Source organism: Comamonas sp. E6 (assembly GCF_001010305.1).
GTDB classification, from domain to species: Bacteria; Pseudomonadota; Gammaproteobacteria; order Burkholderiales; family Burkholderiaceae_C; genus Comamonas; species Comamonas thiooxydans.
In genome coordinates, this window is sequence record NZ_BBXH01000005.1 from 1 (window position 1) to 57,018 (window position 57,018).

50 protein-coding genes (1 of these 50 only partly in view) are annotated in these 57,018 nt (G+C 63.2%); 37 read left to right on the plus strand and 13 right to left on the minus strand.

Annotation, left to right across the window (positions count from 1 at the left end):
- Positions 1-934: MBL fold metallo-hydrolase (locus CSE6_RS01080; protein WP_059439870.1), on the minus strand; the 934-nt coding region annotated here is incomplete at its 3' end.
- Between the two features lie 121 nt (positions 935-1,055).
- On the opposite strand from CSE6_RS01080, the gene CSE6_RS01085 reads away from it, so the two are divergent.
- From CSE6_RS01085 to CSE6_RS01135, 11 genes are all read left to right on the plus strand, one after another.
- Positions 1,056-1,457, plus strand: a complete 402-nt coding sequence (locus CSE6_RS01085; protein WP_003061601.1) for a MerR family DNA-binding transcriptional regulator — start codon at positions 1,056-1,058, stop codon at positions 1,455-1,457.
- A gap of 48 nt (positions 1,458-1,505) precedes the next feature.
- Positions 1,506-1,964: a PaaI family thioesterase gene (locus CSE6_RS01090; RefSeq protein WP_012836884.1), complete on the plus strand. Its 459-nt coding sequence runs from the start codon at positions 1,506-1,508 to the stop codon at positions 1,962-1,964.
- A gap of 39 nt (positions 1,965-2,003) precedes the next feature.
- Entirely contained in the window at positions 2,004-3,191 is a 1,188-nt protein-coding gene (locus tag CSE6_RS01095; protein ID WP_059439711.1) for an isovaleryl-CoA dehydrogenase, read from the plus strand.
- Positions 3,192-3,241: 50 nt separating this feature from the next.
- Complete coding sequence (can, locus tag CSE6_RS01100) at positions 3,242-3,904, plus strand: carbonate dehydratase (protein WP_003061612.1); 663 nt, start codon at positions 3,242-3,244, stop codon at positions 3,902-3,904.
- A gap of 103 nt (positions 3,905-4,007) precedes the next feature.
- Positions 4,008-5,855, plus strand: coding sequence for a bifunctional isocitrate dehydrogenase kinase/phosphatase (gene aceK, locus CSE6_RS01105; protein WP_034379154.1), 1,848 nt, complete (start codon positions 4,008-4,010; stop codon positions 5,853-5,855).
- A 41-nt stretch (positions 5,856-5,896) separates the two neighbouring features.
- The gene (locus CSE6_RS01110; protein WP_034357074.1) at positions 5,897-7,081 is read left to right on the plus strand and encodes an acetyl-CoA C-acyltransferase; all 1,185 of its coding nucleotides are present in this window, start codon (positions 5,897-5,899) and stop codon (positions 7,079-7,081) included.
- Between the two features lie 107 nt (positions 7,082-7,188).
- The gene (locus CSE6_RS01115; protein WP_059439712.1) at positions 7,189-8,301 is read left to right on the plus strand and encodes a hypothetical protein; all 1,113 of its coding nucleotides are present in this window, start codon (positions 7,189-7,191) and stop codon (positions 8,299-8,301) included.
- Positions 8,298-8,927, plus strand: a complete 630-nt coding sequence (locus CSE6_RS01120; protein ID WP_034357077.1) for an MSMEG_1061 family FMN-dependent PPOX-type flavoprotein — start codon at positions 8,298-8,300, stop codon at positions 8,925-8,927. The genes CSE6_RS01115 and CSE6_RS01120 overlap by 4 nt, the downstream gene beginning before the upstream one ends.
- Positions 8,928-9,004: 77 nt before the next feature.
- Positions 9,005-9,676 carry an SDR family oxidoreductase gene (locus tag CSE6_RS01125; RefSeq protein WP_034357079.1) on the plus strand — a complete coding sequence of 224 codons (672 nt, stop codon included), beginning with the start codon at positions 9,005-9,007 and terminating at the stop codon, positions 9,674-9,676.
- Between the two features lie 45 nt (positions 9,677-9,721).
- Positions 9,722-10,852 carry an acyl-CoA dehydrogenase family protein gene (locus CSE6_RS01130; RefSeq protein WP_034391770.1) on the plus strand — a complete coding sequence of 377 codons (1,131 nt, stop codon included), beginning with the start codon at positions 9,722-9,724 and terminating at the stop codon, positions 10,850-10,852.
- A gap of 161 nt (positions 10,853-11,013) precedes the next feature.
- Positions 11,014-11,805 carry an alpha/beta fold hydrolase gene (locus CSE6_RS01135; RefSeq protein WP_003073149.1) on the plus strand — a complete coding sequence of 264 codons (792 nt, stop codon included), beginning with the start codon at positions 11,014-11,016 and terminating at the stop codon, positions 11,803-11,805.
- Between the two features lie 24 nt (positions 11,806-11,829).
- On the opposite strand, the gene CSE6_RS01140 is transcribed toward CSE6_RS01135, so the two are convergent.
- The gene (locus tag CSE6_RS01140) at positions 11,830-12,321 is read right to left on the minus strand and encodes a DUF421 domain-containing protein (RefSeq protein WP_034357088.1); all 492 of its coding nucleotides are present in this window, start codon (positions 12,319-12,321) and stop codon (positions 11,830-11,832) included.
- Between the two features lie 130 nt (positions 12,322-12,451).
- On the opposite strand from CSE6_RS01140, the gene CSE6_RS01145 reads away from it, so the two are divergent.
- Together CSE6_RS01145 and CSE6_RS01150 are read left to right on the plus strand one after the other, a co-directional pair.
- Positions 12,452-12,865, plus strand: coding sequence for a YchJ family protein (locus tag CSE6_RS01145; RefSeq protein ID WP_034357660.1), 414 nt, complete (start codon positions 12,452-12,454; stop codon positions 12,863-12,865).
- Positions 12,849-14,678 (plus strand): hybrid sensor histidine kinase/response regulator, encoded by a 1,830-nt coding sequence (locus CSE6_RS01150; RefSeq protein WP_039049461.1) that lies wholly within the window; start codon positions 12,849-12,851, stop codon positions 14,676-14,678. Before CSE6_RS01145 ends, CSE6_RS01150 begins: the two co-directional genes overlap by 17 nt.
- Here the strand turns inward: CSE6_RS01150 and CSE6_RS01155 are convergent.
- Positions 14,675-15,370, minus strand: coding sequence for a response regulator transcription factor (locus tag CSE6_RS01155; protein ID WP_059439713.1), 696 nt, complete (start codon positions 15,368-15,370; stop codon positions 14,675-14,677). The genes CSE6_RS01150 and CSE6_RS01155 overlap by 4 nt on opposite strands.
- A 156-nt stretch (positions 15,371-15,526) precedes the next feature.
- Between CSE6_RS01155 and CSE6_RS01165 the strand changes: the two genes are divergently transcribed.
- Both CSE6_RS01165 and CSE6_RS01170 read left to right on the plus strand, forming a co-directional pair.
- Positions 15,527-16,615, plus strand: coding sequence for a hypothetical protein (locus tag CSE6_RS01165; protein ID WP_045838542.1), 1,089 nt, complete (start codon positions 15,527-15,529; stop codon positions 16,613-16,615).
- A gap of 101 nt (positions 16,616-16,716) precedes the next feature.
- Entirely contained in the window at positions 16,717-17,442 is a 726-nt protein-coding gene (locus CSE6_RS01170) for an HAD family phosphatase (protein ID WP_045838541.1), read from the plus strand.
- Positions 17,443-17,449: 7 nt separating this feature from the next.
- Here CSE6_RS01170 and CSE6_RS01175 read toward each other — a convergent pair whose 3' ends face one another.
- Complete coding sequence (locus CSE6_RS01175) at positions 17,450-18,145, minus strand: DUF4336 domain-containing protein (protein WP_034379171.1); 696 nt, start codon at positions 18,143-18,145, stop codon at positions 17,450-17,452.
- 15 nt (positions 18,146-18,160) lie between these two features.
- Positions 18,161-19,237 (minus strand): AraC family transcriptional regulator, encoded by a 1,077-nt coding sequence (locus CSE6_RS01180; protein ID WP_059439714.1) that lies wholly within the window; start codon positions 19,235-19,237, stop codon positions 18,161-18,163.
- A gap of 135 nt (positions 19,238-19,372) precedes the next feature.
- Here CSE6_RS01180 and CSE6_RS01185 point away from each other — a divergent pair, with 135 nt between their 5' ends.
- Positions 19,373-21,136: an AMP-binding protein gene (locus CSE6_RS01185; RefSeq protein ID WP_059439715.1), complete on the plus strand. Its 1,764-nt coding sequence runs from the start codon at positions 19,373-19,375 to the stop codon at positions 21,134-21,136.
- Between the two features lie 104 nt (positions 21,137-21,240).
- On the opposite strand, the gene CSE6_RS01190 is transcribed toward CSE6_RS01185, so the two are convergent.
- Positions 21,241-22,971 (minus strand): Na+/H+ antiporter, encoded by a 1,731-nt coding sequence (locus CSE6_RS01190; RefSeq protein WP_034391778.1) that lies wholly within the window; start codon positions 22,969-22,971, stop codon positions 21,241-21,243.
- A gap of 97 nt (positions 22,972-23,068) precedes the next feature.
- Here CSE6_RS01190 and CSE6_RS01195 point away from each other — a divergent pair, with 97 nt between their 5' ends.
- The 12 genes from CSE6_RS01195 to CSE6_RS01250 all read left to right on the plus strand — a co-directional run bounded on the left by CSE6_RS01195 (position 23,069) and on the right by CSE6_RS01250 (position 34,509).
- Positions 23,069-24,676, plus strand: coding sequence for a carboxyl transferase domain-containing protein (locus CSE6_RS01195; RefSeq protein WP_034379182.1), 1,608 nt, complete (start codon positions 23,069-23,071; stop codon positions 24,674-24,676).
- 20 nt (positions 24,677-24,696) lie between these two features.
- A complete protein-coding gene (locus CSE6_RS01200) occupies positions 24,697-25,635 on the plus strand; it encodes a S9 family peptidase (protein WP_059439716.1) in 939 nt (312 codons plus the stop codon).
- Positions 25,632-26,414: an enoyl-CoA hydratase/isomerase family protein gene (locus CSE6_RS01205; protein WP_059439717.1), complete on the plus strand. Its 783-nt coding sequence runs from the start codon at positions 25,632-25,634 to the stop codon at positions 26,412-26,414. The genes CSE6_RS01200 and CSE6_RS01205 overlap by 4 nt, the downstream gene beginning before the upstream one ends.
- Positions 26,415-26,475: 61 nt before the next feature.
- A complete protein-coding gene (locus tag CSE6_RS01210) occupies positions 26,476-27,228 on the plus strand; it encodes a DUF4126 domain-containing protein (RefSeq protein WP_059439718.1) in 753 nt (250 codons plus the stop codon).
- A gap of 58 nt (positions 27,229-27,286) precedes the next feature.
- Positions 27,287-29,323 (plus strand): acetyl/propionyl/methylcrotonyl-CoA carboxylase subunit alpha, encoded by a 2,037-nt coding sequence (locus CSE6_RS01215; protein WP_059439719.1) that lies wholly within the window; start codon positions 27,287-27,289, stop codon positions 29,321-29,323.
- A gap of 178 nt (positions 29,324-29,501) precedes the next feature.
- Positions 29,502-30,425: a glyoxylate/hydroxypyruvate reductase A gene (locus CSE6_RS01220; protein ID WP_059439720.1), complete on the plus strand. Its 924-nt coding sequence runs from the start codon at positions 29,502-29,504 to the stop codon at positions 30,423-30,425.
- Positions 30,426-30,592: 167 nt separating this feature from the next.
- The gene (locus CSE6_RS01225) at positions 30,593-31,501 is read left to right on the plus strand and encodes a hydroxymethylglutaryl-CoA lyase (protein ID WP_059439721.1); all 909 of its coding nucleotides are present in this window, start codon (positions 30,593-30,595) and stop codon (positions 31,499-31,501) included.
- 33 nt (positions 31,502-31,534) lie between these two features.
- Complete coding sequence (locus CSE6_RS01230) at positions 31,535-32,101, plus strand: DUF2799 domain-containing protein (RefSeq protein ID WP_193751086.1); 567 nt, start codon at positions 31,535-31,537, stop codon at positions 32,099-32,101.
- Positions 32,102-32,147: 46 nt separating this feature from the next.
- Positions 32,148-32,645 carry a YbaK/EbsC family protein gene (locus tag CSE6_RS01235; protein ID WP_003061666.1) on the plus strand — a complete coding sequence of 166 codons (498 nt, stop codon included), beginning with the start codon at positions 32,148-32,150 and terminating at the stop codon, positions 32,643-32,645.
- Positions 32,642-32,932 carry a DUF1289 domain-containing protein gene (locus CSE6_RS01240; protein ID WP_034379196.1) on the plus strand — a complete coding sequence of 97 codons (291 nt, stop codon included), beginning with the start codon at positions 32,642-32,644 and terminating at the stop codon, positions 32,930-32,932. The genes CSE6_RS01235 and CSE6_RS01240 overlap by 4 nt, the downstream gene beginning before the upstream one ends.
- A gap of 22 nt (positions 32,933-32,954) precedes the next feature.
- Positions 32,955-33,590, plus strand: coding sequence for a 2-hydroxychromene-2-carboxylate isomerase (locus CSE6_RS01245; RefSeq protein ID WP_059439722.1), 636 nt, complete (start codon positions 32,955-32,957; stop codon positions 33,588-33,590).
- Between the two features lie 145 nt (positions 33,591-33,735).
- Complete coding sequence (locus tag CSE6_RS01250; RefSeq protein WP_034357137.1) at positions 33,736-34,509, plus strand: glucose 1-dehydrogenase; 774 nt, start codon at positions 33,736-33,738, stop codon at positions 34,507-34,509.
- A 168-nt stretch (positions 34,510-34,677) separates the two neighbouring features.
- Here CSE6_RS01250 and CSE6_RS01255 read toward each other — a convergent pair whose 3' ends face one another.
- A complete protein-coding gene (locus tag CSE6_RS01255; RefSeq protein WP_059439723.1) occupies positions 34,678-35,436 on the minus strand; it encodes an IclR family transcriptional regulator in 759 nt (252 codons plus the stop codon).
- A gap of 132 nt (positions 35,437-35,568) precedes the next feature.
- Here CSE6_RS01255 and CSE6_RS01260 point away from each other — a divergent pair, with 132 nt between their 5' ends.
- The 3 genes from CSE6_RS01260 to CSE6_RS01270 all read left to right on the plus strand — a co-directional run bounded on the left by CSE6_RS01260 (position 35,569) and on the right by CSE6_RS01270 (position 38,348).
- Positions 35,569-36,561, plus strand: coding sequence for a tripartite tricarboxylate transporter substrate binding protein (locus CSE6_RS01260; protein ID WP_045838534.1), 993 nt, complete (start codon positions 35,569-35,571; stop codon positions 36,559-36,561).
- A gap of 180 nt (positions 36,562-36,741) precedes the next feature.
- Complete coding sequence (locus CSE6_RS01265) at positions 36,742-37,428, plus strand: methyltransferase (protein ID WP_059439724.1); 687 nt, start codon at positions 36,742-36,744, stop codon at positions 37,426-37,428.
- Positions 37,425-38,348 carry an NAD(P)-dependent oxidoreductase gene (locus CSE6_RS01270; RefSeq protein ID WP_034357148.1) on the plus strand — a complete coding sequence of 308 codons (924 nt, stop codon included), beginning with the start codon at positions 37,425-37,427 and terminating at the stop codon, positions 38,346-38,348. Before CSE6_RS01265 ends, CSE6_RS01270 begins: the two co-directional genes overlap by 4 nt.
- A 238-nt stretch (positions 38,349-38,586) precedes the next feature.
- Here CSE6_RS01270 and CSE6_RS01275 read toward each other — a convergent pair whose 3' ends face one another.
- On the minus strand, positions 38,587-39,705 hold the full coding sequence (locus CSE6_RS01275) for an NADH:flavin oxidoreductase/NADH oxidase (RefSeq protein WP_059439725.1): 1,119 nt from the start codon (positions 39,703-39,705) through the stop codon (positions 38,587-38,589).
- Between the two features lie 355 nt (positions 39,706-40,060).
- On the opposite strand from CSE6_RS01275, the gene CSE6_RS01280 reads away from it, so the two are divergent.
- Positions 40,061-40,981: a LysR family transcriptional regulator gene (locus tag CSE6_RS01280; protein WP_034357155.1), complete on the plus strand. Its 921-nt coding sequence runs from the start codon at positions 40,061-40,063 to the stop codon at positions 40,979-40,981.
- Between the two features lie 92 nt (positions 40,982-41,073).
- Here the strand turns inward: CSE6_RS01280 and CSE6_RS01285 are convergent, their stop codons facing one another.
- Positions 41,074-42,807 carry a cation acetate symporter gene (locus tag CSE6_RS01285; RefSeq protein WP_034379215.1) on the minus strand — a complete coding sequence of 578 codons (1,734 nt, stop codon included), beginning with the start codon at positions 42,805-42,807 and terminating at the stop codon, positions 41,074-41,076.
- The gene (locus CSE6_RS01290) at positions 42,804-43,112 is read right to left on the minus strand and encodes a DUF485 domain-containing protein (protein ID WP_003061686.1); all 309 of its coding nucleotides are present in this window, start codon (positions 43,110-43,112) and stop codon (positions 42,804-42,806) included. The genes CSE6_RS01285 and CSE6_RS01290 overlap by 4 nt, the downstream gene beginning before the upstream one ends.
- Positions 43,113-43,404: 292 nt before the next feature.
- On the opposite strand from CSE6_RS01290, the gene CSE6_RS01295 reads away from it, so the two are divergent.
- From CSE6_RS01295 to CSE6_RS01310, 5 genes are all read left to right on the plus strand, one after another.
- Positions 43,405-45,087: an MFS transporter gene (locus CSE6_RS01295; RefSeq protein WP_045838531.1), complete on the plus strand. Its 1,683-nt coding sequence runs from the start codon at positions 43,405-43,407 to the stop codon at positions 45,085-45,087.
- A gap of 259 nt (positions 45,088-45,346) precedes the next feature.
- Complete coding sequence (locus CSE6_RS01300; RefSeq protein ID WP_059439726.1) at positions 45,347-46,339, plus strand: porin; 993 nt, start codon at positions 45,347-45,349, stop codon at positions 46,337-46,339.
- Between the two features lie 220 nt (positions 46,340-46,559).
- Positions 46,560-46,697, plus strand: a complete 138-nt coding sequence (locus CSE6_RS25980) for a hypothetical protein (RefSeq protein WP_003059044.1) — start codon at positions 46,560-46,562, stop codon at positions 46,695-46,697.
- Between the two features lie 148 nt (positions 46,698-46,845).
- The gene (gene uvrA, locus CSE6_RS01305) at positions 46,846-52,782 is read left to right on the plus strand and encodes an excinuclease ABC subunit UvrA (protein WP_059439727.1); all 5,937 of its coding nucleotides are present in this window, start codon (positions 46,846-46,848) and stop codon (positions 52,780-52,782) included.
- A gap of 15 nt (positions 52,783-52,797) precedes the next feature.
- A complete protein-coding gene (locus CSE6_RS01310) occupies positions 52,798-53,559 on the plus strand; it encodes a hypothetical protein (protein ID WP_059439728.1) in 762 nt (253 codons plus the stop codon).
- 175 nt (positions 53,560-53,734) lie between these two features.
- On the opposite strand, the gene CSE6_RS01315 is transcribed toward CSE6_RS01310, so the two are convergent.
- The 3 genes from CSE6_RS01315 to CSE6_RS01330 all read right to left on the minus strand — a co-directional run.
- Positions 53,735-55,021 carry a TRAP transporter large permease gene (locus CSE6_RS01315; protein WP_034379224.1) on the minus strand — a complete coding sequence of 429 codons (1,287 nt, stop codon included), beginning with the start codon at positions 55,019-55,021 and terminating at the stop codon, positions 53,735-53,737.
- A gap of 301 nt (positions 55,022-55,322) precedes the next feature.
- Complete coding sequence (locus CSE6_RS01325) at positions 55,323-55,838, minus strand: TRAP transporter small permease (RefSeq protein ID WP_034357664.1); 516 nt, start codon at positions 55,836-55,838, stop codon at positions 55,323-55,325.
- A 202-nt stretch (positions 55,839-56,040) separates the two neighbouring features.
- Positions 56,041-57,018: the 3' portion of a TRAP transporter substrate-binding protein gene (locus CSE6_RS01330; protein WP_034364127.1), read on the minus strand. The gene runs 9 nt beyond the window's last position; the window shows 978 of its 987 coding nt (coding positions 10-987); its start codon lies beyond the right edge, outside the window — the gene reads right to left on this strand; it ends in the stop codon at positions 56,041-56,043.

The following is a 57,018-nucleotide window of genomic DNA, read 5'->3' on the forward strand; positions in this document are numbered from 1 at the left end:
GAATGGGAAGGATGTCGGCAGCGCTCAGCCCCTGTAGCCTGGAGGCCAGCATGATGTCGTTCAGACGTTCCTGATGATGGTCCAGCAGTTGCTGGACACGGATATGCAAGCCTGTAAAGGGTTTGCCATGCGAGGGCAGAACATAGGTGTTCTGTGGGAGAGCGAAGTAGCGCTTCAGCGATGTGAGAAACAGCTGCAGCGGGTTGGCTTCGGGCTCGGAAGAATGCACGCTGACATTGGCGGAAATACGGGGAAGCACCATGTCGCCGCTGATCAGTGTCTCGAGCTCGGCGCAGTAAAGCGCCATGTGCTCCGGCGCGTGACCATAGCCGGCAATGCATTGCCATGTGCGGCCGTTGATGTCGATCTCGTCGCCATCCATGATGCGGTGATAGATGTCGGGTATGGGGGCCACCAGGGAAGAGTAGTAGCTGCCACGGCCGCGGACATGGAGCAGAAATTCCTCATCTCTTTGTCCGTGCAGGCTGTAGAAGTCTGCACCGGATTCGCCGCCGAAGCCGTCCCTGTCTTTCATGGCGACGCGGGCGACGTTGTAATCGGTGGCGCTGATCCACAAGGGCGTGTTCCATTGCTGGCAGAGCCAGCCGGCCAGGCCGATATGGTCGGGGTGCATATGGGTGACGATGACGCGCAAAACGGGCAGGCCTTCCAGTTCGGCGGCGAAGATCTGCTCCCATTGCTCGCGCGCCTCGGTGCGATTGACGCAGCAGTCGATGACCGTCCAGCCCTCGCGTACCTGGCCATGCAGATCGGTCTGGCGATCACGCAGCAGCCAGAGATTGATGTGATCGAGGGCAAACGGCAAGGTCATGCGGATCCACTTGACGCCGGGCGCCACTTCCAGAGTCTGGGCCGGACCGGGCAAGGTATCGCCGAGTGGGTAGTGAAGAGCGGATTCTTGGCTTGAGGTCATGGGGCGGTATTTCGTTTAGCATTGACGTTAACGTAAACGTCAGTTTTGTCAAAGCATTTTAGAGATCAAGCCACCTCTGGCAGTCGCCTGTGCGATGCAAGACTTACAACCCCACAGAATCATGTCGACCATTTACACCATCAGTGACCTTGCCAAAGAGTTCGATCTCACGACCCGGGCCATCCGTTTTTATGAGGACATGGGCTTGCTGCAGCCGGAGCGCTCCGGCGCAGGCGGTCGCAATCGCGTGTATTCATCGAGAGACCGCGCACGTCTGCGCCTGACGCTGCGGGCCAAGCGCCTGGGACTGTCGCTGTCCGAGGCCAAGGAAATCATCGACATGTATGACAGCCCGCGTGATACGGGCGTGCAGCTGCGCAAGTTTCTTGACGTGCTGGCCATCCATCGCAAGCAGCTCGAAGCGCAGATGGCCGATCTGCAGGTGACTCTGGATGAGGTGCGAGAGCAGGAAAAAGAGGCTCGCACACTATTGAAAAGGAGCGAGAGCAAAAATGGCGCATAATTGACGTTTACGTAAACGTCAATTGCAAAGCTTTGCTGGAGAGTTGCCATGTCTGTTGCAGGTGTCACCGAGTCTCTGGATTTTGTTCATCGGGTGAAGCAGAGCTTTGCGAAGCAAGGCGCCATGGCCACGATTGGCGCGGAGCTGAGCCTGGTGGAGCCAGGCGTTGTCGATATCTGTCTGGACTGGGCTCCCGGCCTGACGCAGCAGCATGGTTTTTTGCACGCCGGCATGGTATCCACCGCACTGGACTCGGCCTGCGGCTACGCGGGCCTGACGCTGATGCCGGCCGATGCGGCCGTGCTCACCATCGAATTCAAGATCAACCTGCTCGCTCCTGCCAAAGGCCAGCGCTTTCGCATGGAAGGCCGGGTCATCAAGCCCGGACGCACCATCACCGTATCCGAAGGCAAGGCGTTTGCCATTGACCAGGGAAAAGAGAAACTGATTGCCACAATGGGCTGCACTCTGATGTGTGTGCAGAACCGTGAAGGCATACAACACTGACAAGACGATTCGTCAGACCCATATCTACAGGAGACAACCATGAGCCTTGCCAATCTGCCCGGACTGAACTTCCAGCTTGGTGAAGACATCGATGCGCTGCGTGATGCGGTGCGTGAATTCGCACAGAGCGAGATTGCTCCGCGTGCGGCCGAGATTGATCGCAGCGACCAGTTCCCCATGGACGTGTGGCGCAAGTTCGGCGAGCTGGGCGTGCTCGGCATTACCGTCCCCGAGCAGTACGGCGGCGCCGATATGGGCTATCTGGCGCATATGGTGGCCATGGAGGAAATATCGCGTGCCAGTGCCTCGGTGGGCCTGTCCTATGGCGCGCACAGCAATCTGTGCGTGAATCAGATCAATCGCAACGGCAGCGAGGCGCAGAAGGCCAAATACCTGCCCAAGCTCATCAGCGGCGAGCATGTGGGAGCTCTGGCCATGAGCGAGCCCGGCGCCGGCTCCGACGTGATCAGCATGAAGCTCAAGGCCGAGGACAAGGGCGGCTACTACCTGCTCAACGGCAGCAAGATGTGGATCACCAACGGGCCCGACGCCGACACCCTGGTGGTCTATGCCAAGACCGAGCCGGAGATGGGCGCGCGCGGCGTGACGGCCTTTCTGATCGAAAAGGGCATGAAGGGCTTCTCGATCGCGCAAAAGCTCGACAAGCTGGGCATGCGCGGCAGCCACACGGGCGAGCTGGTGTTCCAGGATGTGGAAGTGCCGGCTGAAAACATTCTTGGCGGCCTGAACATGGGCGCCAAGGTATTGATGAGCGGCCTGGACTATGAGCGCGCCGTCCTGACCGGCGGCCCGCTGGGCATCATGCAGTCCGTCATGGACAATGTCGTCCCCTATATCCACGACCGCAAGCAGTTCGGCCAGAGCATCGGCGAGTTCCAGCTGATCCAGGGCAAGGTGGCGGACATGTACACCGTGCTGCAAGCAGGCCGCTCTTTTGCCTATACGGTCGCTAAAAACCTGGATCTTCTGGGAACCGATCATGTGCGCCAGGTTCGCAAGGACTGCGCCAGCGTGATCTTGTGGTGCGCCGAGAAGGCCACCTGGATGGCCGGCGAGGGCGTGCAAATCTATGGCGGCAATGGGTATATCAACGAGTATCCGCTCGGTCGCCTGTGGCGAGATGCGAAACTCTACGAGATTGGCGCTGGCACCAGCGAAATTCGCCGCATGCTCATAGGCCGCGAGCTGTTTGCTGAAACCTGCTGAAAAAGCAGGAGCTGCGCCGTTCTTTCAACCACAAAAAGAAGGATAGCTTCATGACAACGACCTCCATCGAAGAACTGTTTGTCCACAACCGCCAATGGGCAGACCAGATGGAGCGTGATCGTCCTGGTTTCTTTACCGGACTGATGGCGCAGCAAAAGCCCAAATACATGTGGATCGGCTGCTCGGACAGCCGCGTGCCAGCCAACCAGATCACGGGTCTGGAGCCTGGCGAGGTGTTCGTGCACCGCAACGTGGCCAACGTGGTGGTGCCCAGCGATCTGAACTGCCTGTCCACCATCCAGTACTCGGTCGATCATCTGAAGATCGAGCACCTGATGGTTGTGGGCCACTATGGCTGCGGCGGCGTGTATGCGGCGCTGAATAATCTGCGTCTGGGTCTGGTGGACAACTGGACCCGCCACGTGCGCGACGTGCGCGACAAGCACATCAAGCTGCTGGAAGGCATCTCCACCCAGTTCCGCCACGATGTGCTGTGCGAACTCAACGCCATCGAGCAGGTGGTCAACGTGGCTCAGTCCACCGTGATGCAGGATGCCTGGGCCCGTGGTCAGAAGGTGACTCTGCACGGCTGGTGCTACAGCCTCAACAACGGCCACATCACCAACCTCGAAATGACCGTGCCTGGTGTGGGCGGCCTGGAGGATGTCTACAACAAGGCTGTCGAGAAGGTCGCTGCGCGCAAGCGCGACTGATCGCTGCCGCTGCGCAGTTGCAGTGCCCTCAAGCGGACTCAAGGCCTGTGTCGCTTGTTCCGTTTGAGAGTGCTGCTCACTTATCTGGAGCGACTGGCCCGCCATGTTTCCGCAACGACTGGACGCCCCCGAGGCCTATGCCATTGCGCAGGCCCTGATGCATGGCTACAACCAGCATTACCGCATGTTCAGTGCGGAAGCTGCCCGAGCCAAGCAGCGCTTCGAGACCATGGACTGGCCGGGCCAGCAGCAGGCTCAGCGTGAGCGCATAGAGTTCTACGATCGGCAGGTGCGTGCCTGCATCCAGAGGCTGGAAGAGGAGTTTGCCGCCAGCCTGCAGAGCATGGCTGTCTGGCAGCAGGTCAAGCTTCATTACATCGGCCTGATGGTCGATCATCTGCAGCCGGAGCTGGCCGAGACCTTCTTCAACTCGGTCACCACCAAGATTCTGCACCGCACCCATTTCCAGAACGACTTCATCTTCGTGCGTGCTGCCGTCAGCACCGAATACCTGGAAAATACCGCGCCGGGTGCCGTACCCATCTACCGCGCCTACTACCCCGGCAACCTCGCCCAGATCGAAGGCACGCTGCAGAGCCTGTTCGAGCAGCTGCAGCTGCAATGCCGCTTCGAAGACCTGCAGCGCGACGTGCATCTGCTGGCCGAGCGCATACGCGAGAGGCTGGCGGGCCTGACGCTCAGGGCCAACTTCCAGCTTCAGGTGCTGTCCAGCCTGTTCTATCGCAACAAGGGAGCGTATCTGGTCGGCAAAATCATCACCGGCTATACCGAGCTGCCGCTGGCGATTCCCATCCTGCATGGAGAAAAGGAGCAGCTCATACTGCATGCGGCCCTGTTCGGAGAGGACGACCTGCATGCGCTGTTCAGCTTTGCGCGCGCCTATTTCATGGTGGACATGGAAGTGCCCAGCGCCTATGTGAGCTTTCTGCGCAGCCTCATGCCGCGCAAGCCCAAGGCGGAAATCTATAACGCCCTGGGTCTGGCCAAGCAGGGCAAGACCCTGTTCTACCGCGACTTTCTGCATCATCTGCGCCACTCCAGCGATCAGCTGCGCATTGCGCCCGGCATCAAAGGCCTGGTCATGCTGGTGTTCGACCTGCCGAGCTTCCCCTATGTGTTCAAGCTCATCAAGGATCGTATCGCCAGCAGCAAGGATGTCTCGCGTCCCCAGGTCAAGGCCAAGTACCAGCTGGTCAAGAAGCATGATCGTGGCGGCCGCATGGCCGACACCATGGAGTACAGCCTGGTGGCTTTTCCCAAGGAACGCTTCAGCGATGAACTGCTGGCCGAGCTGCATGCCCAGGCTCCCGAGCAGATCGAGATCAGCGACCGCGACGGCGACGGGCAGATGGAAGTCATCATCAGCCATCTCTATATCGAGCGTCGCCTGGTGCCGCTGAATCTGTTCCTGATGGAGTGCCTGGCCGAGGCAGACACCAAGCCGGAGCGCCGCGCCGCCATGGAGCGCGCGATTCTCGAGTACGGCAATGCCATCAAGGATCTGGTCGCCACCAATATCTTTCCCGGCGACATGCTGTGGAAGAACTTCGGCGTCACGCGCGGCGGCAAGGTGGTGTTCTACGACTATGACGAGATCGAATACCTGACCGACTGCAATTTCCGCGAGGTGCCGCAGCCGCGAACCGAGGAAGAGGAGATGTCGGGCGACATCTGGTACTCGGTCGGCCCCAGGGATGTCTTTCCCGAGACTTTCGGGCCTTTTCTGCTGGGCCATCCGGCCGTTCGCGACATCTTCATGCGCCATCACGCCGATCTGCTGGAGGCCGAGTTCTGGCGCGGTCACCAGAGCCGTATCCGTGACGGTCATTTCCTGGACGTGTTCCCCTACGAGCGCAGCCGCTTTCTGCATGCCGGCGACGCAGGACTGGACACGCAGCGTTTCGAGATTCCCGCCAATAGCCTCGCTTGAAGAGGCAGATCACATCCATCCATTTTTCAAGGAGACAAACCATGCATCAGGATCCCGTAGTCATCGTCAGCGCCGCCCGCACTCCCATGGGCGCGTTCCAGGGCGATTTTTCCGATCTGGCCGCCCATGACCTGGGGGGGGCAGCCATCAAGGCGGCAGTCGAGCGCGCCGGCATCCGGCCCGAGCTGGTGGAAGAAGTGCTGTTCGGCAACTGCCTGATGGCGGGCCAGGGCCAGGCTCCGGCTCGCCAGGCCGGCTTCAAGGGCGGACTGCCGCAAAGCACGGGCGCCGTGACCCTGTCCAAGATGTGCGGCGCCGGCATGGAGGCCACCATCCTGGCGCACGACCAGCTCATCGCCGGCAGCCGCGAGGTGATGATTGCCGGCGGTATGGAGAGCATGACCAATGCCCCTTATCTGCTCAAGAAGGGGCGTGGCGGCTATCGCATGGGACACGACAAGATCTTCGATCACATGATGCTCGACGGTCTGGAGGACGCCTATGAGGCCGGCCGCTCCATGGGCACTTTCGGTGAGGACTGCGCCGCCAAATACCAGTTCACGCGTGAAGCGCAGGACGCGTTTGCCATTGCCAGCGTGCAGCGCGCCCAGGCCGCCGCGCAAAGCGGTGCTTTTGACGCCGAAATCACGCCCGTCACCGTCAAGACCCGCAAGGGCGACGTGACCGTCAGCGTTGACGAAGGCCCGGCCAAGGCCAAGCTGGACAAGATCTCCAGCCTCAAGCCTGCGTTCAAGAAGGACGGCACCATCACTGCCGCCTCCAGCTCCAGCATCAACGACGGCGCTGCCGCCATGGTGCTGATGCGCGAGTCCACGGCCAAGCAGTTGGGCTGCAAGCCGCTGGCGCGCATCGTCTCGCACGCGACCTTTGCACAGGCACCCGAGTGGTTCACCACCGCACCCGTGGGCGCCACCGAAAAGGCGCTCAAGAAGGCCGGCTGGGCCGTGGAGGATGTGGACCTGTGGGAAATCAACGAAGCCTTTGCCGTGGTGCCCATGGCGCTGATGGCCGATCTCAAGGTCTCGCATGACAAGGTCAACGTGAATGGCGGCGCCTGTGCTCTCGGACACCCGATTGGCGCCAGCGGTGCGCGCATTCTGGTCACCCTGCTGCACGCGCTTAAGACACGCGGCAAGAAGAAGGGCCTGGCCACGCTGTGCATCGGTGGCGGTGAGGCCACGGCCATGGCAATTGAGCTGATCTGACGCCATTTGCTCAGAACCGTCACCGGTTTGCTCTACAGTGAACGCATGTTCAACGGATTGCACGCATTCGCGCTGAATGTGTGCAGCTCACATTGCGGAAATCATTCATGAGCGCAGACATTCACCACGACGAGAGCGAGACCATCAAGCCGCTGGAGCCGCAGCAGATTGATGCTTTCTGGGGCGATTTTTCCAACCAGCTGAGCCAGCTGGAGGAGCTCGATCGCCATGAGTTTGTGGAAAGCTCCAATGAGTTGCTGCACCAATATGCACCGGGCCTGAGTCTGGAGCTGGAAGGCAAGCTCTGGGAGGCCGGCTCCCGTCTGGTGATCTCGGCCCATGGCAACACGGCGCAGTTCGAGAATGCCCAGGCACTGGTGCGCCAGGCGCCGCGTTTCGAGCATTACAGCGTGCAGGCGTTTCGCAGCCGCGCGCTGGGCAGCAACTTCGGCATGCGCATGGACGGCTTCGAGCTGGCCTGCTCCGATATCCGGGTGGGCTATTACGATGCGGGAGGCATCATAGGCCTCAAGCTCTCGTTCGAGAAGCCCATTGCCAGGGACATGGCCGAGCATGCGCAGCACATGGCTTTCATCATGCTGGACCATGTGCTGGGCGAGTGGGATTTTTCCGTACGCGTGGGTCCGGTCGAGTTTGCCTCGGAGGCGGCGGCCGATGTCTACGGCTCCGCACTGCTGTCGGAGTTCCCGCCGCTGTTCGATGGCTTCATCCGCCAGCAACTGGGCCGCAGCTATGAATTCCCCCAGGAAGACAGCGACCGCTGGCTCTCGCTCGAAGTGCGTGCACAGGATGCCGACGAGGATGCGCCGCCTGACATCCTGACCTTCCACGACGGTGCCAATGCCGTGGCCACGCGCGCCGATCTGTCGCATTTCATGGAATGGCGCTTCAATTTCTCCAGCCAGCAGGAGCTGGACGGGGTGCGTGACGCCCAGGATGCGCTGGATGAACAACTCAGCCGTGAACAGCGCGGCATTCTTGCCTTCTCGCGCGTGGAAAACATGAGTGCCCGCGTGGCCACCTACTATGTGGAAGATCCGGCCCATGCGGTGCAACTGGCCGCACAGCTGGGCAGACAGCATGTGCCCGAGCTGGAGGGCGAGCTCAGCGTGAGCTTCGACCCTTCCTGGAACGAGTTCCTGTCACTGTACGCAGCCATCCACCGCAACGACCGTCCCGAGGAGGTCCTGGCTTCATGATCACTTCGCGCGAACAACTGCTGCAGTTGTACGAGCCTCCTGCCGAGCGCGCGTTGCTCAAGCAGCAGTGGGAGCTGGATCGGCACTGCCTGCGCTTTATCGCGCTGTCGCCGTTTCTGGTCATGGCCACCGGCGGTGCGGGCGGCACCTTGCTCGATGCTTCGCCACGAGGCGGCAAGCCTGGCTTCGTCAAGGCACCGGACGCCAATACCTTGCTCATTCCCGATGCGGGCGGCAACAACCGGCTCGACAGCCTGAGCAATCTGCTCGACGACCCGCGCCTGGGTTTGCTGTTCTTTGTGCCGGGCTTTGACGAAACCCTGCGCGTCAACGGCACAGCCCAGCTGCGTGACGAGGCGCATTACACGGCCTTGTTTGCCAGCGATCATTTCCGCCCCAAGCTGGTGATCGAAGTCCGTGTGCAGGAGGCCTATCTGCACTGTGCCAAGGCGCTGATGCGCTCCCGCCTGTGGAGCGAGGAGGCCAGGGTGGCGCGCAACGTCATGCCCACGCTCAATCAGATCATCCATGCCCAAATGGGACTGACCGCCCAGCCCGAGTCGCAGGAAAGCATGGTGGCCCGCTATGGCGCCATGATTGCTGCCGAGCAGACCAAGAAAAGTTGATAGCTGACAGCGCTTGTCATGAAAGGATTTTCGATGGAAAACGTTTTGAAACCAACCATTCATAGGCGCAAACAGCTATGGCTTTGATACTGATTCTTGGCGCATCACGCGGCCTGGGCCGAGCCCTGGCCGAGGCCTATCTGGCACAAGGCCACCAGGTGATTGCCACCGTGCGCAAGGCTGAAGACATGGTCGACCTGCAGGCACGCGGCGCCCGGGTGCTGCAGGTCGATCTGGCAGATCCTGCCAGCGTCAGCGGCCTGGCCTGGCAGCTCGACGGGGCCAGCATCGATATCGCGCTTTACGTGGCCGGTGTCTGGGACGGTCATGACGCAGGCGTGCCGCCTACCCAGCAGCAGTTCGATCTGGTGATGCACAGCAATGTGCTGGGCTTTATGCAGGCCCTGCCGCAGATTGCTCCCATGGTGCAGGAGGCTGGCGGCGTGATCGGCGCCTTCTCCAGCGGCATGTCCCTGCTGGCCGATGCGGACGAGAGCGCCTGGCTGTACCGCGTCAGCAAGGCTGCGCTCAATATGGCCGTGGTCTCGGCCTGCCGCCAATGGCCGGGCCTGACGCTGCTGGCGCTGGATCCGGGCTGGGTGCAGACCGAGATGGGCGGCGCTGCGGCCCCGCTGTCGGTGGCTCAAAGCGTGCAGGGGCTGATGCAGGCCCTGGCGCAGGTCAAGCCCGAAGACCGTGGTCAGCTGCTGCGCCACGACGGCAGATACATCAAGCTTCTAGACGCCTAGCCCAGGCTGAACAACGGGCATATAGCTATAAATATCGGAGACAACATGCTGCTGAATCAGGACCAGGAAATGATCCGCGACGCTTTGCGCGATTTTGTGCGCGAGCAGATCACACCCCATGCCGCGCGCTGGGACAAGGAGCACGAGTTCCCCAAGGACGTGCACCAGGGGCTGGCCGCGCTCGGTGCCTATGGCATCTGCGTGCCCGAGGAACTCGGCGGTGCGGGCCTGGACTATGTGAGCCTGGCGCTGGTGCTCGAGGAAATCGCCGCTGGCGATGGTGGCACCAGCACCGTCATCAGCGTGACCAATTGCCCGGTCAATGCCATCCTCATGAAGTACGGCAATGCCGGCCAGCAGGAGCAATGGCTGCGTCCGCTGGCGCAGGGCCAGATGCTGGGAGCCTTCTGCCTGACCGAGCCCCATGTGGGCAGCGATGCCTCGGCGCTGCGTACCACGGCCGTACGCGATGGCGGCGACTACGTCATCAACGGCGTCAAGCAGTTCATCACCAGCGGCAAGAATGGCGATGTAGCCATCGTCATCGCCGTCACCGACAAGACGGCGGGCAAGAAGGGCATGAGTGCCTTCATCGTGCCCACCGGCAATCCCGGCTACCAGGTGGCACGCCTCGAAGACAAGCTGGGCCAGCACAGCAGCGATACGGCGCAGATCAATTTCGAGAACTGTCGCATTCCCGCCGCGAACCTGATCGGGGCCGAGGGCGAGGGCTACAGGATTGCACTTTCCGCGCTGGAAGGCGGGCGTATCGGCATTGCCGCGCAAAGCGTGGGCATGGCGCGTGCAGCCTTTGAATGCGCGCTGCAATACAGCAAGGAACGCGAGAGCTTTGGTCAGCCCATCTTCAACCATCAGGCCGTGGGCTTCAGGCTTGCCGAATGCGCGACGCAGATCGAAGCGGCCCGGCAACTGATCTGGCATGCTGCCAGCCTGCGTGATGCGGGTCTTCCCTGCCTCAAGGAAGCAGCCATGGCCAAGCTCTTTGCCAGCGAGATGGCCGAGCGCGTATGCAGCGCCGCCATCCAGACCCTGGGCGGCTATGGCGTGGTGAGCGACTTTCCCGTGGAGCGCATCTACCGCGATGTGCGCGTATGCCAGATCTACGAAGGCACCAGCGATGTGCAGAAGATCCTGATCCAGCGGGCGCTGGCCTGATCTGAGTCAGGTGGCAAAAGCCCGCCGCTGTCAACTGTTGTGCACGAGGCTGTGGCACATCAGGGGACGGGCCGGTTGCCGATGTCACAAGGCCTGCTTAGGATGTGCTCAGTGTGGGGAGTTCCCCCAGGGGTTTCAACCATTTGCAGCAGGAGTCCGGCATGCCTTTTGCCCAGGTCAATGGTCAGAATATCTACTACGAGGACACGGGAGGGCGTGGCCCGGCCATTGTGTTCTCGCACGGCCTGCTCATGGATCACACCATGTTCGAGCCGCAGATACAGGCTTTACAGGGGCAGTATCGCTGCATCAGCTGGGATGAGCGCGGCCACGGGCAGACCGCTGATCCCGAGCATTGCGAAGCGTTCAGCTACTATGACTCGGCCGACGATCTGGCGGCCTTGCTCAAATATCTGGGTGTGGAAAAAGCGGTGCTGGTGGGCATGTCGCAAGGCGGCTATCTGTCGCTGCGCTGCGCGCTGATTCATCCGGATGTCGTGGGTGCGCTGGTGCTGATAGACACCCAGGCCATGCTGGAAGACCCCGAGCAGATGCCGCACCACGAGGCCTTGCTCAAGGCCTGGATGGAGCATGGGCTGTCGGATGACATGGCCACCATCGTGGAGCACACGATTCTGGGCCAGGGCTGGCCCGGAGCTGCGCAGTGGCGCGCCAAATGGAAGCAGGCCTCTCCGATCAACCTGGGGCAGAGCTTTGCGACGCTGGCGCTGCGCGACGACATCAGCCCGCGCCTGGCCGAAATCAAGGTGCCCGCGCTGGTGATTCATGGCGACAAGGATGCTGCCATCGGTGTGGAGCGTGCGCGGGCCATGTTCAAGGGCTTGCCCCAGGCCCAGTGGGTGGATGTGGCCGGTGCGGGCCATGCAGCCAATCTCACGCACCCGGAACCCGTGAATGCGGCCATCAGGCAGTTTCTGGACGGCCTGCACTGAGAACTTAAACACGTTCTGAGGCTCTCAGGCCTCCCCCAGCTCAGCCATGCTGCGCTTGCGCAGCACCACGGTGATCTGGCCGTTGGTCTCGATCGTGGCACGCTCCACCTCATGCGCGTTGAGACAGCCATTGGAGCGCAGGGCCGCCGCCAGGTCTTCGGCAGTGATCTGCTCCTGCGTCATCAGACTGGGTTGCACAATGCCTTGGTGAATCAGAACCTTGGGTTTGCCATTCACCAGCCTGCGAAGCCTCGCAAAGCGGTAACTCAGGCGGGAGAGCAGCGCATGGCAGGCCAGCAGCGTGCCGGCACTGATCAGGCCGCCGATCAGCGAGTTGTCGCCGGCATTCATGGAGTTCTGTACTGCGTTGGAAAGAATCAGCAGCAGCACCAGGTCGAAAGGTGCGTACTGGCCGGTCTGGCGCCTGCCGGTCAGACGCAGAAACACCAGCAGAAACAGGTAGACGCTGACACCGCGAATCACGAACTCCCACCAGGGAGCAGCCATGGAGAACATAGGCAAACCTTTGAGCAGCGAGCTTTGGACTGCCGCTACTGTGCTCTGAGGCAACCGACTGCGCAAGCCGGCTTGCTCGTTGTTCGACTTGGTCGACAATGCAGCATTGCCAATCAAGACTGCCAAAGTTGTGAAAGAAGCCGAGAAAAAGCGGGACTGTCCCTGTGGACGCAAGAATGCCAAGGGGCGGCTGCTGGCCTATGCCGATTGCTGCGGCCGCTATATCGATCACTGGGATGCCCGGCCCGCTCCCGATGCCGAGGCGCTGATGCGCTCGCGCTACACGGCCTTCGTGTGTGAGAGTCAGGAATATTTGCAAGCCACCTGGCATGCCAGCCAGCGCCCGTCGCAGCTCGATTTCGATGCCGCCACCAAATGGCTGGGGCTGGATGTGAAGCAGTTTCAGTTGACCGGCGATGCTTCTGCGGAGGTCGAATTCGTCGCCCGCTATCGCCTGGCGGGTCGTGCCGTGCGCTTGCATGAGCGCAGCCGCTTTGTGCTCGAGGGTGGGCGCTGGTTCTACGTCGATGGCGACCAATTCTGAAGTCGATTCGGCGCAGCTGACCCGGCTGCAGGCCTGGTTGCGCCTGTTGCAGTCCCTGGCTTCGCGTGGCTCCTCCGAAATCGCCGCATTGCTGATTCCCGCCCTGCTGCTGTGGGTCAGTACCCGCAACAGCCCTGCCGTCAGCACGGGGCTGGCCTGGTGGTGGGGGCTGATGATCGTCATGGCACTGGGCTTTCTGCTGTTTCGCCGCAGCCTGCATCGTCAGTGGCGGTCGGCGCGCGATTGGGAGCCATCGCGACTGCAGGCGGCATTGACGACCTGGCAGCGACAGCTGGCGCTGGCCGCACTGATCAACGGCCTGCTTTGGGTCAGCGTGCTGGCCTTTACCTGGGGCGAAAGCCATAGTGAGCTGCGTCTGCTGATCTATCTGGTGCTGCTGGGCGTGATGGCGTCGGCTGCCACTTTTCTGGCGCCCGTACTGCAGGTATTTGCCGCCTTCATGGCGGGTATCTACTTGCCCATGTTGCTGTGCACGCTGCATTACTTTCCGAAAAAAGGCCCTTATCTGTTGCCGCTGCTGCTGCTGTACGGCGCCATACTTGCGCGCCACGCCTGGGGCGCGCGGCGTTTCGTGCAGCAGCAGATGGCGCACGAGCTGGAGCGTCAGGCACTGGCGGAGCGCTATCGCGAGGCCAAGGAGCAGGCCGAGAATGCGCTGGCCGAGAAAAACTGGTTCATTTCCGCCGCCAGCCATGATCTGCGGCAACCCTTGCATGCCATGGGCCTGATGCTGCAAGCCGCCCACCAGCGCAATCAGGATGACGAGCTGGCACAACTGCTGCAGGAAATGCAGGCCTGCACGCGCGATCTGGGCTCCATGTTCAACGACCTGATGGATCTGTCGCGACTTGAGGGCGACAGCTTCGCACCGCAATGGCAGGCGGTATCCATGAGTGCGGTGCTGGACGAGGCTCGGCGCCTGTTCTCGCGCGAGGCAGCGCAGCGCGGTCTGCGTCTGCGCGTGAGGCAGCCGGCTCATATGCCGGCGCTGTGCACGGATGCGGTGCTGTTGCGGCAGATGGTTTTCAATCTGCTGCAAAACGCGCTGCGCTACACGGACCAAGGCGGGGTGCTGCTGGCGCTGCGGCACAGGCAGGGGCGCTGGCTTTTGCAGGTGTGGGACAGCGGCTGCGGCATGAGCGAGCAGGAATGCGCACAGGTCTTCATGCGTCACTATCGCAGCCCTGCGCGCCAGCAGCGCGATGCCAGGGATGGCGTGCCGGCGCCATTGCGCGGGCGTGGCCTGGGCTTGTCCGTGGTGGCGCTGGCGGCGCAGCGGCTGGGCGTGGAATGCGGGGTTCAGTCGCTGCCGGGCAAGGGTTCATGTTTCTGGCTGCGCTGGCCGCAGGATGCCGAGCAATGGCAGACCTCGTCTGTGCTGCCGGCACCGCCGATATCGACTGGGCCGCAGTGGTTCGCCCCCTTGCAGGGACACTGTCTGGTCGTGGAAAACGATGCGCAGCTGGCCCCGGTGCTGGTGCAGATTTTGCAGAGCTGGGGTGTGCAGGTGCAAAGAGCGCGCAGCTTGCTTGAGGCGCAGCAACTGCTGGCCGATGGATTGCGGCCAGACTTTGTGTTGTGCGACCAGCGATTGAAGGATGGTGCAAGCGGGCTTGAGTGCTTGATGCAGCTGCTGGACCAGCATCCGCAAGCCAGCGGTGCTTTGATGAGCGGCGATGAGGAGATGCTGGAGCAGGTCCAGGATCAGGGCTATCTGGCTCTGGCGACGCCCTTGCAGCCCGACCAGCTGCATGCGGTGCTGGCGCGCTGTATGGCGATCCGTCAGCCTTAGTCCAAGTCGACCTCGATGCCTCGCATGCGCGTGATCAGTGCCACGCGGTTGCTGGCGCCCAGGCGCTGAAGCAGGGCGGTGACATGTTCCTTGACCGTGTATTCGGACAGGTTCAGCGCCTGTGCAATGGCGCGATTGGGCTTGCCCTGCAGCAACAGGCTCAGCACCTGCGCCTGGCGGGCAGTGATGCCGAGCTCTCTGGCGCTCATATGCAGGATGCTGCCCGCGGTTGGTGCCGGAGGGGCGGTGGGGATGGGAGGCAGGGCCTCAAACCAGGTGCGGCCGCTCAGCAGGGCTTGCACTGCTGCCTGAAATTCGTGAGACGGGCTGCTTTTGTGCACAAAGCCATGCACACCTGCGGCTGCGGCCTTGCTGGCGATGGCCGGGTGCTTGTCGCCGCTGGTCACCAGAATGCGTGTGCCAGGAGCCAAGGCCAGGATGCTGTGCACAAATTCCAGTGATGCGCCGTCCTCCAGCCAGAAGTCCATCACGGTGATAACGGGTTCGCCCAGCGCAGCAATCATTGCCAGAGCCTCATTGCCGTGTGCCGCACAGCGCACCCGCTGCACGCCGGCGCTGGTCATCAGCATATGGGCTGCACCCTCCGCGACCAGCGGGTGATCATCCACCACCAGCGCATAGGGCTGTGCGCTCAGTTGAGTGGTGCTCAGGATTTGCAGTAGATCGGGCATGAGCGTTCCTTTGGGGCTTGGTAACAAAGACCCCTCCTCGGTAGGGAGTGATCTGCTCGCAAGCCTTCTGACAATGTCTGTAATACGACGCTGCTTGTTATCTCAGTGTCGGGATATGGACATTTTCAACCAACATCAAGACCGAGGAGCAAGCCCGTGCCATCTCTTATGCAAATCACCCGTAGAACTGCAGCCTTGCTGCTGATTTCCACTCTGGCTGCCTGTGGCGGCGGTGGTGGTGGAGACGGAGGCAGCGGCGCAGGCTCAGGAGGCGGCTCCGAAGGTGGCGGCGGCAATACGGGAGGCGGGGACAACGGCGGCGGCAACAATGGTGGCGGTACTGGTGGCGGCACCGGCAATCAGGCCGTCACGGGAACCTACAAGATGGGCGGTCAGACGGCCACCAGCCATGCGCAGATGCTTGAAGCCGCCAACAGCATGGGGGCCGACGGCTATGCGCTGTTCAGCTCCCTGGCGGGCTCGGTCGGTTCGACCGGTTCGGAGATCGGCGACTTCTACCTCACGGATACCGCGCATGCCGGGCGCAAGTTCAGCTATGTCAATCCTGCGGCGCAGCCATCGCGCACCGCCTTTCTGGCACAGCTGAACCAACAGGGCAGCAGCGGCTATATGTACAAGTCCGATGCGGTGTTCAGCGATGTCAGCGACATCCGCAGCGTCTATGTCAAGGACAACAGCCGCAGCGACCAGTTCAGCTACAGAACGGTGACGCCCGTGGCCACGACCGCTGAAGCCTTTGCCACGGAGCTCAACGGACAGGGGGCCGAAGGCTATCGCTATCTGGGTCCCCAGATCGTCAACAACGAGCTGTTCAGCCTGTATGCCAAGCGCAATGACAGCGTCACCTATACCTATCAGGTCGACAAGCTCGGCAGCGCATCCTCGGCCGCCGATGCTGCAGAAATGAGAACGCGCCTGGCCCAGAAGGGTGCGGACGGCTGGTTCATTCGCGGCACGCAGGGGCTGGGCAGCGACCCGATGAATATGAACTATGTGGATGTCTTCGAGAAAAGCTCGGCACAGAATGGCGCCATCGAGTATCTGGTCGAGGCCTCGGCAAGCAGTGACTCGCTCACAACCCAGCTGAGCAATATGAATGCCAATGCAGCCAACGGCTTCTTCTATTTCAGCGGCATCATGACTGCCGACAACAAGACGAGCACCATCTACGCCAAGAACAGCGCGTGGATGATCAATCCGCTGGCCGGAGTGACCTTCCCCTGAACTCGAAAAGGGCGTGAGCGCATAATCACGCCCTCTGTTTCTTGATACTAGGCGCCGTTGGGCGCCTTTTTTGCATCCCATGATGCGCTGGTAATGCTTCCATGACTGCTTTTGACGCTGTGCTTTTCGACTGTGATGGTGTGTTGGTGGACAGCGAATCCATCACCAATCGCGTGCTGTGCACCATGCTCAACGAATCCGGCTGGGCGATCAGCCAGGAACAGTGCACGCGTGACTTCATCGGCAAAACGGTACGCAGCCAGGCGACCGTGATCGAGGCCCATACCGGCAAGCCGCTGACCGATGCCTGGATGGCAGAGTTCTACGAGCGCCGCAATGCTGCGCTGAGTGCCGAGCTGGTAGCCATCGACGGCGCACTGGAAGCAGTCAGGCGGATTCATGCACTGTGCGATGGACGCATTGCCTGCGCCTCCGGTGCGGACCGTGCCAAGGTGGAGATGCAGCTCACCAAGGTGGGCATGGAGCCTTATTTCGAAGGTCATGTCTACAGCGGTCATGAAATGCCACGCAGCAAGCCCTTCCCCGATGTGTATCTGGCTGCGGCCGAAGCGCTGAAGGCCGATCCTGCCAAGTGCCTGGTGATCGAGGACACCATGACCGGCGTGCAGGCCGGCGTGGCAGCAGGTGCCACCGTCTGGGGCTATTTCCCGGCCGATCAGGGCCATGCCTCGGCAGAGCAGTTGCTCGAGGCCGGCGCCGCCTGCGTGTTCGGTGACATGGGGGATCTGCCCGCCATGTTCGAGGCCGTGCGCAAGAGCGCCGCCAGCGCTTCGGTCGGCGAAGACGACGAGCACGACCTGCGCTGAAGCGCTCTCAGTCCCAGATCGACAGCGCCTCGCGCAGCCGTTTCACTGGCTGATCGTCGATCACGCTGTTGTGCAGCAGGATCACGCGCTGCACGGGCCAGCTTTGGACCCGCTTCACCCAGTTGCGCACGGCGGCCCTGTCCCTGACCAGCAGGCGCACGGTGCGCGGCACGGTCAGGCGCTCATGCCCGCCCGTCAGACCCAGATACATGCGTACCGGCAGGCTTAGCGGTCCCTGCCAGCATTGCAGCACGTCGGTGGCGATGAGGCTGCCGCTGGCCGGGTGGAGCCACAGCGTCTCGTCGAGCATGGGAATGCCGTCCAGCCGCAGGCACTGCAGCTCGCCTGCCCAGGGTGCTTCGGAGTCCGGAGGCAAGGGCTCCAGCAGCGGCAGATCAGGTCGCTTGCGCAGCACGCCTTGTGTGCCATAGATCCTGGCCTGTGGATAAAGCCTGGCCAGTTTGCCCACGAACAAATGGTGCATGGCGCTGGGTGCGACTATGTGTTGCAGCGGTCCCAGGGCGTCGAGCGCAGCTTTCTGCCCGCCCGTCAGCGGCACTGCAGAGTGCGAGAACAGGCTGCCGTCGGCCAGCCGGATCACCGTCATGCGTGTGCTGACCTTCAGCCCTGCATTGCTGAAGTGATAGCTGAGTGCCCATACCCCATCAGCGATTGCCTGCCAGTTTTCTGAGGATTCCTGCATGGAGAGCTCCTTGCGTCAGGCGGCGCGCTGGCCGGCGGTTTTGCGGAATTCCGAAGGGGAGAGCCCTGTCCAGAGGCGAAAGGCGCGGATAAAGCTTTTGTCGTTGAGAAAGCCGCAGGCCTGGGCCACGCGCTTGATGGGGCGGCTGGTGCGCAGCAGCAGCGCAATCGCGCGTTCACGCCGGATATCGTCCTTGAGGGCCTGCAGCGAAATACCTTCTTCCTTGAGCTGGCGGTGCAGGCTGCGCTGCGACAGATGCAGTTGACGGGACAGCGTTTCAGCCGTCTGCTGCTCCTCCCCGCTGGCGGCCAGCAGATGGCGCACGCGCTGCACCAGAGTCTTCTCGCGCTGGTAGGGGCGCACCTGGATCGGCAAGGCGCGCTGCAGCATCCGGTTGAGGGCGGCCTCGTCGCGCGCCAGCGGTGCCTGCAGCCAGCGTGCTTCAAACTGCAGACTGGCGACGGGGGCATCAAAAGCGATGCTGCCCGGTGCGAAAAGCACCTTGTAGACATCGGCATGCGCGGGCTCGGCAAACGGAAAGCTGGCATGCAGCAGGCTGATCGGTTCGTTGATCAACCAGCTGGCAAAGCCGTGGATATTGCGCAGCACCGATACCATGCAGAACTCGCGCATGGCGCCCAGTGGACGGCTTTCATGCAGGGTAAGGGTGGCAATGCCGGCCTGCTCGCTGAGCTGCAGCTGTATGTCCTGCGCAATCAGGCCGTGATGTCGGCACCAGCGCGCCAGCGCCAGGCCCAATTGCGGTGCGCTGATGCTGGCGCGGGCCAGCATGCCGTAGCTGCCCCAGGGCAGGCGACGCTCGAACCAGCCCAAGGCTTCATCGTCCAGCTCGCGCATGGCTGCATCGGATAGTGCCTCCATCTGCAGGGCCGTGATGCGCTCGTTGGCATCGTTAATCAGATCTGGCGGGATTTGTGCCTTTTCCAGAGCTCCTAGCGCTGACATCTGCCTGGCTTCATAAGCGCTGACAATGGCTTTGACAAACGCCATGGGGGTAATTGCCGGGTGCGATTTGAGCACGGAGCTGGCATGGTGCGGTAGTGGAGTCTTGACCAGAGAGGGGGTGAGCATTTGGCAATTATTGCAACCTTTGTGACCTCTTCTGGACAGGGCTTGCCCTTATTCTGAGGCGCAGAAAACGGTGCTGAATGGACGCTGCGCAGCCAGTTCGCAGGTGGCTGCCGGCACGCAAGGAGACACAAGACCATGCCATCGCAAGTGAACGCGCTGACCGCCAGCTATGCCAAGGGGCGCACGGATGTGCCGCTGATCGAGCAGACGATTGGCGATTTTTTTGCTGCAATGGCACAGCGCCAGGGCCCGCGTGACGCGCTGGTCAGCCGTCATCAGGGTCTGCGCTACAGCTATGCCCAGCTGCATGTGGCAGCGCGCCAGCTGGCCAGCGCGCTGCTGTCGCAAGGGCTGGTCAAAGGTGACCGGGTGGGTATCTGGAGCCATAACAACGCCGAGTGGGTGCTGATGCAGCTGGCCACGGCTCAGGTGGGCCTGGTGCTGGTCAATATCAACCCAGCCTATCGCACCGCCGAAGTCGAATATGCACTCAACAAGGTGGGTTGCAAGGCGCTGGTGTCCATGCCGCGCTTCAAGACCAGCGACTATCTGGGCATGCTGCGCGAGCTGGCGCCCGAGCTGACGAGCTGCGCGCCAGGTCAGCTGCAATCCAAACGCCTGCCGGCCTTGCGCACCGTGGTGTGGATTGATGCGGCCGGCTCAGGTGCAGCCGGCCCAGGTGCAGCCGGCTCAGGTGCGGTGGATCTGGACGCCGAACAGCCCGGCATGCTGCGTTTTTCGCAGCTGATGGCGCAAGGAACCAGTGCGGATGAGCGCATTGATGCGATTGCGGCCACGCTCAGCAACCGCGACCCCATCAATATCCAGTTCACGAGCGGCACCACGGGCTTCCCCAAGGGGGCGACGCTGACACACCGCAACATCCTCAACAACGGCTTTTTCATTGGCGAATGCATGCGCCTCACGCCCGAGGACCGACTGTGCATTCCCGTGCCCCTGTATCACTGCTTCGGCATGGTGCTGGGCAATCTGGCCTGCTTCACCCATGGCTCGACCATTGTCTATCCCAATGATGGCTTTGACCCCATCACCGTGCTGGAGGCAGTGCAGGCCGAGAAATGCACGGGTCTGCACGGCGTGCCCACCATGTTCATCGCCGAGCTCGACCATCCGCGCTTTGCCGAGTTCGATCTGTCCACGCTGCGCACCGGCATCATGGCCGGCTCGCCCTGTCCCATCGAGGTGATGAAGCGCGTGGTGCGCGACATGCACCTGAGCGAAATCACCATCGCCTACGGCATGACGGAAACCAGTCCCGTAAGCTGCCAGAGCGATGCCGATACGCCCCTGGAAAAGCGTGTTGCCACCGTGGGCAAGGTGCAGCCGCATCTGGAGGTGAAGATCGTGGACCCGTCCACGGGCGAGATCATGCCGCCGGGCCAGTCGGGCGAGCTGTGCACGCGCGGTTATTCCGTCATGCACGGCTACTGGGAAGACGAGGCCAGAACCCGCGAGGCCATCGATGCCGAGCAGTGGATGCACACCGGCGATCTGGCGACCATGGACGGCGAAGGCTATGTGAATATCGTGGGTCGCATCAAGGACATGGTGATCCGTGGCGGCGAGAACATCTACCCGCGTGAAATCGAGGAATTTCTCTATCGCCACCCCAAGGTGCAGGACGTGCAGGTGGTGGGCGTGCCCGATGTGCGCTATGGCGAGGAGCTGTGTGCCTGGATCATTGTCAAGCCCGGCCAGGAGCTCGGCGAGGAAGAGGTGCGCGACTTTTGCAAGGGGCAGATTGCCCACTACAAGGTGCCGCGCTATATCCGCTTTGTCCAGGCCTTCCCGATGACGGTGACGGGAAAGATCCAGAAGTTCAAGATTCGCGACGAGATGATCGAGTTGCTGGATCTGCGCGTGATCAAGACCGCCTGAATATGCGCTACCCCCTGAGCTGCTTCGCACCTTCCCTGCGCCGGGTGCCCCCCAAGGGGGACGACACCCTTGCCGCGAGGCGGCTCTTGCTGGGCGTCTCTGAATTAGTGGTTGGCGTGCGTGCTGGTCATGGGAAGACCGGCGGCACGGCGGGCGACAGCGAGGCGCTTGCGCATGGCGATTTCCTGCATGTCCAGCTCGCTGACCAGGCTGCGCAGCGATTCGTCGTTGATGCGATGAGCCTGTCTTTCGGCGTAGTAGAAGTCCCGCTCGGCATGAATGCACTCGATGCGGGTTTCGATCTCCATCACATAGCGCAGCTTGCGCTGGCGCACGACTTCGGGTGCTTCGCGCAGCAGCTCTATGCTTTGCGCGGCGCCGCTGCCGTCGTCGAGCAACTGGATGCGGTTACGGTATTCCTGGGTCAGGTGGCCGTTGACCTCCTGGCGCATCGCCACCCATTCGGGGTCGCGGCGCTGCATTTCCTCCTCGCTCAGCGTGAGCTTGGCCATGGCCGCCATGCAGGCCTGTTCACGGGCCAGGCGCTCCTCGCGCACGGTGGGCGACTCTTCGTGCGGGGGCAGATGGCGCAGCACGATGGGCAGGCCCACGGCACCGATCACCAGCGTGAACAAAATGGTGCCGGTGGCGAGAAAGACCAGCATGTCGCGGCCCGGGAAGGGCTGGCCGTTGTTCAGCAGCATGGGCACGGACAGCGCACCGGCCAGCGTGACCGCGCCGCGAATGCCGGCCAGCGTGGTGGCCAGATTCAGCAGTGGCGAGGGACGCTCGGACATCTTGCCCTGCCGGTGGGCGCGCAGCAGCGAGCCATGCACACCCAGCACCAGCCAGATCCAGCGCATCAGCAGCAGCGCAAACGAAATCGCGGCCACATAGCCGACCAGAATCCACCAGTCATGGCCGGCCTGATGCAGGGGCACGCCGATGATGGAGGGCAGCTGCAGGCCCAGCAGCAGGAAGATGGCGCCGTTGAAGGCGGCCTCCACCATGCTCCAGGTGCCTTCGGTCTGCAGGCGTTCGCTGATATAGCTGCTGCGCTCCAGGTCGGCGAAATTGGTGGCGATGCCTGCGGCCACGGCAGCCAGAATGCCGGAGACACCGATCTTCTCACCCACGATATAGGCGGCAAAAGGCAGCAGCACCAGCAGCAGCACCATCTGCGTGGCAGCGACATCGCCCAGGCGGCGCGTGATGGTGCCGCGCGCATGGCTGAAGCCCCAGCCTATCAGCGCACCCACACCCAGGCCGCCGACGGCCATCCAGGTGAATTCCTTGGCGACTTCGCCCCAGGAGAACATGCCGGTCAGCGTGGCTGCAATCGCAAACTTCAGCGCCACAAGGCCAGATGCGTCATTGAGCAGCGACTCGCCCTCCAGCACATGCATGGTCTTCTCGGGCATGCCCAGATTGCGCGTGATGGCCGAAACGGCCACGGCATCGGTGGGCGAGATCACGGCGGCCAGGGCAAAGGCCACGGTCAGTGGAATCTCGGGAATCATCCAGTGGATGAGATAGCCCAGGCCCAGCACGGTGAACAGAACCAGGCCCAGGGCCAGCAGCAAAATGGGTTTGGCCAGTGCGAAGAATTCACGCTTGGGGATGCGCCAGCCGTCGGCGAACAGCAGCGGCGGAATGAAGAGCAGCAGGAACAGCTCGGGGTCGAACGCGATGTGCAGGCCGGCTTGCGGCCAGGCAATCAGCGCACCCAGTGCGATTTGAATCAGAGGCAGGGGGATGGCCCGGATATAGCGGGCCACAATGCCTGTCAGCGCTCCCAGCAGCAAGACAAGCAGAACAGTTTCAACAGCGTGCATAAGGCATTTTCTTCAACTGCAGTGGCAGCGCTGTGTCTGAGCAAGAAAAAAACCAAGTTCCCGTATCGGGCAAAGTAATCAAGACAAGAGGCAAGCGATGAGCATTCTGGGCACACAACTGAATCCGCGTTCGGCAGATTTCCTGGCCAACGCTGCCGCCATGCAGGCGCTGGTCAATGAGCTGCACGCACGCTGCGATCAGAACGCGCTGGGCGGCAATGAAGCCGCGCGCGCCAAGCATGTGGCGCGCGGCAAGCTGCTGCCGCGCGAGCGCGTGCAGCGGCTGCTGGACCCCGGCACGCCGTTTCTGGAGCTGTCGCCGCTGGCCGCGCTCAATATGTACAACAACGATGCGCCGGGCGCCGGCGTGATTGTCGGCGTGGGCCGCGTCAGCGGCGTGGACTGCATGATCGTCTGCAACGACGCCACCGTGAAGGGCGGAACCTACTACCCGATGACGGTGAAAAAGCATCTGCGCGCGCAGGAAGTGGCCGCGCAGAACCGTCTGCCCTGCATCTATCTGGTGGACTCGGGCGGTGCCAACCTGCCCAATCAGGACGAGGTCTTCCCCGACCGCGAGCACTTCGGTCGCATCTTCTACAACCAGGCCAATATGAGCGCTCAGGGCATCGCCCAGATCGCCGTGGTCATGGGTTCGTGCACGGCAGGCGGCGCCTATGTGCCGGCCATGAGCGACGAGTCCATCATCGTCAAGAACCAGGGCACCATCTTTCTGGGCGGCCCTCCTCTGGTCAAGGCAGCCACCGGCGAGGTGGTCAGTGCCGAGGACCTGGGCGGCGGCGATGTTCACACGCGCCTGTCGGGTGTGGCCGACCATCTGGCCGAGAACGATCTGCATGCACTGGCGCTGGCACGCCAGGCGGTGGCGAACCTGAACAAGGACAAGCCCCAGTCGCAGACCGACCATGCGCCTGCGGCGCCGCTGTTCGAGAGCGAAGAGCTGTATGGCGTGATTCCCGTCGATACGCGCAAGCCCTTCGATGTGCGCGAGATCATCGCCCGCATCGTGGACGGCAGCCAGTTCGATGAGTTCAAGGCCCGCTTCGGCAATACCCTGGTCTGCGGCTTTGCGCGCATCGAGGGCATGCAGGTCGGCATCATCGCCAACAACGGCATTCTGTTTTCCGAGTCGGCCGTCAAGGGTGCACACTTCATCGAGCTGTGCTGCCAGCGCAAGGTGCCACTGGTGTTCCTGCAGAACATCACGGGCTTTATGGTCGGCCGCAAATACGAAAACGAAGGCATTGCCCGCCACGGCGCCAAGCTGGTCACGGCCGTGGCCACGGCAGCGGTGCCCAAGTTCACCATCATCATCGGCGGCAGCTTTGGCGCGGGCAATTACGGCATGTGCGGCCGCGCCTATTCGCCCCGCTTCCTCTGGATGTGGCCCAACGCGCGCATCAGCGTCATGGGCGGCGAGCAGGCGGCCAGCGTGCTCGCCACCGTCAAGCGCGACGGCATCGAAGCCAAGGGCGGCAACTGGAGTGCCGAAGAAGAGGAACGCTTCAAGGCGCCCATCCGCCAGCAGTATGAGGATCAGGGCCATCCCTATTACGCCACGGCGCGTCTCTGGGACGACGGCGTGATCGATCCCGCCGACACGCGCCGCGTGCTGGCGCTGGGCCTGGCTGCCGCGCGCAATGCGCCGATTGAGGACACACGCTTCGGCGTATTCCGCATGTAAGCGAGCATAGGTTGTCAGTCATGTCGCGTCGCCATTTCCTCACCTGCTTGCCGCCGGTCCTGCTGTCGGCTGCGTTGGCCATGCCCATGGTTGGCGCTGCCGAGCCAGCGGTGCAGCGCATGGATGCGCGCATTCCGGTCTGGGTGCCAGCAAGCGGCGATTCGCCCGCGCACAGCGCCGAGTTGGCAGGTCATGTCTATCGTCCTCATGGGCAGGGTCCTTGGGGATTGATTGTGCTCAGCCATGGCACACCCAGCGGCAAAGAGGCGCGCGAAACCATGCGCGATCGCTACGGCCCGCAGGCGCGCGCTCTGGCCGAGCTGGGCTATGTGGTGGTGACGGGCTTGCGACGCGGCTATGGCGCATCGGACGGTCCTCTGGCCGACCGCTACGGCAGCTGCGATGACCCCGACTACGCCCATGCGGCCCAGGAGGCAGCGCGCGATGTGGCGGCCATCATGACTTACGGGCAAAAGCTGCCCTATGTCGATGGCTCGCATGTGCTGCTGCTGGGCAAGTCCGCCGGCGGCTTTGCATCGCTGGCGCTGGCGGCGCAGCAGCCCGCGGGCTTGCGCGGCGTCGTCAACTTTGCCGGCGGCCGCGGTTCGCAGCCGCAGATGCGTGAAAAAGCCGCGGTTTGCGGCGAGGCACAACTGCTCAAGACCGTGGCCGGCTTTGCCGCCACCAGCCGTGTGCCACAGCTGTGGATTTATGCCGAGAACGATAGCTACTTTCGCCCGCCGCTGGTGCGCAAGATGGCTGAAAGCTATCTGGCCGCAGGCCAGAACCTGAAACTGGTGTTTGCTCCATCCAGTGGCGCTGAGGGACACCAGTTCTTTGACCGTGCAGCCAATATCGGGCAATGGTTGCCGCAGGTCCGTGAATTCCTGATGCAGCAGCTGCCGGGTACGGCGGCTGCGCAACTGCAAAGCTCTAACTCACTGGGAGACAAGCCATGACTGCTTTGACTTTGACCGTGGACGGCGGCATCGCCCGCGTCACGCTGGCTCAGCCCGCCATTCGCAACGCCTTCAGCGATGCGGCGATTGCCGAGATCTCCGCCGCCTTCATTCAGGTCGGCGAGCGTGCCGATGTGCGCGCCGTGGTGCTGGCCGCCGAAGGGCCCGCATTCTGCGCGGGCGCGGACCTGAACTGGATGCGCCGCATGGCCGATTACTCGCGCGACGAAAACCGCGTCGATGCGGGCTTGCTGGCCGAGATGCTGCGCGTCATCTACGAATGCCCCAAACCCACGATTGCGCGTGTGCAGGGCGATGTCTATGCGGGCGGCATGGGCCTGGTGGCCTGCTGCGATATGGCGGTGGCGGCCGACACGGCAGGTTTCTGCCTCAGCGAGGTCAAGATCGGACTGATTCCCGCCACCATCAGCCCCTATGTGATCCGCGCCATGGGTGCCAGGGCTGCGCACCGCTACTTTCTCACGGGCGAGCGCTTTTCGGCGCAGGAGGCGCATCGCATCGGCTATGTGCATGAGGTGGTCGATGCCGACGGGCTAGACGCCGTGGTCGACGGCTGGCTCAAGCATTTGCTGAGCGCCGGCCCCGCAGCTGTTCGGGCCTGCAAGCGCCTGGTGCTGGACATGGCCGAGCGCGAAATCAGCGAGCAGCTGATTGCGGCGACAGTGGAATCGATTGCCACCATCCGCGCCAGCAGCGAAGGCAAGGAAGGCGTGCAGGCCTTTCTCAACAAGCGCAAACCCAACTGGCTGCCTGGATGAGATGACAAACCTTGTGTCCGGGGCGCTTTAGAGTCCGGGCGAGACATAAGGAGTGAACACCATGGATATCTGGCAAACCATCATCGACTGGCTGCACCGCATCGGCCTGCATATCGACCCCGAAACGGCCAGGGCCGTGGGCGATGCTGCGGGCCAGGTCACAGATGTGGCCGCCAGGGCCGGGCAAGCCGTGGGTCAGATGGACATGGCCTCGATGCTTGCGCTGGCCGCAGCCCTGGGCTGGGCCAGCGGCTTTCGCCTCTATGCCGTGGTGTTTGTCGTGGGCCTGCTGGGGGCAAGTGGTCTGATGCCGCTGCCCGGCGGTCTGCATGTGCTGCAGCACCCCATGGTGCTGGTCATCAGCGGCGGTCTGCTGTTCGTGGAGTTCTTTGCCGACAAGATTCCCGTGGTCGACTCGGTCTGGGACCTGTTCCAGAGCGTGCTGCGCATTCCCGCCGGGGCGGCGCTGGCGGCCTCGGTCTTTGCTGCCGACAGCACCACCATGGCCATGGCTGCCGCCTTGATGGGCGGAACGCTGGCCGCGACCAGCCAGGCGGCCAAGACCACGACGCGTGCCCTCATCAACACCTCGCCCGAACCGTTCTCCAACGTGGGAGCCAGTCTGGCTGAAGACACGGTGTCGCTGGGCGCCATCTGGCTGGCGCTGACCAATCCGCTGGTGTTTGCCGCCGTGCTGCTGGTCGTGGTGATTGCGATGTGGCTGGTGATCTGGGCGCTTTGGCGCTTTCTCAAGGCGATTTTTCGACGCCTGCGCGGCAGTGGTGAGGCGCAGGATCCATTGCAAAAAACATAGCTGCTTGCGTTTGATGGATATGCGCTGAGTGGTGATTTGACCGATAACCGGAGACGATATGTTCAAGAAAATTCTGATTGCGAATAGAGGTGAAATCGCCTGCCGCGTAGCCGCCACCGCCCGTCGCATGGGTGTGAAGACCGTGGCTGTGTATTCGGATGCCGATGCCAGGGCCAAGCATGTCGCGGCCTGCGACGAGGCCGTGCACATCGGCGGCAGCGCCCCCAAGGACAGCTATCTGCGCTGGGAGCGCATTCTGGAGGCGGCCCAGGCCACGGGTGCCGAAGCCATTCACCCCGGCTATGGCTTTCTCTCCGAGAACGAAGACTTTGCCAATGCCTGCGCAGCGGCCGGACTGGTCTTCATCGGCCCGCCCGCCAGCGCGATCCGCGCCATGGGCCTCAAGGCCGAGTCCAAGCAGCTGATGGAAAAAGCCGGCGTCCCGCTGGTGCCCGGCTATCACGGTCACGACCAGAACCCCGAACTGCTGCAGCAAGAGGCCGACCGCATCGGCTATCCCGTGCTCATCAAGGCCAGCGCGGGCGGTGGCGGCAAGGGCATGCGTCTGGTGGAAAAGAGCGAGGACTTTGCGGCTTCGCTGGAGTCCTGCAAGCGCGAGGCCATCAACAGCTTCGGCAACGATGCCGTGCTGATCGAGAAATACGTGCTGCGTCCGCGCCATATCGAGATCCAGGTGTTTGGTGACACGCAAGGCAACTGCGTCTATCTGTTCGAGCGCGACTGCTCGGTGCAGCGCCGTCACCAGAAGGTGCTTGAGGAAGCGCCGGCGCCCGGCATGACTGCCGCGCTGCGCCAGAAGATGGGCGAGGCCGCCGTGGCCGCCGCCAAGGCCGTGAACTATGTGGGCGCGGGCACGGTGGAGTTCATCGTCGAGCAGCCCGGTGGCTACGACCAGCCCGAAGCCATGAAGTTCTACTTCATGGAAATGAACACCCGGCTGCAGGTGGAGCACCCCGTGACCGAAGCCATCACCGGAGAGGATCTGGTGCGGTGGCAGCTGCTCGTGGCTTCAGGACAGCCTTTGCCCAAGGCGCAGTCGGAGCTTCGTATCCTGGGGCATGCCATCGAGGCACGCATCTGCGCCGAGAACCCCGAGAATAACTTCCTGCCCGCCACCGGCCATCTGGCCGTCTATCGCAAGCCCGTGTGCAGCAGCTTCGAGATCAGCGATGTGCGCGTGGACGACGGCGTGCGCGAGGGCGATGCGATCAGCCCCTTCTACGACTCCATGATCGCCAAGCTCATCGTCCATGGCGAGGACCGTGCCCAGGCGCTGGCGCGTCTGGACGCGGCGCTGGCCCAGACCCATATCGTGGGCCTGACGACCAATGTGCAGTTTCTGCGCCAGGTGGTGAAGAGCCAGGCTTTCTCCAATGCATTGCTCGATACCGCGCTGATCGAGCGCGAGCGCGAGGCCTTGTTCGGCAAGGATTTCGTGGGCCGCGACCTAGCCGTCGCCGCTGCCATGGCCTGGCAGTTGCAGGGCGAGCAGGCAGGCCAGGGCGTCGACCCCTTCAGCCGCCGCGACGGCTGGCGCATGTCGGGCCGCTATGTGCGCTCCTTCGGCTTTGCCTACCGCGGCGAGGACTTCACGGCCGGCCTGGCCTACGGTCGCGGCACGCAGGCGGCGCAGACCTATCAGCTCGGCATTGGCGAGGGCGAGAGCCGCAGCGATGCCGCGCTGCAGTGGCGTGCACTGGCCGACGGGCGGCTGGAGCTGGGCCTGGACGGCAAGCGCACGGTAGTCGTGGTCCATGCCCAGGGCGACCAGCTGTCCATCTTCACCGAGGCGGGCAGCACCCAGATCACCGTGGTCGACCAGCTGGCCCACGCCGGCGATACCGGCCATGAAGGCGGCCGCCTGACGGCGCCCATGCCGGGTAAGGTGGTGTCTTTCACGGTCAAGGCCGGCGACAAGGTCAGCAAGGGCCAGCCGCTGGCCGTGATGGAGGCCATGAAGATGGAGCACACGATTGCCGCCCCTGGCGATGGCGTGGTGCTGGAGCTGCTGTATGTTCCCGGCGACCAGGTCAGCGAAGGCGCGGAGCTGCTGCGCATCGAGGTGGCCGCCTGATCCGGCCAGGGTTGAACTGTTTAACAAAAAGAGCAGCTTGCGCTGGACTATCCATGAATTCAGTCACTTTCGACGATGAAATCAAGACAGGTAAAGCGCAAGAAGCTTCTTTTTTGATAGCAGTCCATTGGCCATCTGCGTCTGCAGCAGGAATGCCAAAGCGTTAGGCTTCGCATCTATGAAAGTCTTATTTTGCTGTGACGATACGCGGCCGGAGCCCTGGCTCAAAGGTTTGCACGACGCGCTGCCGGGCGCGGAGATTGCCATCTGGGAGTCGGGCGCGCCCCAGGCCGACTATGCGCTGGTCTGGGCGCCGCCCCAGCAGTTCCTCGACGAGCAGGCGGCCGGACTGAAGGCCATGTTCAACATCGGCGCGGGCGTGGATGCCTTGCTGCCGCTGCGCATTCCCGCCGAGCTGCCCGTCTACCGCCTCGAAGATGCGGGCATGGCCGTGCAGATGGCCGAGTATGTGGCCCAGGCCGTGATCCGCTTCTTTCGCGGCCTCGATCAGTACGAGTCCGATATGGCGCAAGGCCTGTGGCAGCACCAGCGCAACCCCAGGCGGGTGGACTATCCCGTGGGCGTGATGGGCCTGGGCAAGATGGGCGAGCGCGTGGCCAGGGCGCTGACGGTGTTCGATTTCAAGGTCAATGGCTGGAGCCGCTCGCCGCGCGAGCTGCAGGGCGTTGAATGCTTCAGCGGCATGGACAGCCTGGACCGGTTTCTGTCCGAGACGCGCATTCTGGTCAATCTGCTGCCCCTGCACGACGAGACCCGCGACATCATCAATGCCCGCACGCTGGCGCTGCTGCAGCCCGGTGCCTATGTGATCAACGTGGGTCGCGGCGGCCATGTGGTCGATGCCGACCTGATTGCGCAGATCGAGTCCGGCCATGTCAGCGGTGCCATGCTGGATGTGTTCCGCGAGGAGCCGCTGCCCGAGGATCACCCGTTCTGGAAGCAGTCCAGAATCATCCTCACCCCCCATACCTCGGCCCGCACGCTGGCGGCGGACAGCATTGCCCAGATCGTGGGCAAGGTCGCAGCCATGAGCCGGGGCGAGCCCGTCACAGGTCGGGTCGATCTGAGAAAAGGGTATTAACCCCCTGAGCCGTTGCGCCTAGGCGGCTCCGCGGCTTCCCCCTTTCTCTGCGGAAGGGGGACGACGCCAACGCTGCGGGGCGGCGGGGCCGCCCAGGCCCTTGCTGGGCGTCTCTTGCGACGGGGGATTGTTCAGTGGTTCAGGTAATGAAGAGATAGGAGAACGAAATGAAATACCCCGCACGCGTCAAGATCATCGATGTGGGCCCGCGCGACGGTCTGCAGAACGAAAAGCAGCCTGTGCCTGCCGCCGTCAAGATCGAGCTGGTGCAGCGCCTGCAGGACGCAGGCCTCAAGGAGATCGAGGTCACCAGCTATGTGTCGCCCAAATGGGTGCCGCAGATGGCGGACAACGCCGAAGTCATGGCTGGCATAGCGCGCCGAGGCGGGGTGCGGTATTCGGTGCTCACGCCGAATCTCAAGGGCTTCGAGGCCGCGCTGGCCGGCAAGCCCGACGAGATCGTGGTGTTCGGTGCGGCCAGCGAAGCCTTCAGCCAGCGCAACATCAACTGCTCGATTGCCGAGAGCATAGAGCGCTTTGCGCCTGTGGTGCAGGCGGCCCTGGAGGCCGGCATTGCCGTGCGCGGCGCCATGAGCTGCACCGTGGGCTGCCCCTACGAGGGCGAGATCGCGCCCGAGAAGGTGGGCTATCTGGCCGGGCTCATGAAGAGCATCGGCGTGCAGCGCGTGGACGTGGCCGACACCATCGGCGTGGGCACGCCCGTCAAGGTGCAAAAAGCGCTGGAAGCCACGCTGGCGCACTTCGATATCGACCAGGTGTCCGGCCATTTCCACGATACCTACGGCCAGGCTCTGAGCAACACGCTGGCGGCGCTGGACCTGGGGGTCTGGAACTTCCAGTCATCGGTCGCTGGCCTTGGCGGCTGTCCCTATGCCAAGGGCGCCACGGGCAATGTGGCCACCGAAGACGTGGTCTATCTGCTGCAGGGCATGGGTATAGAGACCGGCATCGACCTCGACAAGCTGATCGATGCGGGCCAGTTCATCAGCGAGCATCTGGGCCGCCCCACGCAGTCGCGCGTGGCCAAGGCCTTGCTGACCAAGCGCGCGGGCTGAGGCCAAGCCCGACTCGGAACGGGCCGGGCAGGCATGAGCGTTGTTACCATCGCCGCCATGCAAGCAAGATCACGTTTTTCGCTGGCCCTGTGTCTGGTGACCGCTGCGCTGCTGGGCGGCTGCGCCGGTATGGATGCCCAGGAGTGCAGGGACACGGACTGGGCCTATCTGGGCCAGCTCGATGCCATGGACGGCAGGCTGGACCTGTCCACCCGCGCCAGACGGCATTTCAAGGCCTGCAAGGACCAGGGCGTGCAGATGGATGCACGGGCCTATCAGCAGGGCTGGCTGCGCGGCCTGCAGGATTTCTGCACCCCGGAAAGCGGCAAGGCCTATGCGGAAGCCGGCAGGAAGTTTCAGCCGGGCTATTGCCCGGCACCGCTGGAGGCGGCGTTTCTGCAAGGCTATGCACCGGCGCGCGACCGCTATCAGGACAGACAGTCGGTGCTTGAGCTGGAGCGCCGCATCGAGGCCAAGAAAAAAGAGCTGCGCGAGGCGCGTGACGCCAAGAACAGTGCCGGACATATCGCCTATGTCCAGAAAGACCTGCGTGATTTGCAGCTGGAGCTGGTGCAGCTCAGGCTCAAGCTGGCACAGTAGGGGCCGTGGCGCTGCCGGATGGCGGCGCGATTTTCAGGAAAACATCATGTGTGGGTCAGAACTTCATGCGCTGCCGGAAGGCGTGCAGCGCGTCAGCCGCTTTTTGCAGGATGCCGGTCATCCGCATGCGCCGCAGATGCTGGACGGTGCGGCGCGTACCGCCCAGGAGGCCGCCGATCAGCTCAGCATTCTGGTCGGGCAGGTGGCCAAGAGCATCATTTTCAAGCGCAGGAGCGATGGCGCGGCCGTGCTGGTCGTGGCCTCGGGCGACAGGCGTGTCGATGAAAAGAAAGTGACGCAGCTGGTGGGCAAGGTCGGCCGCGCCGATGCGGATTTCGTCAAGTCCAGCACCGGCTTTTCGATTGGCGGCGTCAGCCCCGTGGCTCATGCAACCAAGGTCGTCACCTTGATGGATGCCGAATTGCAGCGTTTCGAGACGGTGTGGGCCGCAGCAGGCCATCCTCACGGCGTGTTTCCCGCATCGCCCGCGCAGCTGCAGGCGCTGACCGCAGCCCCCTGGTCGGACGTGGTGGAGCAGGCATGAGCACGGAACTTCTTCAGGAGCAGCAGGCACAGCAGGCACAGCAACTGGCACAACTTGCCGCCAAGGCCGAGGTGGCCCTGGTCTGGGCAGAGGCCGACCAGCCCGTGGCTTCTCCCTGCATCAACGTCTGTCGCATGACGGCGGACCGCAGCCATTGCCAGGGCTGCTTCAGAACCATTGACGAGATTCGCGCCTGGTCCAAGGGCGATGCCGAGCTGCGTCTGCAGATCTGGGGCCAACTGCTGCAGCGCGCCGGCCTCGAGGACCCGCGCAAAGCCGAGATCTGATCACCCTTTGAGGAGAGCCGACATGAAGCACATCACCTGTTATCTGGACTTTGTGTCGCCCTATGCATGGCTGGCGCTGGAGCAAATGCCCAAGGCGCTGCAAGGGCTCAGCTATCACGTTGATTACCGCCCGGTGCTGCTGGGTGCCTTGCTGCAAGGCAATGCCAACCCCGGACCGGCCGGCATTCCTGCCAAGCGCACCTGGACCTACCGCCATGTCACATGGCTTGGCCGGTCGCTGGGCATACCTCTGCAGATGCCGGCCCGGCATCCGTTCAAGCCGCTGCCGCTGCTGCGGCTGGCGCTGGCACATGGGCGTGACGGCAGCATCAACCGCTTTGTGGCGCAGGCCGTGATGCAGCATGTCTGGCAGGGCGGACATGAGGCCAATGATGCGCAGCGCCTGCAGCAGCTGCGCGAGCAGTTGAAGGAGCAGCTGCGCCAGGAAGAGGACAGTGCCGAGGTCAAGCAATGGCTGCGCGGCAATACGGAGCAGGCGCAGCAGGCCGGCGTGTTCGGCGTGCCGGCCTGGGTGGTGGACGGCCATGTATTCTGGGGCCTGGACGGCCTGCCCATGCTGCAGGCCTATCTGCGTGGCGATGAGTGGTTTGCGCAGCAGTGGGAGGCCGCGGCCGGCGTGCCCTGGGGGCTGGAGTAGGGCGGCAGGTGTGGGGCCGGAGCCGGGATCGACACGCAGGACGGTGCTTTCTCTTTGGCATCGGCCATGGCGCCTAGGCGACGCCGGGCGTGGTGGGCCTTGCATAAGCTGGTGCGGTTTTCAAGACCATCAAGGAGACCGCACCATGGATACCCAGCAGATGTTTTCGCTCAAGGGCCGCACGGCTCTTGTCACCGGTGGTTCGCGCGGTATCGGCCGCATGATCGCCGAAGGCTTTGTGCGCCAGGGCGCGCGCGTGTACATCTCGGCGCGCAAGGCCGAGGCCTGCGACCAGACGGCGCGCGAACTGTCGGAGCTGGGCCACTGCGTTTCGCTGCCTGCCGACGTGTCCACCATGGACGGCGTGAAGTCGCTGGTCGATGCCTATGCGGCGCACGAAGATCAGCTGGGCATCCTAGTCAACAACGCGGGCGCGGCCTGGGGCGCGCCCTATGACGAATTTCCCGAAAGCGGCTGGGACAAGGTCGTGGACCTGAACATGAAGTCGCCCTTCTTCCTGACCCAGGCGCTCACGCCCATGCTGCGCAAGTCGGCCGCGGGCGCGCAGCTGGCCAAGGTCATCAACATTGCCTCCATCGACGGCGTCTCGGTCAACCCCTGGGAGACCTACTCCTACGCGGCCAGCAAGGCCGGCCTGATCCACCTGACCAAGCGCATGGCCCTGCGCCTGGCGCCCGAGCGCATCGTGGTCAGCGCCATCGCGCCCGGCCCGTTCGCCTCGGAGATGAACAAGAACGCGCGCGACCATGCGGACGAGGCCGCGGGGCGCGTGCCCCTGGGCCGCATCGGCGAGCCCGAGGATATGGCCGGCGCCGCCATCTTCCTGGCCTCGCGCGCCGGCGACTATGTGGTGGGCTCCACCCTGGTCGTGGATGGCGGCTGCGCCTGGGCGCGCTGAGTTCGCCCGAGCGCAGCCATTGCATAAAAAGATAGCTTCTACCGCTTGATGGATAAGTAAATCAGATAAATAAGTATCTGAGTTTTAATTGCAGCAAGCGATAAAAGCTATTGTTTTTGAATCCTCATTTCGACAGGAATAGATTCTTTCGAGGCCGCTCCCCTGCGCTCAGGGATGCCACTGCGTGGCGCGCACAGGGCTGGCGGCCGGTGTGGCGGAATTGCCGGCCAGCGCATAGGACAGCTTGTTGGCTGCGGCGATCACGGTCCGGGCCAGGGCTTCGAGCCTGGCCTCGGGCAGGCGTAATGCGGGGCCCGAGATGCAGACCGATCCCATGAGCCGCCAGTGCATGCCGAACACCGGCGCCGAAACCGTTGCCACACCTTGCTCGCGCTCGCCGATGGAGCAGTGGTAGCCCTTTTGGCGGATCTGCTCGTAGATCTCGCCGGGCTCGCCCGAGAACGCCAGGATGACGCGGCCCGGCGAGCCTTTGTCCAGTGGCAACCCCTCGCCCATGCGCGCATGGTGGCGCAGGGCCTGCGGCCCTTCCACGCGTACCAGGCAGGTACGCACATGGCCCTCGCGCACGTAGAAGGCGGCGCTCTCGCCGCTGAGTTGGGTGAGCTCGCGCAGCGCGGGCTCCAGCACGTTCTGCACATCGAAGCCCGCCTGGTAGCGCGCGCCCAGCCAGCCCGAGGAAGGGCCCAGCCGCCATTCCCCGTCCTCGCGCTGCACCATGTAGCCCGACTGGGCCAGCGTGCGCGCCAGCCGCAGCACCGTGGTCTTGTGCAGGCCGCAGCGCCGGCTGAGTTCGGCCAGTGAAAGATGGGATTCGCCCAGCGCAAAGGCCTCGAGCAGCTGCAGTGCGCGGGTGACGGCGATGACGCCGTCGCCGGACTTCTGTGCGGATTGGGTGGGGTTGCTCATGGTGCAATGTGTTTCATTCTGCGAAACAGCATTGTATGGGTTGAAACGTTTGCCTACAGTCGCCTCCAGCGGTCGGGGATTCCGGCCGCACGCATCAGAACACGCTTCAAAGCGACCAACAGGAGACAACAGATGAACTTTCGCCCGCTTTCGCGCGCCCTGCATGCCGCCGTGCTCGGCTTCGTGGCTGTAGTCACTCCCTTCGACAGCGCGCTGGCGCAGCCCGCCTATCCGGCCAAGCCGATCCGCCTGATCGTGCCGTTCCCGCCTGGCGGCGGCACGGACATGATTGCGCGCACCGTGGCCCAGAAGATGGCCGAGCAGAACAAGTGGAGCGTGGTGGTGGACAACCGCCCCGGCGCGGGCGGCAACCTGGGCGTGGACGCCGCAGCCAAGGCCGCGCCCGATGGCTACACCCTGGTCATGGGCCAGACCAGCAATCTCGCCATCAACCCCTGGCTCTACGCCAAGCTGCCCTACGATCCGATCAAGAGCCTGGCGCCCGTGGCCCTGGTGTCCTCGGCGCCCATCGTCATGGCCGCTCCCGCCAACACGCCCTACAAGACCTTTGCCGATCTGGTGACGGCGGCCAAGGCCAGGCCCGACGGCATCACCCTGGGCTATTCGGGGAACGGCACAGTGGCCCATCTGGCGGGCGAGCAGGCCCAGAAGATCTCGGGCATGAGCCTGCGCCATGTGCCCTACAAGGGAGCAGGCCAGGCCATGACGGACCTGGTGGGCGGACAGATCGACCTGTACATGTCCGCCATTCCCACGCTGCTTGGCCAGGTGCGCAACGGCAAGCTGCGACCCATTGTCGTGACCTCGCTGGCGCGCTCCAGCCAGTTGCCCGACACGCCCACGCTGGCCGAGCTCGGCTACAAGGACTTCGAGGCCAGCTCCTGGTACGGCGTGCTGGCGCCCGCGGGCACGCCCGAGGCCATCGTGCAGCAGCTCAACAAGGCCATCAACCGGGCTCTGAAGCAGGCCGATGTGGCCGAGAAGCTGCGCTCCGAGGGCGGCGATGTGCTGGGCGGCACGCCCCAGGCCTTTGCCCAGCTGCTGCGCACCGAGGTGCCGCGCTGGGGCCGCATCGTCAAGGACTCGGGCGCCAGCCTGGACTGAGGCCGATCAGGCCACCGTGCCATCGCGCCGACAAAGCGCCCACCGAGCACACCTGCCGCGCCATGCCTGGTGCACATGCCTGGCATGTGCCCTTGCGGGCAGGACGCGGTGCGCCCTGCCACTCCTGCTCCTTCTTCACTTTCACCTCTGCAACCGGACCGAACCGCGGACCTAACCATCATGAGCCAACTTCCAGAAATCATCCGTGACTTCGAGCGCGTCAGCGCCGAGGTCGTCCAGAAGGCCTCGGGCTTTCAGGCCGCCATCCTGGCCGACGTGGCAGGCCGCCGCGGCACCATGAACGCACGCGTGGCACCCGTGCACCAGGACATGAAGCTCGCCGGCCCGGCCTTCACCGTCGAGGTGCGCCCCGGAGACAACCTGATGATCCACGCCGCCATCGCCCTGGCCAAGCCCGGCGATATCCTGGTCATCGACGGCAAGGGAGACCAGACTGCGGCCCTGATGGGTACGCTGATGCTCAGCGCCTGCAAGAAGAAAGGCCTTGGCGGCGTGATCGTGGATGGCGCGATCCGCGACAAGCTGGAGCTGCTGGAGCTGGGCTTTGCGGTGTTCAGCGCCGGCTTCAATCCTGCAGGTCCGACCAAGTTCGTGCCCGGTCGCATCAATCACCCCATCTCCTGCGGCGGTGCGATGGTGAACCCGGGCGACCTGGTGGTGGGCGACGCCGACGGCGTGGTCGTGATCGAGCGCGCCAAGGCGCCCGCCATGCTGGCGCTGGCCGACAGGAAAGTGGCCGACGAGGCCGCGCGCATCGAGGCCATCGCCCGCGGCGACACGGCCTCGAAGTGGCTGCCCGCCGCGCTGCGCGCGGCCGGCGTGCTCAAGGAAGGAGAGACGCTGTGAGCACCATCATCGTCACGGGCGCCGACCTGGCGCAGCAGGCACTGGATCTGCTGCAAGGCCACGACATAGTCTACGCGGGCAAGACGCCCACCGAGCAAGACCTGGTGGCCCTGTGCCGCCGGCATGATCCCGTCGCCATCATCGTGCGCTACGGCAAGGTGGGGGCCGCAGTCATGGATGCCGGACCTTCGCTCAAGGTGATTTCCAAGCACGGCAGCGGCACGGACACCATAGACAAGGCCGAGGCCGCGCAGCGCGGCATCGAGGTCGTGGCGGCGGCCGGCGCCAACGCGGCGGCCGTGGCCGAACAGGCCCTGGCCCTGCTGCTGGCCTGCGCCAAGTCGGTGGTGCAGCTGGACTCGCGCATGCACTCCGGCCATTGGGACAAGGCCACGCACAAAAGCCTGGAACTGGCCGGGCGCACCGTGGGCCTGGTCGGCCTGGGTGCCATAGGCCTGCGCTTTGCGAAGATGGCCGATGCACTGGGCATGCGCGTGATCGGCTTCGATCCCTTTGCGGGCCAGCTGCCCGGCTACGTGCAGGCCGTGGAGCTGGATACGCTGTGGCGCGAAAGCGATGCGATCTCGCTGCACTGCCCGCTGACCGACGACAACCGCAACCTGCTCAACGCCGCAACTCTGGCGTGCTGCAGGCGCGGCGTGATTGTGGTCAACACCGCGCGCGGCGGTCTCATCGACGAGGCCGCGCTGCTGGCCGCCGTCCAGCAAGGCCAGGTCAGCGCCGCAGGCCTGGACAGCTTTGCCGTTGAGCCCATGGCGGCTGGCCACCCGTTCCTGCACCAGCCGGGTTTCATCCTCAGCCCGCACATCGGCGGCGTGACCTCGGATGCCTATGTGAACATGGGAGTGGGAGCGGCGCGCAACGTGCTGGCGGTGCTGGAGCGCGCCAGCGTCTCCTGAGCCGGCGCCTGCCTTGCAAGGCCGATGAGACTGGTTGCGGGCTTTGCTGCGGGCGGGCGAGGCATCGATGCGGTGCGCTCTTTCCCGCCCTTGCGCGCGGTGGCGTCCAGTTCTGCGGTGCTGGTCGTGGGGCGGGCCGCCGGTGAAAACCTTCGCCGACTGCATGGCGCAGGAGCGCAGGCAGCCCGGCCTCCTTGCGGTCGATATCTTTGGCGCGTGGAGGGGCGACGGCCGGCTCTCAGGCTGTGGCCTGCTTGGCGGCGCCGCGATAGCGCTCCAGCCAGTGGGCATAGGGTGCGGGCAAGGTCCAGTCGGGGCGGTCCACGCCCAGGCTTTGCGCCAGCTGGTAGGCGTAGTGCGGATTGGCCAGATGGGCGCGGCCGATCATCACCAGGTCGACCTGGCCGTCGGCCACGATGCGCTCGGCAATCTGTGGATCATCCATGCCCCAACCTGAGGCCACGGGCAGGCCGGCGCTGCGGCTCACGCGCTGGGCGATGGGAGCGAGGAAGGCGGGCGTTCCCCAGGGAATCTTCACATCGGGAATCACGAAGTTGACGCTGACATTGAGCAGGTCCAGGCCGCGCTCGCGCATCTGGCGCGTCACGGCAATCGATTCCTCCAGGGTTTCTTCGTCGCGGCCGTCGTACTCGATGACGCCGAAACGCGCGGTCAGCGGCAGATGCTCGGGCCAGACCTCGCGCACCTTGGCCACGGTCTCCAGCAGAAAGCGGGCGCGGTTGCTGAAGCTGCCGCCATAGGCGTCGTCGCGCTGGTTGCTGTGGGGCGAGAAAAAGCTCTGGGCCAGATAGCCGTGGGCAAAGTGCAGCTCCAGCCATTCGAAGCTGGCCGCAAGCGCGCGGCGGGCCGCCGCTACAAAGTCGTCCTGCACGCGGGCGATGTCCGCAAGCGTCATGGCGCGAGGAACACGCGGCAGACCGCCGCCAAAGGCGATTGCCGATGGCGCAATCGGCTGCCAGCCGCGGGCATCGCCTTCGGCAATATGGTCGTCGCCTTCCCAGGGATTGTTGGCGCTGGCCTTGCGTCCGGCATGGCCGATCTGGATGCCGGGCACGGCGCCTGCGGCTTTGATGCCGGCGGCAATGCGCGACATGCCGTCGATCTGGCCGTCATTCCACAGGCCGGTGCAGTCGGGCGAGATGCGGCCCTCGGGCGACACGCCCGTGGCTTCGACAATCACCAGCCCCGCGCCGCCGCGCGCCATGGAGGCGTAGTGGACCTGGTGCCAGTCATTGGTGAGACCGTCCACGGCGCTGTACTGGCACATCGGCGGAATGGCGATGCGGTTGCGCAGGGTCAGGCTTTTGAGGGTGAAAGGGGTAAAGAGTGCAGACATGCGAAGTATCGGTGGTGCGAATGGAATGAGCCGGCAGTCCTGCGGCAATGCAGGATGCAAAAGGTTTGATAGCGCCTGGCGCTTTTCATGGCCTGTTTTCAGCATGAAATCAAACTGAAAATCAATGAATGAAGGTGCTGACAGCTATCAAAAAATCAAGGGCATCAGGGCACGGAAAGCGGCGGATACAGGCCCCGGGCAATGAGCTCGCTGGAGACGAAGTTTTTGGTGGTGCCCGGCATGTAGTCGGCGGGCCAGTGAATGCGGTGCATGCAGGGCTTCTGTCGAAGGGAATGGGGAAATGATGGGGGTTGTGGTGAAATAAATCCAATCGATATTTCTGATTTATGAAATCATGCCGACTGATATCAAGAGTCTGGACCTGAATCTGCTCAAGGCCCTGGATGCGCTGCTGGACGAGCGCAGCGTGACGCGCGCTGCCGAGCGTCTGGCGCTGACCCAGCCGGCGGTCAGCGGCATGCTGACGCGGCTGCGCGAGAGCTTCGACGATCCCTTGTTCGTGCGCACGCAGCGCGGCATCGCCCCCACGCTGCGCGCGCTGGCACTGGCAGGGCCGCTCAAGGAGTTGCTGTGCAATGCCGAAGCGCTGCTGCGCCCCCAGGCCTTTGATCCGGCCACGGCGCATATGACGCTGCGCATTGCCGCCACGGATTACGCGCTGCAGGCGGTGGTGCTGCCGTTTCTGGCCGTGTTGCGCCAGCGCGCGCCCGGTCTGTGCGTGGCCGTGGTGCCGGCCCAGCATCTGCCGCTGCACGAGCGGCTGGAGCGCGGCGATATCGACCTGGCGCTGATCACGCCGGAGCGCACGGCCCCCGATCTGCATGCGCGCCGGCTGTTCGACGAACGCTATGTCTGCGTGATGCGCCAGGGCCATCCCGATGCGCGCCGGCGTGGCCTGTCACTGGAGCGCTTCTGCGCTCTGGATCATGCGCTGGTGTCCTATGACGGAGGCAGTTTTCATGGTGTGACGGACGAGGCGCTGGAGCGTCTGGGCCGCAAGCGGCGTGTGGCGCTGTCCGTGACCAGCTTTCTGGTGCTGCCCGAAATCCTGCGCAGCTGCGATCTGATTGCCGTCGTGCCCAGGCGGCTGGTCAAGCCCGACTCGGGGCTGGTGGTGCTGGAGCCGCCGCTGGAAATTCCGGGCTTTACCAAGACGGCCGCCTGGCATGCGCGCACCCATCGCTCTGCGGGGCACCAATGGGCACGGGAGCTGCTGTTCGAGCTGGCGCAGTCCGGCGGGCTGGACGTGGAATGAGCAAGGCCCGCAGAAACCGTGGAGGTCTCTGCGGGCCGAGGTGAGGGCAGATTCCTGCCGGGGCCTGGCATGGTGCCAAGCCATTCACATCATCAGTGGCCCGATGCGCCTGCCGCACCCAGACCGGTTTCCGAGCGCACTTGCTGCGCAGGGAACACGGCGCGCTCCTTGGCCGCCTGAGCGCTCTTGTCGAGCACGGAGAACAGCCACACGCCGAAGAAGCCGATTGCCATGGAGAACAGTGCGGGCGAGGCATAGGGGAACCAGGCCGAGCCGGCGGGATGGCCCAGAGTCGCTTCCCACACCGATGGCGAGACGATGGTCAGACCCACGGAGGAGACCAGACCCATGAAGCCGCCGATGACGGCGCCCTTGGTGGTGCAGTTCTTCCACAGCACCGACAGCAGCAGCGGCGGGAAGTTGGCGGAAGCCGCCACGGCAAAGGCCAGCGAGACCATGAAGGCGATGTTCTGCTTCTCGAACACAATGCCCAGCAGCACGGCCACAAAGCCCAGGCACAGCGTGGTGATGCGCGAGACCTTGAGTTCGGAGGCGCTGTCGGCCTTGCCCTTCTTGATGACGGTGGCGTAGAGGTCGTGCGAGACGGCCGAGGCGCCGGACAGGGTCAGACCTGCGACCACGGCGAGAATCGTGGCAAAGGCCACGGCCGAGATGAAGCCGTAGAACACATCGCCGCCCACGGTCTTGGCCACCAGCACGGCCGCCATATTGGCCGTGCCTGCGCCGCCGTGGATCACGCCCTTGGCCGTGTCCGCCATTTCGGGGTTGGTGAGCACCAGGGTGATGGCGCCGAAGCCGATGATGAAGATCAGCACATAGAAGTAGCCGATCCAGGTCGTGGCCCAGAACACGCTCTTGCGTGCTTCCTTGGCGTCAGGCACGGTGAAGAAGCGCATCAGGATGTGGGGCAGGCCCAGGGTGCCGAACATCAGCGCCATGCCGAAGCTGATGGCGGAGATCGGGTCCTTGATGAAGCCGCCCGGTCCCATGATGGCCAGGCCGAGCTTTTCCGCCACGGATGGCTCTGCGCCGCCATTGGCGGCGATCTGGGTGCGCACCTTCACACCTTCGGCAAACAGTGCCTCGGGGCTGAAGCCGTACTTGGCCAGCACCATGAAGCCCATGAAGGTCACGCCGGCCAGCAGCAGGCAGGCCTTGATGATTTGCACCCAGGTGGTGGCCGTCATGCCGCCGAACAGCACATAGATCATCATCAGCGCGCCCACCAGCACCACCGCGATCCAGTAGTCCAGACCGAACAGCAGCTTGATGAGCTGACCGGCGCCGACCATCTGGGCAATCAGATAGAAGGCCACCACGACCAGCGTGCCGCAGGAGGCAAAGATGCGGAACGGCGTCTGCGCAAAGCGGTAGCCGGCCACATCGGCAAAGGTGAAGCGGCCCAGATTGCGCAGGCGCTCGGCCAGCAGAAAGGTGAGCAGAGGCCAGCCGACCAGAAAGCCGATGGAGTAGATCAGGCCGTCATAGCCGCTGGCCATGACGGAGGCCGAGATGCCGAGGAAGGAGGCGGCGGACATATAGTCGCCCGCAATCGCCAGACCGTTCTGAAAGCCGGTGATGCCGCCGCCTGCGGTATAGAAATCGGAAGCCGACTTGGTGCGGCCCGCTGCCCATTTGGTGATCCACAGGGTTGCCACCACAAAGGCGGTGAACATGATGATGGCCGTCCAGTTGGTGGCCTGCTTGGCGGCGTTGCCGACGTCGCCGCCGGCGGCCAGCACGGGAGCTGTCGCGACCAGCGCCGCAGCGCCCGCCAGCCATTGGGAAGAGATGCGCTGCTTCATTGCTTGATGCCTTTGAGAATGTCGCGGGTGAGCTGATCAAACTCGTTGTTGGCGCGGCGCACATAGAGGCCGGTAATGATCACGGAAAAAATGATGACGCCCATGCCGATGGGAATGCCCAGCGTGGTCACTCCAGCGCCTATGGGCCGGGCCAGGAATTCCTTGTCGAATGCGATCAGCGCAACATAGCCGTAGTACACGATCAGCATCAGGACGGTCAGCGCCAGGCCGAGGCGATTGCGCTTGCGGCGCAGCTGCTGGTAGGCGGGGTTGCTTTGGATTGTCTCTATCACCGGGTCTCGCACAGCGTTGTCTCCTTTGAAGTTTTCCAGCCTGCCATCAGGTGCTCGGTGGCTTGCTTGCGATGCATTCTGAGAAGCCCGTCTGACCGTCTCCTTACTTACGATATCGGTGTTTGCCCCTGGTTTTTCACATCAAAAAAAAACCAATCCGGGTAAGTGCGGAGAGGGTCGGGTAATGCCCAGTCTTGAATTTTTGAGAAGCATTTTTTTGTAAGTTAGCGGTCAGTTGTCGCTTTGATATTGGGCAAACAGGTGAGTTGGCAGCGCCTGAAATTCCAAAACCTAGGAGACAAACATGGCCATCAATGCGACAGCACATATGGGAGGTAAATCGGCCCCAAGGCCGATGAGCCCGGAAGAGCGCAAAGTCATCTTTGCGTCTTCCCTCGGAACCGTTTTCGAGTGGTACGACTTCTATCTGTACGGATCTCTGGCAGCCATCATCGCCAAGCAGTTCTTCAGCGGTCTGGATGCGGGATCGGCCTTCATCTTCGCGTTGCTGGCCTTTGCGGCAGGCTTCATCGTGCGCCCCTTCGGCGCGCTGGTGTTCGGTCGTCTGGGCGACATGATCGGGCGCAAGTACACCTTCCTGGTGACGATCCTGATCATGGGCCTGTCCACCTTCATCGTCGGCATCTTGCCCAACTACGCCAGCATTGGCGTGGCCGCCCCCGTCATCCTGATCGCGCTGCGCATGCTGCAAGGTCTGGCCCTGGGCGGTGAGTACGGCGGCGCTGCCACCTATGTGGCAGAGCATGCGCCGCATGGCAAGCGCGGTGCTTACACCTCGTGGATCCAGACCACGGCAACGCTGGGCCTGTTCCTGTCGCTGCTGGTGATTCTGGGTGTGCGTACCTCGATGGGCGAAGAGAAGTTTGCCGACTGGGGCTGGCGCATTCCCTTCCTGGTTTCCATTTTGCTGCTGGCCATCTCGGTCTGGATTCGCATGACGCTGTCCGAGTCTCCAGCCTTTCAGAAGATGAAGGCCGAGGGCAAGGTGTCCAAGGCGCCTCTGACTGAGTCGTTCGGTCAGTGGAAGAACCTCAAGATCGTGATTCTGGCGCTGGTCGGCCTGACCGCCGGCCAGGCGGTGGTCTGGTATACCGGCCAGTTCTATGCGCTGTTCTTTCTGACGCAGCAGCTCAAGGTCGATGCCGTGACGGCCAATCTGATGATTGCCGCCGCACTGCTGATCGGCACGCCTTTCTTTGTGATCTTTGGCACGCTGTCCGACAAGATCGGCCGCAAGCCCATCATCATGCTGGGCTGCATTCTGGCCGTGTTGACCTATTTCCCCGTCTTCAAGGCGCTGACCGAAGCTGCCAACCCCGATCTGGCTGCGGCTCAAGCCAAGAACAAGGTGGTCATCGTGGCCGATCCTGCGGAGTGCTCCTTCCAGTTCAACCCCACAGGTACGAGCAAGTTCACCAGCTCCTGCGACGTGGCCAAGCAGGTGCTGGCTGCGGGTTCCGTGAGCTATGAAAACGAAGATGCGCCTGCAGGCACGCAGGCCGTGATCCGTATCGGTGCGACCGAGATTCCTTCGTTCTCGCTCAAGGGCCTGAGCCCTGAAGACGCCAAGGCCAAGGACGGTGCGTTCAAGAAGACTGTGGCGGCAGAACTGGCCAAGGATGGCTATCCCACCAAGGCCGACCCCGCCAAGATGAACAAGGTCATGATGGTCGTGATCCTGACCTATCTGGTGCTGCTGGTGACCATGGTCTACGGCCCCATCGCGGCCATGCTGGTGGAGCTGTTCCCGACACGCATCCGCTACACCTCGATGAGCTTGCCTTATCACATCGGCAACGGCTGGTTTGGCGGTCTGCTGCCCACCATGTCCTTCGCCATCGTGGCGCAGACCGGCAATATGTACAACGGTCTCTGGTACCCCATCATCATCGCTGGTGTGACGGCCGTGATCGGCACGCTGTTCGTGCCCGAAACCAAGGATCGCGACATCTACGCCGAAGACTGATGCCAGGCGCTGATGCTGCAATTTATGCAGCATCGCATCAAAGACCTGCAAGGCTTGTGCTTTGCAGGTCTTTTTTGTTTGCTTCAGCACTAGTGGGTTACAGCAGTGTGGCAACAAAGCATCATTGTGTTACTTTTTTGCGATGGAAATCATGCTTTTGAGAGGGGCCAACCTAGAATCACACCTAGCCGCGAGAGGGCCAACAACCTACAAGCCAATGCGGTGCAAAAAACACTATCCCAGGACATAGTAGCACTGAATGACCAAGATGACTCGCATCGCACTGGCCGCACTGGCTGTGATGGGCGCAACCACCGCAATGGCGCAGAGCAGCGTGACGCTGTACGGCCGTATCAACACCACAGTCGAACGCCAGAAGGTGGGCGATGAGTCGGTGTCCGGCCTGTACAACAATGCTTCCCGCTGGGGCATTCGCGGTACCGAAGATCTGGGTGGCGGCCTGAAGGCTGGCTTCACCCTGGAGTCCGGCTTCAACTCCGACACCGGTACCGGTTCCGCCTGGACCCACCCCACCACCGGCATGTCCTTTGCGCGTCAGAGCGAAGTGAACCTGTCCGGCGGCTTCGGCATGATCCGTCTGGGCAACTTCGTTCCCGAGTCCTACTACGCAACTGCTGACTACATCAGCATGCACAACCACGACACCGGTTCTTCTTCCGATGCGCTGTACTACGATCCCGTCTGGTTCGGCGGTCTGAGCACCAAGAACAAGATCGGCTATCGCACTCCCAGCATGGGCGGCCTGACGGTGGATGCCTCCGTGTCTATGCACGAGAAGGATCCCACGGTCGGTCCTCGCAAGAACGGCTACGATCTGGCTGCCAACTACGCCACCGGTCCTCTGCACCTGGGTGCCGGTTTCAGCAAGGTGGGCGATAACTGGCAAGCCGCACTGCGCGGTCTGTACACATTTGGTCAGTTCACGGTTGGCGCCTACTACCAGCGCAATGACCAAGACCTGATCGGCACACGCAACAACTTCCGCCTGTCCGGTATGTACACCATGGGCGCTTCCGAGTTCCACGTGAACGTTGGTCACGCCAACAAGTGGAGCAAGGTTGCCGACTCCGCAGCTACCCAGTGGACTCTGGGCTACAACTACAACCTGAGCAAGCGCTCCAAGGTTTACGGTTACTACACCCGTGTGAACAACGACAGCGGTGCTGCATATAACGCACCAGCTGGCAAGGACTTCGGCTCCATCGCCGTGGGTATCCGCCACAACTTCTAATTTGTGCACCGCGTAAGCGGTGTCTCCAGCAGCTGCAGCTGATAATGCAGACCATTACTCCAAGTTCATACCCCATGTCGCAAGGCATGGGGTTTTTTCTTATGTGCAGCCTGTCTGGCAGTAAGCCACGCGCAAACTCGCTCAGGCTCAATGGTCGTGCTGACTGGCGTGGCACGAGCGGCTGCACCAGCTGCTTATTCATAACACTCTGGAGACTGATATGTGGAAGCTGGCGATTGGTTTTGTGGTGTTTGCTGCCGTGGCGCTGTTTGTCATCATGAAGGCGGGCGACAAGGTGGATATGAGTGGAGAAAAGCATGGCGCGGATGCGATTCATGCACCGGCAGAATCCAAATGAAGGCAGCAGCACTCGATCAAAGCCCCGCCAGCCGGGGCTTTTTTGCGCCGGCCCTGGCTGCACGCTGAAACGGTAATGCACATGCGCACCCAAGGCTCATGCCAGGACTGCCTAGAATGTTTGGCCTCCATAGAAAAGACCGCAGAACATGACGCAGGGCCTGATCCGTATCCGTGGTGCTCGCCAGCACAATCTTCGCAATCTGGACATCGATATCCGTACCGGTGAGCTGACCGTTGTCACCGGCCCCAGCGGCTCGGGCAAGTCCAGTCTGGTGTTCGACACGCTGTACGCCGAAGGTCAGCGCCGCTATGTCGAGACCTTCTCCGCCTATGCGCGCCAGTTCCTCGATCGCATGGACAAGCCGGCCGTGGACAAGGTCGAGGGTGTGCCGCCAGCGATTGCCATCGACCAGACCAATCCGGTGCGCAACTCGCGTTCCACCGTGGGCACGATGACGGAGATCAACGATCACCTCAAGCTGCTGTTTGCGCGCGCGGCCCAGTTGTTCGACAGCAGGACGGCCCTGCCGGTGCGCCACGATACGGCGGACAGCATTTATGCCGAATTGGCCCAGCGCTGCGAGGCCGCGGGCGATCCGCGTATTGCCATTACCTTCCCGGTGGAGCTGCCGGCCAATACCTCGGCCGAAGAGGTGGAGCAATGGCTGTCTGCCAGCGGTTTCACCAAGGTGCAGGCCGAGCGCGAAGTGGAGCGCGCTCACCCGGCAGCTGATGAGGTCGCCAAGGGCAAGAAAAAGGCCAAGCCAGCCCCCGAGAAGATCAAGGTGCTGGATGTGATTGCCGACCGCTTTCGCCTCGGCAAGGCCGAGCGCTCCCGCGCCATGGAGGCGATCGAGGTGGGCCTCAAGCGCGGCAGCGGCAGGCTCACGGTCTATGTGTTGCCCGAGAGCGGTGTCGAGGCGGCCGAGCCCGAGCTGTGGAAGTTCTCGCTGGGCCTGCATTGCCCCGAGAGCAATCTGACTTACCAGGAGCCGATTCCCTCGCTGTTTTCGTTCAACTCCGCGGTGGGTGCCTGCGATGCCTGCCGTGGTTTCGGCCGCGTCATCGGGGTCGACTGGGGACTGGTGATTCCCAATGAAAAGCTCACCTTGCGCACCGGTGTCATCAAGCCGATCCAGACGCCGGCCTGGAAGGAGATTCAGGACGACCTGATGCGCCATTCCGAGGCCGAGGGCATTCCACGCGATACGGCCTGGTCCAAGCTGACCCGGGAGCAGAAGGACTGGGTGATCGAGGGCTCGCCCAACTGGAACGGCAAGTGGAGCCAGACCTGGTATGGCATTCGCCGCTTCTTCGAGTATCTCGAAAGCAAGGCCTACAAGATGCATATCCGGGTGCTGCTGTCCAAGTACCGCAGCTATACCGAATGCCCGACATGCGGAGGTGCGCGTCTCAAGACCGAAAGCCTGCTCTGGCGCATAGGAGGCAAGCAGGCTGCGGATGCCGTGCTGCCGCCCGGCGATGACAGCGGCAGATACCAGCGCTTCATGCCGCAGGCGGTGGGCTGGAGCCGAGAGCAGCTCGACAGCCTGCCTGGCCTGTGTCTGCACGATCTGATGCGCTTGCCGATCACGCGCCTGCGTGACTTCTTTGCGCAGCTGGCGCCAGACAACAACGCCGTTAAAAATGATGGTGAAGCCCAGGCATTGAAGATGCTGCATGCAGAAGTCATGACGCGGCTGCAGTATCTGTGCGATGTGGGCATAGGCTACCTCACGCTGGACCGCCAGAGCCGCACGCTGAGCGGCGGCGAGGTGCAGCGCATCAATCTGACCACCGCTTTGGGCACTTCGCTGGTCAATACCTTGTTCGTGCTCGACGAGCCATCGATAGGACTGCACCCGCGCGATATGGAACGCATCACCGAGGCCATGCAGCGCCTGCGCGATGCGGGCAATACGCTGGTTGTGGTGGAGCATGACCCGGCCGTGATGTTTGCCGCCGACCGCATGATCGACATGGGGCCGGGCCCTGGCGCACGCGGCGGCCAGATCGTGTTCGACGGCACACCCGAGGATCTGCGCAAGGCCGATACCCTCACTGGCGCCTATCTGGGCGGGCGCAAGCAGGTGGGCTTCGGTCTCAAGCGCATGGTGACCGAGAGCACGCCGCGCCTGATTCTCGAAGGCGCACGCGAACACAATCTGCGCGATATCAGCGTGGACTTTCCGCTGCAGCGCCTGGTCACGATCACCGGCGTGTCGGGCTCGGGCAAATCCACGCTGATCCAGGATGTGCTGGTGCCTGCGCTGATGCGCCATTTCGGCAAGCCCACCGATGCGGCGGGCGCGTTCGAGCGCCTGTTGGGCGCAGACCATCTGGCCGATGTGATGTTCGTGGATCAGTCGCCCATCGGCAAGACGGCGCGTTCCAACCCGGTCAGCTATGTGGGCGCCTGGGATGCGATCCGCGAGCTGTTCGCCGTCGCGCCGCTGTCGCGCCAGCGCGGCTACACGGCCGCCAAGTTCAGCTTCAACAGCGGCGACGGCCGCTGCCCGACCTGCGGCGGCTCGGGCTTCGAGCATGTGGAGATGCAGTTTCTCTCGGATGTCTATCTTCGCTGCCCCGACTGCAACGGCACGCGCTATCGCCCCGAGATTCTGGAAGTGAAAATCGAGCGCAACGGCCAGCCGCTGAATGTGGCCGATGTGCTGGAGCTCACTGTGGCCGAAGCCGCGCTGCTGTTTGCGCAGGACCGCGATGTGATCCGCGCTCTGCAGCCCATCGTCGATGTGGGTCTGGAATATGTGAAGCTGGGTCAGCCCGTGCCCACGCTGTCGGGCGGCGAGGCCCAGCGCTTGAAACTGGCAGGCTTCCTCGCGGAAGCGGCTCGCGCGCAAAGCAAGTCCAAGCAGTCGCTGGCCAAGAAAGGCACGCTGTTCCTGTTCGACGAGCCCACGACCGGCCTGCATTTCGAGGACATCGCCAAGCTCATGCGCGCGCTGCGCAAGCTGCTCGAAGCGGGCCACTCGCTGATCGTCATCGAGCACAATCTGGATGTGATTCGCGCCAGTGACTGGCTCATCGATCTGGGCCCCGAAGGCGGCGATGGCGGCGGTCTGATAGTGGCCCAGGGCACGCCTGAAGATGTGCGCCATGTGCAAGAGTCGCACACGGCCCAGGCCTTGCGTGAATACGACCTGGCCATGGGCGTGGGCGGCGAGGCGGTGCGTGAAGTCGCGCCCATGCTCTATAAACCAGAGCGCAAGGCCAAGGCAGCACAAGCGCTGCAGGCCAAGAATGCGATTGAAATCGTCAACGCCAAGGAGCACAACCTTAAGTCGCTGACGGTCGATGTGCCGCGCGGCAAGTTCAATGTGGTGACCGGTGTCTCGGGTTCCGGAAAATCCACGCTGGCTTTCGACATTCTGTTCAACGAAGGCCAGCGCCGCTATCTCGAATCGCTCAATGCCTATGCGCGTTCCATCGTGCAGCCTGCGGGCCGTCCCGAGGTCGATGCGGTCTATGGCATACCGCCTACGGTGGCCATCGAGCAGCGCCTGTCGCGCGGCGGTCGCAAGTCCACGGTGGGCACGACCACCGAGGTCTGGCACTTTCTGCGTCTGCTCTATGTGAAGCTGGGTGTGCAGCACTGCATACACGACGATGCCATCGTGCAGCCGCAGACCGAGGAAAGCATTGCCGCGCAGCTGATGACGAACTTCCGCGGTCAGACCATCGGTCTCTTGAGTCCGCTGGTCGTCAACCGCAAGGGCGTCTATACCGAGCTGGCCGACTGGGCCAGACCCAAGGGCTACACGCATCTGCGCGTGGACGGCGAGTTTCTGCCGACCACGGGCTTTCCACGCATTGACCGTTTCAAGGAGCACACCATCGAGCTGCCCGTGGCCAGCGTGACGGTGACCGCGGCCAACGAGAAGGAGTTGCGCGGCCACCTGCGCCAGGCACTGGAGATCGGCAAGGGCGTGCTGCATGTGCTATCGGGCATCGAGAATCTGGCCGACGCCATGCAAGGCGGCCGGAGCACGGCCGGCATCGGTGCGCTGCAGGTGTTCTCCACCCAGCGCGCCTGCCCGGTCTGCGCCACCAGCTATGCCGAGCTGGACCCGCGTCTGTTCTCCTACAACAGCAAGCATGGCTGGTGTCCCGATTGCGTGGGCACGGGCGTGAAGCTGACCAAGGACCAGCGCAAGGTCTATGACGACACCTTGCTGGCCGACGACAACCGGGGCCGTGAGGTGAAGTTCGAAGGCCAGGAAGTGGAAGACCTGGCTGAAGTCGTTTGTCCCAAATGCCATGGCACACGTTTGAACCCTGTGGCGCGAGCCGTGAAGTTTCACGGCGAGGCGATTACCGATATTGCCCAGCTGTCAGTCAGCGATGTGCGCCACTGGATACAGAGTCTGGAGCTCACGGGCCGCGAAGCCGATATTGCGCGCGATCTGATTCCCGAGATTCAAAGCCGTCTCGAATTCCTGGAAGAAGTCGGTCTCAACTATCTGACGCTGGACCGTGGCGCGCCCACGCTGAGCGGGGGCGAGGCCCAGCGCATCCGTCTGGCTGCGCAGCTGGGCAGCAATCTGCAAGGCGTCTGCTATGTGCTGGACGAACCCACCATCGGCCTGCATGCGCGCGACAACCAGATCCTGCTCAATGCCTTGCACAAGCTAGGCGACAAGGGCAACACGCTGGTGGTGGTGGAGCATGATGAAGACACGATTCGCCGCGCCGACCACGTGATCGATATCGGCCCCAGCGCTGGCATTCGTGGCGGCCGTCTGGTGGCCGAAGGCACGGTGGATGACATCATGGCGGCCAAGGACTCGGTCACGGGGCGCTATCTGCTGCACGCCATGCGCCATCCCTTCAAGCCTCGTCTATGGGTGGGGGAGGGCGAGCCTCCGGAGCAGCCGGCTGCTATCAATGCAGAAGCTGCTGACGCCGGTGATATGGCAGTTTCAGAGAAGAAACCATCCAAGACCAAGAAAAAGAAAGCGGTAGCTGCTACTGAAAATGTGGTGCAGCAAGACAGCGACGCCTTGCACTGGCTCACGGTGCTGGGCGCGAATCTGCACAATCTGCAGAGCGTGGACGCTCGCGTTCCGCTCAAGCGGCTGGTGGCCGTGACCGGGGTTTCGGGCTCGGGCAAGTCCACGCTGGCGCGCGATGTGCTGCTGAGCAATGTGGCGGCCTGGGTGCAGCAGCGCTCGACCAAGGCCGGCCGCGATGCCATGGATGCAGGCAAGTCGCCGGCGCTCGTGGGCTGCAAGGGACTCAAGGGTTTCGAGACCATCGATCGCGTGCTCGAAGTCGATCAGACCCCGATCGGCAAGACGCCGCGCTCCTGCCCGGCGACCTATATCGGCTTCTGGGACACGATTCGCAAGCTGTTTGCCGAGACCCTGGAGGCCAAGGCCCGCGGCTATGCGGCTGGCCGTTTCTCGTTCAACACCGGCGAAGGCCGTTGCCCGGCCTGCGAGGGCCAGGGCGTGCGCACCATCGAGATGAGCTTTCTGCCTGATGTGAAAGTGCCTTGCGAAGTCTGCCACGGTGCACGCTTCAACCCCGAGACGCTGGCCGTGAGCTGGCGCGGCAAGAGCATTGGCGATGTGCTGAAGATGGAGGTCGACGAGGCCGTGGAGTTCTTCGCCTCCATGCCCTCGATTGCCCATCCGCTGCAGCTGCTGAAAGACGTGGGCCTGGGCTATCTGACCCTGGGCCAGCCATCGCCCACGCTGTCGGGTGGCGAGGCCCAGCGCATCAAGCTGGTGACCGAGCTGACCAAGGTGCGCGACGATATCGGCCGGCGCGGACAGAAGGCTCCGCACACGCTGTATGTGCTGGACGAGCCCACCGTGGGCCTGCACATGGCCGATGTGGACAAGCTCATCCATGTGCTGCACCGCCTTGTCGACGGCGGCCACAGCGTGGTGGTCATCGAGCATGACCTCGACGTGATTGCCGAGGCGGACTGGATCATCGATCTGGGCCCCGAAGGCGGCAAGGACGGCGGGCGCATCGTGGCCACGGGAACTCCCGAGGAACTGGTGAAGATCGGCACCCACACCGGCAAGGCACTGGCGCCGGTGCTGGCGCGGTAGGAGGCGGCGCACACCATGTCCTTCTCGCGCAGCAACTTTCCTGCACCGGCGGAGCTGGCAGCCTCGCGTGTCGCGTGGATGGCGCAGATCGCGCGCCCACCGCTGCCGCCGGCGGTGCAGACCTGGATGACCTGGGCGCTTGGTTGGAGAGATGAGCTGCCGTGGTTGCAGCTTCCTGCATGGCGTGAAGGTGCGGGCAACTGGCTCGCGATGCAGCGCGCCACCGATACGGCAGGGCTGTGGTCTCAGACTGGTGAGTACCGCTTCGGTCTGGACCTCAAGGCCAGCACGCCCGGTGATCTGCGCTGGATCGATGGTGCGGTGGCGGATGGCTGGAGCCCGCACTGGCTGGTGTTGACCCATGGCCTGGATGGCGACCCGCTGATCGGTGACATGAGCCGGCCCGAAGTGCCTGTGCTGTGGAAGTGGCATGACGAGCCGCACCGCGCGGCCAGGCCATTGTTCGCCTCGCTCGAGGAGTTGATGGCGCATGTGCAGGCCAAGGTAGCCAAAGCGCCACTTGTGCCGCGTGAAACGCGCTCTTCCACCATCTTCTACACCGTGCGCCTGCTGGAGCTGGGGCCCGATCCGGCCAGGGTCATGCTGGCGCTCAGGAAAATCTTCACGACGCTGTCTGCGCAGGAGCTGCTGAAACTCAAGACCCGGCTGCCGCTGACGCTGCTGGACGATAGCGTCAGCGCTTTGCAAAAGGACCGCCTGGTGCAGCATTTCGAGGGGCTGGGCGCGCGCATGGAAGTGAGCGAACGTCGCTTGTAGCGCGCACGCAAGGGCGGCCGATACGGCGCATGCAGCGCGTCCTTCCAAACACACCTCACCCGCGCCATTTCTGCCAAGGCAGGTTCATGGTGTTCATGGGCAGCGGCACCGATTATTTGATCGAAAAAAAGGCCCGCGTGATGCACGCAGGCCTTGTGGTCCAGCACAGTCCGCTTTACTGGAAGCCCAGCGTGTGCGGCAGCCAGGTCGACAGCTCGGGGATGAATGTCAGCAGGCAAAGTACGACGAAGTGGGCCAGCAGGAACAGCGGCATCTCGCGCGTCAGATCGGTGATGGACACGCGCGTGGATACGGCCGTCACGAACAGCAGGCCGCCGACCGGCGGCGTGATCATGCCCAGCGTGAGGTTGACGATCACCACCATGGCGAAGTGCGTGGGATCGATGCCCAGGCTGAAGGCGATGGGCGCGAGAATGGGCACCAGAATCATCACGCCGGGCAGTGGCTCCATGAAGATGCCGAAGACCAGCAGCAGAATGTTCACGGCAATCAGGAACATGACGGGCGAGAGTTCCCAGCTCACGATCAGCTCGGACAGATACTGCGGAATGCCTTCCACCGTGAGCACCCAGGCAAATGCTGCCGAGGTCGCCATCACCAGCAGCACCGAGGCCGTGAGCATGGCCGAGCGCGCCAGGATGCCGGGCAGGGCCGACCACCTGAGCGTGCGGTAAACCCATTTGCCGCAGACCAGGGCATAGAACACGGCCACGACGGAGGCTTCCGTGGGCGTGAAGATGCCGAAGCGGATGCCGACCACGATGAGCACGATGAGCATCAGCGCGGGGATGGCCTTGAAGCTGGTGCTCCACATCTCGCGTGCCGAGGGGCGTGGTTCGGTGCTGCGGTAGTCGCGCTTCTTGCAGACCCACCAGTTGACGGCCGCCATGGCCAGCGCGATCAGAATGCCGGGAATGAAGCCGGCCATGAACAGGCCGCCCACGGACACGTTCTCATCCTGCAGCGCATAGATGATCATGCTGACCGAGGGCGGAATGATGGGGCCGACGATGGCGGTGCTGGCCGTCAGCGCGGCCGCATAGGGGCGGCTGTAGCCGGCCTTGTCCATCATCTTGACCATCATGGAGCCGGGTCCGGCCGCATCGGCAAGGGCCGAGCCGGAGATGCCCGAGAACATGGTCAGCGAAAGCACATTGGCATAGCCCAGGCCGCCGCGCAGATGGCCGACGAACTGGGCGGCAAAGCGCAGCAGCACGGCCGTGAGCGCACCGCCCGACATCAGCTCTGCGGCCAGGATGAAGAAGGGCACGGCCATCAGCGGAAAGCTGTCGATGCCTGTGAACATTTCCTTGAAGACGATCAGCTGTGGATAACGTCCGCCGACAAAGACTGCCAGGGCGGCCGAGATGGCCAGCGCAAACGCCACCGGAAAGCCCAGCGTGAGCAGGACGATGATGGCAACAAATAAAGTGATACCCATGATGTTTCAACCGATCAGTGATTCGTGGCGCAACGCATAAAACTGGCCTGACCCAAGCCAGGGACAGCGAGCAAGGGCCTGTGCCGGCCGCGCCGCCCCGCAGCGGGGGCTGCCCCAGCTAGGGCTGCCCCAGCGAGGCTGTCGTCCTTCTTACAGGAGGAAGGCGCGCAGCGACTTAGATTCGTGGCGCAACGCATAAAACTGGCCTGACCCAAGCCAGGGACAGCGAGCAAGGGACGCCCCGCGGCGAGGCTGTCGTCCCCCTTCCAGGGGGAAGGCGCGCAGCGACTCAGGGGGTGTTTCATATAGACGCTGCAGCGTCCGCATCCATTTCATCGGACTCGGCGAAGCTGCCAGCGGTGATGTAGCCGCGTGCGATGAACAGCAGATGGATCAGCATCAGCACAAAGCCCACGGGCATGGCCGCATAGATATAGGAGATCGGGATGTCCGTGGCCGCCGTGGTCTGAAAGCGCGTGGCGTACACATACTGCGAGGAGGTAACGGTCATCACGGCAAAGAAGATCGCCAGAATGAGCACGACAAAGCCGCGCATGGCCTGTGCCTTGCGGGCGCTCACGCTGCGGTGCAGATTGTCGATGGCCACATGGCCGCCAAAGCGCAGCACCAGGCCTGCGCCCAGGAAAGTGACCCAGATCATCATGTGGCGGGCGACTTCTTCGGCCCAGACGATGGAGTCGCCCGTGGTGTAGCGCAGCACCACGTTGGCAAAAACGATGCAGGCCATGGCCAGCAGCAGCAAGATCAGCAGCCAGCGATTGCCGGCCACGAGAATGCGTTCGATACGATCAAGCATAGGAGTGGGGGTGAGCAGGCGCAGCGGCACGGAACGCCGCAGGAGCTGGCTGCATCACAAAGTTGAGAGCTGCTTCATCATCGGCAGGAATTGGCGCAAGTCCATTCGTGCTGACCGCAGCCGGGCAAGGACCGGCCTTGCCCAGAAGGGAGAAAAATGCACGGGCCCGTCTCCGTGGAGGCAGGCCCATGTTGCCGGTTGCTTACTTGACGGCGGTGATGGAGTCCAGCGTCTTCTGGCCGAACTTCTTGGCGTATTCCTTGTACGCGGGCTCCAGCGCGGTGCGGAAAGCGGTCTGGTCGACCTTCTCCACGACCTTCATGCCGTTGGCCTTGGCTTCTTCCACGCCCTTCTTCTCCACGTTGTCCACAAAGGCGCGAGAGGCCAGTGCACCCTTCTTGGCGGCTTCTGTGAAGGCGGTCTTCTGGGCGGCGTTCAGCGATCCCCAGAACGAGGGCGACACGATCAGGGCCATGGGGGCGTAGACGTGGGAGGTCAGGGTCAGGTGCTTTTGCACTTGCCACAGCTTGGCGGACACCAGCACGGAGATGGGGTTCTCCTGGCCGTCGATCGTGCCCTGCTGCAGCGCACCGATGACTTCGGGCCAGGACATGGGGGTGGGCGAGGCACCCAGGGTACGGAAGGCCGTGATGTGCACGGGGTTCTCGGTCACGCGGATCTTCAGGCCCTTGAGGTCGGGCACGCCATTGACGGCATGCTTGTTGTTGCTCAGATGGCGAAAGCCCTGCTCGCCCCAGGCCAGCGCGATCAGACCGCGCTTCTGGAACTTGGCCAGCAGTTCCTGACCGAAGGCTCCGTCCATCACGGCACGTGCGTGCTGGGTGTCGCGGAACAGGAAGGGGATGTCCACCACGCCCACATCGGGCACGAAGTTGCTCAGCGCTCCCGTGGAGACGATGGCGGCTTCCACGGTGCCCAGCTGCAGGCCTTCGATCAGCTCACGCTCGCCGCCCAGCGCGGAGGCGGGGAACTGCTTGAACTTGTAGGCACCGTTGGTGCCTTTTTCCACGCCCTCGGCCCAGGCGTTGGCGGCAGCGCCGTAATGGGAGTTGACGGCCAGCGCATAGCCGATCTTGACTTCCTTGCCCTGGGCAAATGCAGTGCCTGCGGTCAGGGCGGCTGTTGCTGCCACGGCCGTGGCGACGAAGGTGCGGCGAAT

Coding starts and splice junctions, on each gene's coding strand:
- CSE6_RS01285 (WP_034379215.1), bottom strand. CDS start 42,807: ATGAAGCAGCGCATCTCTTCCCAATGGCTGGCGGGCGCTGCGGCGCTG.
- CSE6_RS01155 (WP_059439713.1), bottom strand. CDS start 15,370: ATGCCCGATCTACTGCAAATCCTGAGCACCACTCAACTGAGCGCACAG.
- CSE6_RS01090 (WP_012836884.1), top strand. CDS start 1,506: ATGTCTGTTGCAGGTGTCACCGAGTCTCTGGATTTTGTTCATCGGGTG.
- CSE6_RS01115 (WP_059439712.1), top strand. CDS start 7,189: ATGAGCGCAGACATTCACCACGACGAGAGCGAGACCATCAAGCCGCTG.
- uvrA (WP_059439727.1), top strand. CDS start 46,846: ATGACGCAGGGCCTGATCCGTATCCGTGGTGCTCGCCAGCACAATCTT.
- CSE6_RS01255 (WP_059439723.1), bottom strand. CDS start 35,436: ATGAGCAACCCCACCCAATCCGCACAGAAGTCCGGCGACGGCGTCATC.
- CSE6_RS01175 (WP_034379171.1), bottom strand. CDS start 18,145: ATGCAGGAATCCTCAGAAAACTGGCAGGCAATCGCTGATGGGGTATGG.
- CSE6_RS01215 (WP_059439719.1), top strand. CDS start 27,287: ATGTTCAAGAAAATTCTGATTGCGAATAGAGGTGAAATCGCCTGCCGC.
- aceK (WP_034379154.1), top strand. CDS start 4,008: ATGTTTCCGCAACGACTGGACGCCCCCGAGGCCTATGCCATTGCGCAG.
- CSE6_RS01180 (WP_059439714.1), bottom strand. CDS start 19,237: ATGCTCACCCCCTCTCTGGTCAAGACTCCACTACCGCACCATGCCAGC.
- CSE6_RS01295 (WP_045838531.1), top strand. CDS start 43,405: ATGGCCATCAATGCGACAGCACATATGGGAGGTAAATCGGCCCCAAGG.
- CSE6_RS01300 (WP_059439726.1), top strand. CDS start 45,347: ATGACCAAGATGACTCGCATCGCACTGGCCGCACTGGCTGTGATGGGC.
- CSE6_RS01225 (WP_059439721.1), top strand. CDS start 30,593: ATGAAATACCCCGCACGCGTCAAGATCATCGATGTGGGCCCGCGCGAC.
- CSE6_RS01230 (WP_193751086.1), top strand. CDS start 31,535: ATGAGCGTTGTTACCATCGCCGCCATGCAAGCAAGATCACGTTTTTCG.
- CSE6_RS01140 (WP_034357088.1), bottom strand. CDS start 12,321: ATGTTCTCCATGGCTGCTCCCTGGTGGGAGTTCGTGATTCGCGGTGTC.
- CSE6_RS01235 (WP_003061666.1), top strand. CDS start 32,148: ATGTGTGGGTCAGAACTTCATGCGCTGCCGGAAGGCGTGCAGCGCGTC.
- CSE6_RS01310 (WP_059439728.1), top strand. CDS start 52,798: ATGTCCTTCTCGCGCAGCAACTTTCCTGCACCGGCGGAGCTGGCAGCC.
- CSE6_RS01185 (WP_059439715.1), top strand. CDS start 19,373: ATGCCATCGCAAGTGAACGCGCTGACCGCCAGCTATGCCAAGGGGCGC.
- CSE6_RS01120 (WP_034357077.1), top strand. CDS start 8,298: ATGATCACTTCGCGCGAACAACTGCTGCAGTTGTACGAGCCTCCTGCC.
- CSE6_RS01095 (WP_059439711.1), top strand. CDS start 2,004: ATGAGCCTTGCCAATCTGCCCGGACTGAACTTCCAGCTTGGTGAAGAC.
- CSE6_RS01280 (WP_034357155.1), top strand. CDS start 40,061: ATGCCGACTGATATCAAGAGTCTGGACCTGAATCTGCTCAAGGCCCTG.
- CSE6_RS01245 (WP_059439722.1), top strand. CDS start 32,955: ATGAAGCACATCACCTGTTATCTGGACTTTGTGTCGCCCTATGCATGG.
- CSE6_RS01240 (WP_034379196.1), top strand. CDS start 32,642: ATGAGCACGGAACTTCTTCAGGAGCAGCAGGCACAGCAGGCACAGCAA.
- CSE6_RS01195 (WP_034379182.1), top strand. CDS start 23,069: ATGAGCATTCTGGGCACACAACTGAATCCGCGTTCGGCAGATTTCCTG.
- CSE6_RS01125 (WP_034357079.1), top strand. CDS start 9,005: ATGGCTTTGATACTGATTCTTGGCGCATCACGCGGCCTGGGCCGAGCC.
- can (WP_003061612.1), top strand. CDS start 3,242: ATGACAACGACCTCCATCGAAGAACTGTTTGTCCACAACCGCCAATGG.
- CSE6_RS01110 (WP_034357074.1), top strand. CDS start 5,897: ATGCATCAGGATCCCGTAGTCATCGTCAGCGCCGCCCGCACTCCCATG.
- CSE6_RS01085 (WP_003061601.1), top strand. CDS start 1,056: ATGTCGACCATTTACACCATCAGTGACCTTGCCAAAGAGTTCGATCTC.
- CSE6_RS01200 (WP_059439716.1), top strand. CDS start 24,697: ATGTCGCGTCGCCATTTCCTCACCTGCTTGCCGCCGGTCCTGCTGTCG.
- CSE6_RS01210 (WP_059439718.1), top strand. CDS start 26,476: ATGGATATCTGGCAAACCATCATCGACTGGCTGCACCGCATCGGCCTG.
- CSE6_RS01190 (WP_034391778.1), bottom strand. CDS start 22,971: ATGCACGCTGTTGAAACTGTTCTGCTTGTCTTGCTGCTGGGAGCGCTG.
- CSE6_RS01260 (WP_045838534.1), top strand. CDS start 35,569: ATGAACTTTCGCCCGCTTTCGCGCGCCCTGCATGCCGCCGTGCTCGGC.
- CSE6_RS01325 (WP_034357664.1), bottom strand. CDS start 55,838: ATGCTTGATCGTATCGAACGCATTCTCGTGGCCGGCAATCGCTGGCTG.
- CSE6_RS25980 (WP_003059044.1), top strand. CDS start 46,560: ATGTGGAAGCTGGCGATTGGTTTTGTGGTGTTTGCTGCCGTGGCGCTG.
- CSE6_RS01150 (WP_039049461.1), top strand. CDS start 12,849: ATGGCGACCAATTCTGAAGTCGATTCGGCGCAGCTGACCCGGCTGCAG.
- CSE6_RS01135 (WP_003073149.1), top strand. CDS start 11,014: ATGCCTTTTGCCCAGGTCAATGGTCAGAATATCTACTACGAGGACACG.
- CSE6_RS01130 (WP_034391770.1), top strand. CDS start 9,722: ATGCTGCTGAATCAGGACCAGGAAATGATCCGCGACGCTTTGCGCGAT.
- CSE6_RS01275 (WP_059439725.1), bottom strand. CDS start 39,705: ATGTCTGCACTCTTTACCCCTTTCACCCTCAAAAGCCTGACCCTGCGC.
- CSE6_RS01250 (WP_034357137.1), top strand. CDS start 33,736: ATGGATACCCAGCAGATGTTTTCGCTCAAGGGCCGCACGGCTCTTGTC.
- CSE6_RS01220 (WP_059439720.1), top strand. CDS start 29,502: ATGAAAGTCTTATTTTGCTGTGACGATACGCGGCCGGAGCCCTGGCTC.
- CSE6_RS01315 (WP_034379224.1), bottom strand. CDS start 55,021: ATGGGTATCACTTTATTTGTTGCCATCATCGTCCTGCTCACGCTGGGC.
- CSE6_RS01265 (WP_059439724.1), top strand. CDS start 36,742: ATGAGCCAACTTCCAGAAATCATCCGTGACTTCGAGCGCGTCAGCGCC.
- CSE6_RS01205 (WP_059439717.1), top strand. CDS start 25,632: ATGACTGCTTTGACTTTGACCGTGGACGGCGGCATCGCCCGCGTCACG.
- CSE6_RS01170 (WP_045838541.1), top strand. CDS start 16,717: ATGACTGCTTTTGACGCTGTGCTTTTCGACTGTGATGGTGTGTTGGTG.